Source organism: Trichococcus palustris (assembly GCF_900114465.1).
Lineage (GTDB): Bacteria > Bacillota > Bacilli > Lactobacillales > Aerococcaceae > Trichococcus > Trichococcus palustris.
Window position 1 is genome coordinate 115,344 of the sequence record NZ_FOTD01000006.1, and the last position, 51,532, is coordinate 166,875.

The following is a 51,532-nucleotide window of genomic DNA, read 5'->3' on the forward strand; positions in this document are numbered from 1 at the left end:
GCGCACAGCCGACCGCCAATTTATGGATGAACCGGTCCTTCATCCAGACATTCCGGATCACAAACGCAGCTTGCCTACCCAACATGAGAAGCATCACCAATAACCCCGCAACCGTGGCGTAGCTGGCCCCCAACGTTCCCCATCGTTCAACAAACCAGCTGGTCAACCACATCTTCGTCGCCAAACCGGCTCCCAACGCGACCAATGAAATCGCATATTGGTTCAAGCTCTGCAGGATCGAATGATAGGCGGTCATGACGGATGCCACAAAAATCGCCAAAACATAGACAGCCAACACCGCCGTCCCTTCACGATCACCGAACAGCATATGATTCACATTCGGCAGAATCGCCAAAAGTCCGGTTACAGCAGCCGCCGAAAAGGTTGCCGTCATGCGGAGCAATGATTTTGCGGCCCGGACAAAGTCCAATTCCCTTTCCTGCACATGAGCTTGACTCATCATCGGGATGAAACTGGCGGAAAAGCCTGTCCCCACAACCATCCCTAATTGGACAAGCGGCTGCCCGCGATCATAGATCCCTTTCAGACTCTTGGCGGCATCAGCCAACACGCCACTGTCCAACAAGCCGTTATATAGCGTGAAGGAGTCCAACAGCTGGAACAGCACCAGGATTGAACTCAGCAAACAGATGGTTAACCCTTCCGTTGCGTAACGGTGGATCAGTCTGCCCCACTGCACATTTTTCGCATCCCGCTTCGAAAGGGAAGAGGCTTGCCAAAGTTCCCCCTCCGACCAATCTTTGCGCATGGATACCAACAGCACCACGCTTGCCATAATTGCCCCGATGGTCGCACCGCTCATGGCTTTTGCGCCCATCTCGTAAATGTCCCAATCCAACTTTTTATAAAGATAGGCAGCGATCAGGATAGCCCCTACTCTCACCAGCTGTTCCAACACTTGGGAAACAGCCGTCGGTTCCATCCGATAGGTCCCTTGAAAATACCCGCGCAGGGTGGCCAATAGCGGCATCAGCAAAAACATCCAGGAGACGGACTCCAAAATTGGTTGCAATGCGCTGTCGCCCATCCAAGCAGCAATTTGCCGCGCAAAGACGTACACACCCGCAAAGATCACCACGCCCAACACGCCCAGGATGGCCATGCTGCGGCGCATCATTTTTTTGCGCGCCCAACCGTCCGGCGTCTCCGCAATCATCTTCGAGAAGAAGACAGGGAAACCCGACAAAGCAAAGGTCATACCGATGCCATAGATGGGATACACTTGCTGGTAAACATAAAAACCTGTATTCCCCACCATATTTTGGAACGGCACCCGATAGACGGCGCTCAAGATTTTCGCGATGAAGGAGGCCAGCGACAAGAGTAACGCGCCTCTCATCATCTGTTTCATATGGTTATTTTTCATCGGTTTCTCCTCTATGCTTCCAACGTATCATCAACGCATGCTTTCACAAAGGCTTTTACAAAACCGAGCCACTTATAGGTCGCATGTTTCCCCAACTGCAACGTAACCATCAATTTATCATTTTTAAGATTCACTTGCGCCTTCAACGGCATCTTGCTGAGTGCTTCGAACACAGCCGGTCCCTGGATGCGGAGCGTACCTGTTTTCGAGAAGGTGACGACCACACTGTCGTCCTGCCGTTTGATCGTCTCGATTTGGCTCTTCTCGGCGTAGTTTTTGATCAAACCGATTTCCAGCAAATCAGCAACTTCGTCCGGATATTCGCCGAACCGGTCGATCAGGTCATCCTGGATTTCAACGTAATTCTCTTCCCCATCGATATGCTGAATCCGCTTGTAGATATCGATTTTTTGTTTCTCGTCTTCGATGTAAGCAACCGGCAAGTAGGCATCGATCCCCAAATCGATTTCGACGGCGCTCCGTTTGGTCTTCACGGCAATGCCTCGTTTTGCGGAAACCGCCTCGTTAAGCATTTCGGAATACAGATCGAAGCCGACCGAATCGATGAAACCATGTTGTTGGGCGCCCAGCAGGTTGCCCGCTCCACGGATCGACAGATCGCGCATGGCAATCTTGAATCCGGCACCCAGTTCGGTGAATTCCTTGATGGACTGCAGTCTTTTTTCACTGACTTCATTCAATGATTTATTCGGTTGATACATCAAATACGCGTAGGCGATCCGATTGGTACGGCCAACCCGTCCGCGCAATTGATACAATTGGGACAAGCCCATGTGGTCGGCATTTTCGATGAACAGTGTATTGACGTTCGGGATATCCACACCGGTTTCAATGATCGTTGTCGTCACCAGCACATCATACAGCCCCGCGATGAAGTCCATGATGACATTCTCCAACTGAACCTCCGTCATTTGGCCATGCGCCACCGCCACACGGCAGTCCGGCACCAGTTCGCGGAGTTGCTCCGCTTTCTTCTCGATCGTTTCCACCCGGTTGTACAGATAGAAGGCTTGCCCGCCTCGGGCCATCTCCCTTTCGATGGCGTCCCTCACCGCGCCGTAATTCTGTTCCATCACATATGTTTGAACTGGGTAACGGTTCGCAGGCGGCGTCTCGATGACCGATAGATCCCTGACGCCGAGCATCGACATATGCAAGGTCCGCGGTATCGGCGTTGCCGTCAAGGTCAAGACGTCCACCGTTGCCTTCAATTGTTTCAGCCGCTCCTTATGCTTTACGCCGAAGCGTTGCTCCTCATCGACAACCAGCAACCCCAAATCGGAGAACACAACATCTTTGGACAGAATGCGATGTGTTCCGATGACGATGTCAACCGTCCCCTTGCGCAAGCCATCGATGGTTTCCTGCTGCTCTTTTTTGGTGCGGAAACGGCTCAATAGGCCGATTTTGAAGGGGTAATCTTCGAAGCGTTGCGTCAGCGACTCATAATGTTGCTGCGCCAAGATGGTGGTCGGCACCAGGAAAGCAGCCTGCTTCCCTTCTTGGACGGCCTTGAAGATGGCGCGCATGGCCACTTCCGTTTTTCCGTAGCCGACGTCCCCGACCAAAAGCCGGTCCATCGGTTTCTCGCTTTCCATGTCCTCTTTGATTTCAGCGATGCTGCGCAACTGGTCTTCCGTCTCCGTGTAGGGAAAGGCATTCTCAAAGTCGACCTGGTCTTGCGTATCGGGCGGGTAGACATAGCCCTTTTCCGATTCCCTTTTGGCGTACAATTCGATCAGTTCATCCGCGATGTCCTCTATCTTGGCGGCAACCTTTCTCTTTGTCTTCGCCCATTCCGTCCCCCCCAGCTTATTTATTTTCGGCGTTTTGGCATCTGAGGAAACATACTTCTGGATCAGATGGATCTGCGTTACCGGAATGAACAGTTTCGCGCCTTCCTGATAGGAGATGGACATGTAATCCTGATGGACACCGCCGACTTCGATGGTTTCCATCCCGGTGTACAGACCGATCCCGTGATTCACATGCACCACATAATCACCCGGGTTCAATTCCGTATAGCTCTTCAACCGTTCCGCGTTGGACATTTTTTGACGGCGCGGCTGTTTCTTCGTCACTTTATTGAACAGTTCTTTTTCGGTGATGAAGACCAGTTTTTCCTGTGGCATTTCGAATCCGTTAGCCAGGCTGCCGACAATGATGTTGGCCTGATTCTCAACGATGGCAGCATGCCCTTTGATGAAGCTCGAAATATTGAAATCATCGAAGGTGCGCTGCACTTTTTCGGCGCGTTCCTGGGTAGGGACAACAACAAAGATGGTCATCCCCTGTTTCTTCCAACGGTCCATTTCAACCTTCACAAGTGGCATCTGGCTGAAGAAGTTGGTCAGCCCTCGGTATTGGAAAGGGTAGACTTCCTGGAAGCGCATGTTTCCCAGCCCGCGATGGAACAGGGCATAGTAGACTCTGTGCTGCTTCGATTTCTTGAGGATATCCCGGATATCGGCTGAGAAGATTTGCGAAGGCAGGCAAATCCCTTCATCTATTTTCGCTTCATGCCAATCAGCCGATTCCCCTTCGATCGTCCTCTCGACTTCAAGGATGCGGCCGTATTCATCGACGATCACCAAAACATCCTCCGCTATGTAATCCAGGACGGTCGGCAGCTTGGGATAAATCAGGCTCGTATATAATTGGGGATTAGGCGGCATTTCCCCCGTTCTCATCTTTTCGATGAAATCCGTGAAGAAAGCCGTCAGCCGATTCTTTGCATCTTCTTTTTTTATCGCTTTGAGCGCTTTTTCAACCTTTTTTTCAACGTCAGCAACTTGTGCAAGGACGGCTTCCTTGGGGAATAGCGTATCCTGCGCCGGAAGGATCAGGATATCTTCCCTGTTTGCGATCGATTTTTGCGTATAGGCATCAAAGTGCCGCAGCGTATCGATTACCGTATCGAACAAATCGATACGGATCGGATTCTCCTCATTCAGGGCGTAAATATCGATGATGCCGCCACGGATGCTGAACTCGCCAGGGCTGGCCACCATCGCTTCCCGGCTATAGCCCATCGCGACCAACTTTTCCGGCAATTTTTCCAAATCGACATCTTTCCCAATGGCAAAATGGAGGCAATGTTCTTCCCAAACAGTGGTCGGCGACAATATCTTCTTGAAGCCAGCGGCCGGGATCACGACAATCCCTTTCCCGCCACTCTTCAAAAAGTTCAGGGCTTCCACCCTTTGGCTGCGGTATTCAGGTGAAGAGAACGACAGCTCTGCGGCAATCGATTCCTCTACCGGAAAAATGAAAGTGGGTGTTTCCGGCGAAATTTGGCTGAGGTCATCATAGACCTGCGTCGCCTGCAGCAAGTTCGGCGTCAGCACAATGATCGTTTTTTGCAATTCATTGAAAAGGACGCTCGTCAGCAGGTTTCTGGCTGAGCCGGAAATGCCGGTGACCAGTTGGGGCAATTCCGAACCGATATCTTTCAGTAAAGCTTTTACATTCGGTGTAGCCGATAAATATTTCTCTATGTCTTTCATTATAATTCTCCTTATTGTTCCGGGACGAAGCGACACAGGCTTGCACATCGCAATCGCCCCGCCCACTGTCAATCCCTCAGAAAAAGTCTTCAAACAAGAAAGAGGCTCAGTCAAAACTGAACCTAGCTTTTCTTATTGAATTGATTCATTGTGTCCAAAAATGTATGGCCTTCTATGAAATAATTGATGGCATCCACGCTTTCGCGAACAGAAAACAACACATCTTCCTGTTCTATTTTCGGGAACGGACTCAGTACATGCTGGATGACGGTCATGTTGAATTGCGGCCGGCCGATCCCGACCCGGATACGATTAAAATCTTGTGTCCCAAGGTGTTGAATCAGACTTTTGATCCCGTTATGTCCGCCGGCGCTGCCTTTTTGACGAAGGCGTATTTTCCCTACCGGCATGTCCATGTCATCGTAGACGACCACCAAATCCTCGATGCCCACATTGAAGTAATCCATCAAAGGCCGTACTGCCCTGCCCGATTCATTCATGAAGGTCAGCGGCTTGACGAACAAAACTTTCTCCCCGTTTACCGTTGTTTCAAGATACAACGCTTCAAATTTGTTCTTGTTATAATTCTGTTTGTTTTGAGCTGCCCACTCATCCACTGTGATGAAGCCTACATTATGCTTCGTATCAGCATATTTCGGACCCGGGTTCCCCAACCCGACAATCATTTTCATATCTATTCACCTATTTTTTCCGTTTATTTTTACTATTCTACACAACCTGCCCTCATTCCGGACGTTTGTTTTTTATGATTTCGTTGTTGTCTGCAAATGAAAAAGGCCGCACGGATTCTCTCCGTCCAGTTTGCTTTTGAACAGTATACCATATTCGCTTCCAAAATCGTCAGGAAATGAAGAGCCACCCTCGTAATTTTTTTGTGAAAAAAATAGCAAACAGCTATTGAAATTACTCTACAGTTATTTTATAATATGTTTATATAACAGATTCATATAACTGTTGTATTTTTTTCGAAAAGAACATTAAGATGACCATTTTTTAATCACTGCGCAGTCCCAGTGTCTCATAGAAGAATTCCCAATAATCTAATGTTATAATGGGAGTAGCAAACAAGCGAGAGGAGCATTATTATGTCTGAAAATAGAGAAAGTACAGGTCAAAAAATCATATTGGTTGGTGACGGTGCTGTAGGTTCCAGTTATGCCTTTGCTTTAGTAACACAAAACATCGGCCATGAACTGGGTATCATTGATATAAACAGAGCAAAAACGGAGGGCGATGCAATCGATCTATCCCACGCATTAGCCTATACTTCCCCTAAGAAAATATATGCAGCCTCTTACGCAGACTGCAAGGATGCCGATCTCGTCGTCATCACAGCCGGCGCGCCACAAAAACCCGGTGAAACGCGTCTTGATTTGGTAAGCAAAAACTTACGCATTTTCAAAGGCATCATCGGCGAAATCATGGCCAGCGGCTTTGATGGCATCTTCTTGGTTGCTGCCAATCCGGTCGATGTCCTGACCTACGCTACCTGGAAGTTTTCTGGTCTGCCCGCAAACCGCGTCATCGGTTCCGGCACATCCCTTGACAGCGCACGTTTCCGTCACAGCATCGCCTCTTTGGTAGGCGTTGATGCACGTAACGTCCATGCTTATATTTTAGGGGAACATGGGGATACCGAATTCCCGGTTTGGTCGCACGCGAACGTCGGCGGTCTTCAGATCTACGAATGGGTAAAACAAACTTCCGCTGTCGACGAGAAAGCCTTGGTCGACGTGTTCTTCAAAGTGCGCGATGCGGCTTATGAAATCATCGAGAAAAAAGGCGCTACCTTCTATGGTATCGCGGTCGCTTTGGCGCGAATCACCAAAGCCATCCTGAACGACGAAAATGCCATCATGCCATTATCCGTATACTTGGATGGGGAATATGACCAAAAAGATATCTTCATCGGGGTTCCGGCAGTGATCAACCGTTCCGGTATCCGTAACATCATCGAAATCCCCTTGAGCGATGCCGAACAAGAAAAAATGGATCTTTCGGCAACGACGTTGAAAAAAGTCCTTGTGGATGGCTTCGCAAGCTTGGAAACAGAATCAGAAAAAAAATAATACAGACCTCGAAGGATGCGGGAAATTTCTCGCATCTTTTTTTCGCAAAAAAAACCGCCCAGAAGGACGGCTTTTTCTTTTGCAAAAGCATAACATTTTTGATATAGGTAGCGCATCATTACAGATGTTTCACAGATTCCTAATCTGTTTCACGCCATCACACGATGTCTAGCGGTCCAAGCCTACCTCTCGGAAATTGACCGATTAGGTCACAGTGTTTCCTTAACCGAGGCAGGTCGGGCTTGTCCCGCTTTTCTTATCGATATTAATCGATGATTTTGAATTTTTCTTGGAATAACGGGCTCACTGAGCGGTTTTCATGGATACGTTTGATCGCTTCTGCAATCAGTTGTGAAACAGAAACCATTATGATTTTTTCGCTTAATTTCTCTTCAGGGATATCGATCGAGTCTGTTACGATTACATGTTTGATTACGGAGTTGTTAAGGCGGTCCATCGCTGGGCCGGACAATACGGCATGTGTGCAGCAAGCGTAAACGTCTTTAGCGCCGGCATCTTGCAATGCTTGTGCAGCCAAGGTGATTGTGCCTGCAGTGTCGATCATGTCATCGATCAGGATGCAGTTTTTGCCTTCAACATTGCCGATGATGTTCATGACTTCAGATACGTTTGCTTTCGGTCTTCTCTTGTCGATGATTGCGATCGGTGCTTTGATGAATTCAGCAAGTTTTCTTGCTCTCGTCACGCCACCGTGATCAGGGGAGACAACAACTACATCATGATTCAATACTTCATTATCTAAGAAATAACTTGCCAATAACGGTGCGCCTAATAAGTGATCAACAGGGATATCGAAGAAGCCTTGGATTTGTGGTGCGTGCATGTCCAGTGTAAGCAGTCTGTCCGCTCCAGCTTGGGTAATCATGTTCGCAACCAATTTAGCGGTGATCGGTTCACGCGATTGCGCTTTGCGGTCTTGGCGAGCGTAACCGTAGTAAGGCAAGACAACATTGATTGTTTTCGCGCTGGCTCTCTTTAATGCGTCAATCATGATCAATAATTCCATCAAATGATCGTTTACCGGAGAACTTGTCGATTGGATGATGTATACATGGCAACCACGGATACTTTCTTCGATATTGATTTTGATTTCACCATCACTGAATTGCGCGGAAGAGATATCCCCCAATTCAACTCCAACTTCTGCTGCAATCTTTTCGGCTAATGGGCGATTCGAACTTAAAGAAAAAATCTTAAGTTTTGGATCTGAATAATTTTCTGTCATGATAATCCTCCGTTAATCTGTTGTTTTTAGCAAATTTTTCTACTGATACTTATCTAGGCTTATTCAAAGTCATTTTACCATAATTTATGGGAATTCCATCATTTATTTAATAGCGGGCGGTAATTTTTCCCAATACCCGGGTTTGTTTTCTTGACGCGTACGGGCAATCCCCATTGCGCCTTCCGGAACATCCTTGGTGATGGTCGAACCTGCGGCCAGGAAAGTGTTCATTTCAACCTTTACAGGTGCCACAATATTCACGTTGCAGCCAATGAAGGTATTATCGCCTATCGTTGAACGATGCTTATTTTTTCCATCGTAGTTCACGAATACGGTTCCGCAACCGACGTTTATGTTCTTGCCCAAGTCAGCGTCGCCGACATAGGTCAGATGGCCTACTTTTGTATCTTCATCCAATGTAGCATTTTTCACTTCGACGAAGTTGCCGATATGCACGCGTTTGCCGATATGGCTGTTCGGTCTTAAGTGACTGAATGGGCCGATATTGCTGTCGTCTGCCATCACGGAATCTTCCAGGTTGGAACTTCTCACAAGTACACGGTCACCGATTTTCGTATTGCTCAGTTCAGAACCAGATCCGATAAAGCAGTCTTGCCCGATTACCGTTTTCCCTTTCAGGAACACATTCGGTTCGATGATTGTATCGCTGCCGATGACAACATCCGCTTCGATGTAGGTGGCATCGGGATCGATCAGCGTTACGCCATTGCGCATGTGCTGTTCGTTGATGCGTTTCTTCATATATTGGGAAGCTTCCGCTAAAGCGACGCGGTCGTTCACGCCAAGCGCTTCTCCCATATCGGCCATTTGATAGGCTGTGACGATTTCGCCTTGATTCTTCAATATCTCAATGACATCCGGCAAATAGTATTCGCCCTGCGCGTTATTGTTCCCTACTGATTGCAATGCGGCAAATAAGGCTTGGTTATCGAAAGCATAGGTTCCGGTATTGATTTCTTGGACTTTTGCTTCTTCTTCGGATGCATCTTTTTGCTCGACGATTTTTTCTACATTATCCGTTGCATTCCGTATGATACGGCCGTACCCTGTCGGATTGTCAGCATGGGCAGTCAAGATGGTTGCTTTGGCTTGTTTCCCTTCATGGTAGCGTAATAACGCCTCTAATGTAGCCGCAGTTAAGAGCGGCGTGTCTCCACAAATGACCAGAGTTGTTCCTTCTTCGTTTTCCAGAACTGATTGTGCTTGTAAAACAGCATGGCCTGTACCCAGCTGTTGTTCCTGTAAAACATATTCGGAACGGTTTCCTAGATATCCTTTGACAGCATCAGCTCCATGACCAACAATGGTCACAACCTTTTCAATACCGGTAGCCTCTACTTGATCGACGACGTGTTCTACCATTGGTTTTCCGCAAACAGCGTGTAACACTTTGTACAGTTTGCTTTTCATGCGTGTACCTTGACCAGCAGCAAGTATGATTGCAAAACGATTAGCCATAAGCAACTCCTATCTCTACATTTTTTATCCTTCAACTAAACTATCTTAGCTTAAAAATTTGCTTTTTTCAATATAATGTTGTATATAATGCGCGACTTCTCCTTAATTTTTAATAGATTGATGAAGAATGCGGATACACCGTTCGAAATTCGTTCGTTTTTTACACATAAAAAATGGCACCGGGATACTTTCGTCTCGGTGCCATTTAAAAAAGTCATTCATCAGTACTCTTCAGTTTTTAATCAAAATAGGTGCCCAATCCGACGTCTATGGAATGGTCTTTCAAATCAATTTTATTCACACGCACCAACGATGTGTAATCAAATTCTTCGCGGTTTGTGTTGTAGGCTGCTTCCGCAAAAACAGTGACCCCGACCGTTTCCGATTCAAACTCATCGATCATGCTGCGCATGCCATTGATCGTGCCGCCGCCTTTCAAAAAGTCATCGACGATCAACACTTTTGAGCCGCGTGGCAAGCTGCGTTTCGACAGTTCCATCTTTTCAACGCGATCGGATGAACCGGAAACGTAGTTGATGCTGACGGTGGAGCCTTCCGTAATTTTTGAATCGCGCCTGACGATGACGAACGGCACATTCAAATAAGTGGCGACTGCTTGGGCAATCGGGACCCCTTTTGTGGCGACCGTCATGACCGCATCAACTTTTTTATCGACGTATTGCGCCGCAATGACGCGGCCGATTTTTTGAAGTAATTCCGGATGCCCTAGAACATCCGACAGGTAAACATAGCCGCCCGGCAACAAGCGATCGGTGCTGGCCATGATTTCGCATATTTCTTCGATGATCACTTTGGCATTTTCTTTGCTGATGGTCGGAATGTACTTCACACCACCCGCTGCGCCCGGTAATGTTTCCACAATACCCGTTCCGCGTTCCTCGAATGTCTTTTTGATGATGGATAGATCTTCACTGATGGAAGATTTCGCTGACTCATAACGTTTAGCAAAATACGTCAAGGAAATCAATTTATGTGGTCTTTCTAACAAGTAACGAGTCATATCGACTAAGCGTTCACTGCGCTTTATTTTCAAACAAAACCTCTCCTTGTGTGCTATTTCTTTTTCTCATTATATAGGTAATTTCTTATAAATGAAAGTCTTTTTGGATTAATTGTTCGTTTTTTTGTTCCGAATATAAAAAAAAACAAGCATATTATTTATACACTTGTTTTTAAATCTTATTGTTAAGATTTTTCTTTCACCACTTTATAGATACTTGTCAGCACGAAAATGGATACAAATACCAACGTGATCGTCGCTCCGGGCGGTGTCCCGTATTGATAGGATGCGAATAAGCCGCCGTACATCCCCACAAGGCCGATGCCGATGCCCAACAGGATGACGCCATTAAAGCTGTGGACCAAACGCATCGAAATGGCCGCCGGTAAAATCAGGATGGAAGAGACTAATAAGGATCCGGTAATCGGCATCACAACGCTGATGGCAACACCGGTGATGACGGAGACAAGCAAGGACATCCAACGTACCGGCAAACCGGCCGTATGGGCTGTATCCTCATCAAACGTCAGCACATAGAGCGGTTTTCGGAAAATCAAATAGAGCAGGACGACGATGAGCGTCAGCACCAGCAAAATCATGATCTGGTCTTGGCTGATTGTGATGATGGATCCGAATAAATATTGCTCCACACTGGCCGTCTGTTTCCCGGAAACAAGGCTCATCAAAACCAACGCAACCGCCATCCCGGTTGCCATCAGGATGGCAATCGAAATCTCCGAATAGCCTTTGAAGATGACACGCAAATATTCAATGCCGATGGCAGCTAAAATCACGATGAACAAAGTCGTGATTGTCGGGCTGACATTCAACAGCATACCCAACGCAACGCCCGCCAAGGAAACGTGCGAGAGCGTATCCGCCATCAGGGATTGTCTCCGCAATATCAGCAGCAATCCCAAAACCGGTGCCATGATGGCAATCAGTGTTGATGCTTGGAAGGCTCTTTGCATAAATCCATAGAAAAACATCTCCACGGCGAATCCTCCTTTCTTACCAATTGAATATGGGTGTCCACATACCCTTTAATGTCCTCATGCTCATGAGTGACCATTATGATAGCTTTATTGTGGACCTTCGAGTTATGTTTCAGCAACTGGTAGAACCGTTCCCTGGACTCTTTGTCCATGCCGGTCGTCGGTTCATCCAGAACAAACAGGTCGGGATCGGTCGCGAAAATCCTTGCCAAGGCGATCCGTTGTTTTTGTCCGCCGGAAAGTTCCCCGATTTTCTTATTGCGCATTTCCCACATGCCTACCGATTCCAAAGCCTTCTGAACATGGGTATGGTCTTCGTCATCCAGTTTTTTGAACCATTTGCCCTTTTGGTAACGGCCCGATTCGACAAATTCCAGAACCTTGCTCGGAAAACCGATATTGAAGGAGGAAATTTGTTGCGGCGCATATCCGATCGTCAGTTTTTCGCCACGCGCGTTCACCTTCGAAATGGTCGCAAAGCCTTCTTGTGGTTTCAACAGTCCCAAGATGCTTTTTAATAAAGTGGATTTTGCTGCCCCATTTTCACCTGTCAAGATGACGAACTCCCCTTCATGAACCTGAAAAGTGATGTCCTGTAACACCGGTTCGTCATCATAAAAGAAAGATAAGTGTTGCACATCTATGTATTCCACGGAAATTCCCTCTTTCTTTAGTGAATAGTCTTCTGCAAGGCTGCCAGATTGTCTTGCATCACGCTAAGATAATCTTTCCCTGCATCCTGTTCTTCCTGACTGATGCCTTCAAGCGGGCTCAACACTTCCAAAGCCGCACCGGTTTCTCCCGCAAGGGTTTCCGCAGTTTTTGAAGAAGCATTATCCGAATAATAAACGACACCGATATGGTTATCTATCATGAATTGTTTCAATTCCGCCAATTTTGCCGGATTCGGTTCTGCATCCGATGAGACGGAGGATACGGCCATTTCAGTCAAGTTGTACCTACGGGCGATGTAGCCGAAAGCGGCATGCTGCACCACAAAGGTACGGTTTTCAGCATTTGCGAATGCCGTTTGATAGGCTATATCCAATGCGGCTAATTTCCCTTGGAAAGCTGCAGCATTCGCTTCATAGAAAGCTTTGTTCGCTGCATCCGCTTTGGTGACGCCCACCAAGATGGCTGCCACCTCATCCTGAGCGTAGACAGGATCCAGCCAGACATGGGGATCCACGGAATGAGCATCCCCCGCTTCATCAACAGGGTCCCCTTCCGCCACTTGATAGAGCGGGATATCCTTTGATGCATCGACAACGACGACATCGCTGTTCCCGATGGAGTCCAAAACACTCGGTACCCATGTTTCCATTTCGTCGCTGTTATAGACGAACACATCGGCATCCGCTATCGCAGCGATATCCTTCGGAGTCGGCTCATATCCATGAGAGTCCTGACCAGCCTTAAGCAATAAGGTGACGTTCCCTTTATCGCCGACAACTTGCTTTGTAAAGTCATACATCGGATAAAAGGTGGTGACAACCGTCAATTTACCGTCACCGGATGCGGTATCGGCTTTGTCGCCCGCTCCACACCCAAACAAGGAAAATAAGGCCGCCGAAAATAACGTGCCCATTTTTATGTATTTATTCATGTTATAATTCCTCCAAATCGTAACCATTCCTATTTATGTCCCGATAGACACTTTAACACAAATAAACGAGCTCCGTCAACCATTCTGGATCATTCTTTCGGCTATCATTTTTTTAACTTCGCGGCTCGGAACGTTTTTTCAAATAACATCGGCTGCGTCGGGCAATTACCCCATTTACATATGAAAAACAAGTCATATTTCTATATTTTTATTCAAAGAAAAAAATCGCTACCACCCATTCCTTTGAGCTTCACGATTTCAGTTATCCTATTCTTCGGTCAACAACCGGACCATATAGACCTCTTCGCAGAATCCGCGCAAACTGTTGTAGGCCCTTTTAATGCGGGAAGTATTTTGACTGAAGCCGATGATCGTCGGTCCGCTGCCGCTCATCGTCACGCCATCCAATCCGTACTTTTGCATCCGTTCCTTCAGCTGAATCAGCTCAGGATGCTTCTTGAACGTCACTTGCTCCAAAGCATTTCCGACGTTCTGGCACATCTTCCGGTAATCCCCCGCTTCAATCGCCGTCTCTACGGCCCGGGAAGTCGGCGGATGGTCCAATGCATCCACCGACAACATGCGGAAAATCGTCTTGGTGGAAACGCTGAGCCTGGGCTTCGCCAAAATCACCCAGCAAGGCGGGATGGCTCGGATGGGGCGGACGATTTCCCCTCTTCCCGAAACGAATGCCGTTCCGCCGACAATGCTGTACGGCACATCGGATCCGACCTGATTCCCGATGACAATCAACTCTTCTTTCGTAAGCTGGAGGCCCCAGATTTTATTGAGCGCACGCAAGGCGGCAGCGGCATCCGTGCTGCCACCTCCTAACCCCGCGGCAACGGGAATTTTTTTGTCGATTTCGATTTTGATTCCCTTATGGATATCATACTTCTCCTTCAAGAGCTTAACCGCCTGATAAACATGGTTGCGGGTATCCACCGGCAAAAAAGCCTTATTCGTATAAATTTTGATTTCATCCTTTTCCAGGGGAGTAAAGGTCAGATGATCGGCTAAATCAACCGAAGCCATCACCATTTCGAGTTCATGATAAGAATCGTCCCTTTTATACAAAACATCCAACGTTAAATTGATTTTTGCCGGCGCCCGTTCTATCCATTCCATCAAAAGACTCTCCCTTCTGGCTTTCTTATACTACAATACTAGCTTAACCTGGCCTTTTTTGAAAGAAATATCTATTTAAACGGCAAAAATTCCACAAAAAAAACAGACAACCCTATTGTCTGTTTGATTTATTTCAATAATTTAAATAAAAATTTCAAAAGCTTACGCATACTGACATTTTTCTTCGTCATAAAATGAAATTTCTACTGCTTCGGTTAAAACATCGGCGTAACTGTAAGATACACGTTCAAAAGCATTTTCGTCTTGATCTAAATCAACCACAAATACAGCATGGTACGTTTCCCGTAAAATCCCTTTTCTTTCCGTCTTACGTTTACGTCCGGCTTGGGCAGTTAACATGACTTTCTTACCTAAGTGACATTCCAGTTCTTCTTTAATCTGACTTAAATTATCCGGCATTCTGCTTCACCTCACTGTGAAAAAGTATAACACAGTTGATTTAAATAATCAAGTATATCATAGCGAATGATTCCATGCAACTATGAATTTGATGAATTTTTTATCAGTTCTGTCATCCTTTTGTATGAAGCGCAGGAGAAGATGTGCTTCGGCTGGGATTCGTTCCAAAATGGCTTTTTATACGAAAACACCCATCTGGCCAGACTTTTCAGCCTGATCAGATGGGTGTTTTCTATTTCCGTTTACCTGCTGAGCAAGCAACAGCATCTTTCTTCCCTTATCGTTCTATTCGCCAGCCGGATGCAGACGCTTCACCAGCGCGTCCGACAGCGCCGCAAATTCCTCTATAGTCAATGTTTCGCCACGTCTGGACGGGTCGATGCTCGCTTCTTCCAGCCCCTCAGTCAAAGCTTGTTTCACCTCGTCGGTTTTTCCGTAGCGTGACATCAAATTATTCCATAAGGTTTTTCTTCTTTGGTTGAATGCCGCCCGCACCAGATCGAAGAAGAACTTCTCGTCGGCAACCTTCACTTTCGGTTCAGGTCGGCGTTGCAGTTTCAACACCGCCGAATCCACATTCGGCCGCGGCACAAAAACGGTCCGCGGTACGATGAACGCTATTTCCGCTTCCGTATAATAATCGATTGCGATGGTCAATGATCCGTATGCTTTTGTGCCTGGCTTCGCAGTCATGCGCTGCGCCACTTCTTTTTGCATCATCATAACAAATGCATCTATCGGCAGATCAGCCTCGATGAAGTTCAAAATGATCGGGGTCGTGATGTAATAGGGCAGGTTAGCGGCCACAACCAAACGGTCTGCAGGATCGAATCGTTCAGCAATGATTTCACGGACGTTTGCCTGTAAAATATCCTGGAAAATGATTTCGATATTTTCATATTGAGCCAATTCCGTCTTCAAGATCGGCGCCAAACGGCGGTCCAGTTCAAAAGCCACAACCTTATTGGCTTCCTGCGCCAAACGTTCGGTCAAGGCGCCGATGCCCGGCCCGATTTCGATGGCATTGGTGTTCTTGTCCACCTCGGCTGCAGCCAACATTTTCGTTAATATATTCGGTTCTACCAGGAAGTTTTGCCCTAGGCTTTTCTTCATGGTCAACTTGTATTTCTTCAAGATGGCATTGGTTCTGCCGGGTGTTGCAATATCTTTTTCATGATCAAATAGATTCATTCTTATTCTCCCTCCTGCCGCTTGCCGGGCAGGTTATCCTTTTTTTCTGATTCTTGCAAAATAGCCGTCATCGCTTCATCCACATCATTTTGGGTCAATTGGAACATCCTCAGACGCTTCAGCAACTGCTTCCCGTTTGTATGGCCGATGCCCAACGCATCCCCCAACAACTCCCGGTAGCGTGTCGCATCGCTATGGCCGATCAGATGCCACTCGATCAGAAAAGCTCTGTCGATGTCGCTCGTGACATCCTGTCTTGGCGTATAGACATTCGCCAACGCTTCCCGGATCACCGCAGGGGAAGCGTGTTCGATACCCAGACTGCCGCCCTTCGGTGATTGCGCATCGTCTTTCTTCAGGAAAGCGTGCTTTGCGTCGGGCACACGTTGCGCAATGGTTTCGCGTATCTTTCCGCCCGGAAAATCCGGATCGGTGAAGACGATGACCCCTCTCGTGGCTTGTGCATGCGCAATCAGCTGCAAGGTGGCCTCATCAATGGCGGAGCCGTTCGTCTCGATCGTATCCGCCTCTACCGCCATCTTGATCCGGGTTGTATCGTCTTTCCCTTCAACTACAATAATCTCTTCTATTCTCATATATTTTCCAGTCCAAATAATTTGTTGGCATTTCTGGTCGTCTGTGCCGCTATTTCTTCAAAGTTGCTGTTCCGCAATTCCGCAATCTTTTCAGCCACGAATTTCACATATGCCGGTTCATTCCTTTTGCCTCGGAAAGGGACCGGAGCCAAATAGGGCGCATCCGTTTCGATGAGCAGTCTGTCCAACGGAACAAGCTTCGCCACCTCATGGACTTCGATCGTCTTTTTGAAGGTAACGACGCCGCTCAATGAAATGTGCATGCCCAAAGCCAAAAACTTCTTCATGTATTCCGTATCGCCGCTGAAGCTGTGCATGATGCCGCCGATGTCGCGCACATCCTCTTCTTTCAGGATTCTGTAGGTGTCCTCTGTCGCATCGCGCATATGGATGCTGATCGGCAATTCCAGCTCTTTTGCGATGGAAATCTGTCTGCGGAAAACCTTGGCCTGCACATCATGCGGAGCCGTATCCCAATGATAATCCAAGCCCATTTCCCCCATGGCGACCACTTTTTCTTCCTCCATGAGCGCCATAAGGCTTTCTTCCACAGCCGGCGTATACGTCCCCGCCTCGGTGGGATGCCAGCCGATGATGCTGTAGATTTCCGGGTATTCTGAGCTCAATTCCAAGGATTTCTTGATCGTTTCCGAATCAAAGCCCACTACCGCAAATCTTCCGACACCAGCCTCTTTTGCCCTTGAAACGGCAGCATCGGCATCTTCCGCGAAAGCCTCGACGTTTAAATGTGTATGTGTATCAAATAACATATCAGTAACGACTCCCTTTCTCGCTTTATCTGCAAAAAAACACTTTGATTACGCCTTACGATTTGATAAATAAAGGAGTCTGAGACCCAATGTGTCCCAGCCTCCTCCTTAAAGCCAATTATCCTCTATGCGACAGACGAACCGTTCGCTGCTGTTTCCGGCGCAAGGACCACTTGCAGTACGCCATCCTTTTCAGCCGACAAAATCATGCCTTGGCTGATTTCGCCCTTCATTTTGCGGGCCTTCAAGTTCGCTACGATGACAACTTTTTTGCCGATGAAATAGGCCGGATCCGGATACCATTGTGCAATGCCGGATAAGATTTGGCGGTGGCCTTCATCCCCTGCATCCAAACGGAATTTCAACAATTTATCGGCGCCTTCGACTTTTTGGCAGTCGATGACTTCCGCTACTTTCAGCTCCACTTTATCGAAGTCTTCATACTTGATCTGTTTTTCTTTTTCGGAAACCAGAACCGTCTCGTTCGGATTCCACTCTGCTATCGCATCGCTTTCCGCTTCAGCCGTAGCCGTTCCGCCCATCTCTTCTTTGATGTAGGCGACTTCGACTTCCGCATCCAAACGAGGGAAGATAGGTGTTCCTTTTGCTACGACGTTTGTGCCTTCAGGGAAGATGCCGAATGACACCTTTTCCCAAGTGCCCAGCGTCTCGAAGTCCAGGCCAAGCTGTTCATACATCTTATGAGGTGCTTGGGTCATGAACGGAGACAGCAGGATACCGACGACGCGCAAGGTTTCAGCCAAGTGGACCATGACACTGCCCAACTCTTCTTTTCTCGCTTCGTCCTTCGCCAACACCCATGGTTCTGTTTCATCGATGTATTTGTTTGCGCGGGAGATCAAACGCCACGCTTCAGCCAAAGCGCTGCTGAATTGCATATTGTCCATCTCTTTTTCGTAGTTCGCAACGACTTCCTCAGCCATCGCTTTCAACTCTGCGTCAAAGGCAGTTTTGTTGTCCGTCCAGGCAGGGATAGCACCGCCGAAATATTTGTTGATCATCGCAATCGTGCGGTTCAACAGGTTGCCCAGGTCGTTGGCAAGATCGTAGTTGATGCGGTTGACGTAGTCTTCCGGTGTAAAGATGCCGTCGCTTCCGAAGGTCACTTCGCGCATCAAGTAGTAGCGCAAGGCATCCAAACCGAAGCGTTCCACCAGCATATCCGGGTAGACGACGTTCCCTTTTGATTTGGACATCTTCCCTTCCTTCATCAATAACCAGCCGTGGCCGAATATTTTCTTGGGAAGCGGCAGATCCAGTGCCATCAGCATGATCGGCCAGTAGATGGTATGGAAACGGACGATTTCTTTCCCTACCATGTGCACATCGGCAGGCCAATATTTTTGGTACAATGAATCATCATCTGAACCGTAGCCCAATGCGGTGATATAGTTGGCCAACGCATCAATCCATACGTAGACGACGTGTTTCGGATTGCTCTTCACCGGTATCCCCCAGGTGAAGGTCGTTCTTGAGACAGCCAAGTCTTCCAGACCCGGCTTGATGAAGTTGTTGATCATCTCATTTTTGCGTGACTCCGGTTGGATGAAATCGGCATGCTCTTGATAATATGCCAATAAGCGATCGGCATATTTGCTCATACGGAAGAAGTAGGATTCCTCTTTTACGAGTTCCACTTCATGGCCGCTTGGTGCAACACCGCCGATGATTTTTCCGTCTGCATCGCGGTAAACTTCAGCCAACTGTGTTTCCGTGAAGAATTCTTCATCGGAAACGGAATACCAACCTTCGTATTCGCCCAGGTAGATATCGCCTTGCGCCAGCAATTGTTCGAAGATCTGTTGGACAGCCTTCACATGGTCCTCATCCGTCGTGCGGATGAATTTGTTGTTGGAGATGTCCAGGCGTTTCCAAAGGTCTTGCATATCCTTGGCCATGCCATCCACATATTCTTTCGGCGTAATGCCCAGTTCTTCAGCTTTTTTCTCGATTTTTTGTCCATGTTCATCTGACCCTGTCAAATAGAACACATCGTATCCCAGCATTCTTTTGTAGCGTGCCATCACGTCGCACGCGATTGTTGAATAAGCATTCCCAATGTGCAATTTACCGCTCGGGTAATAGATTGGAGTTGTAATATAAAATGTATTTTTCTCTTTAGCCACGAATGAGTGCCTCCCTGAATTCTAAGTTCTTTGCGAATGTACGCAACTTACCGTACCATTCTACCATAAAAAGCCGTCCGTATGGGGGCAAATTTCGAAACAGGCTGACTTCACCCCAACCATCCGTTGCCGATTCCCGGCCCCAGGCAAGCAAAAGGCTCAAGCAACGGATGCTCGAGCCCCTTGGCACGCATTATTTTTGTTCCGTGAAATGGAGGATGGCATCACGCAAAAATGCAGCTGCCCCTATCCCGCATACGTCATCATAATAGGCAGTAAACCGTTCATCAGCCACATACATCTCCGCCAGCCCCCTGTGCGCTTCGGCGGAATAGGACGGCCACGTATAGCCTAACCAGCGTTTATGCATCTCCGCAACCTTCATCGCGGCTTCGCCGGCGGCATCCCCGGTCTTCATCGCTTCGGTCAAACCCGTTTGGAGTTGTGCCGCCAAGTCTTGCATCGCAGCGAAATCAGCTTCACTCAATCCGGCAAAGCTTTTATTGGATACCGCCACCGTATCTTCCCCGTATTTTTCGCGTATTTCTTTCCCGTACTTCTTTTCATTATCATCCATCAACTGTTTTTTGAAGCCCTCGAATTTTTCGCTAGCGCTCATTTTAATATCCCCTCTCCGGTTTGCGATCGTCTTGTCGATTGTATGCAGCAAGTCATCGATTTCCGCCTTCCTCTCCAGCAGTGCCTGTCTGTGCAGCAGCAAGGCTTGCTCGGCATCGAAAGCAGGATTATTGACGGCTTCCTTTATTTCTTCCAATGTGAAAGACAGGTTGCGGAAAAAGAGGATCTGCTGCAGTTTATCCACCTCCGCTTCCCCGTAGATGCGGTATCCGGAGGAATTGATGCGTTTTGGCTTCAACAAGCCGATGGCATCATAGTGCCGCAAGGTCCGGCTGGTCACGCCAGCCAATCGGCTTAATTTTTGGATTGTATATTCCAACACGAACACCCCCATACAGACATCATAAACCTTTCCGTAACGTCAAGGTCAACCGTTACGGCCATTTTTGCGAAAAAAAGACAGCCCCGGAGGACTGTCCTGAAAATTTCGTTCGATTATCTTGCTACACGTACGGCAAAGGCTGCGCCGGCTACATTGTAAGAAGAGTACGTTACTGTTTCGCCCGGTTGAGGAGCGTGGATGTATTGACCGCCACCAACGTAGATGGCTACGTGGTAAGTCGATCCAGCAGAACCCCAGAATAATAAGTCACCTGCTTGTGCAGATGAAACAGGGATTTGCGTTCCTGAATTTTCTTGAGGAACAGTGTAGCTTCCGATGTCAATGCCGTAAGCTTCTCTGAATACATATTGCGTGAATCCAGAACAGTCAAAGCCTGATGGCGTTTTGCCGCCCCATACATAAGGAACTCCGATATATTTTGCTGCTATCGCAACAACATCACCGCTTGGAGCTGAAATAGCCGGCGCCGGTGCGCTTACTACTGGAGCTGGTGCTGGCGTTGCAACTGGGGTTGGTGCCGCAACTGGTGCTGGCGCTGGCGCTGCAACTGGTGTTGGTGCCGCAACTGGTGCTGGTGCGCTTTCCGCTACAGGAGCACTTTCAACAACGGCTACGCTTGCTTGAGATGAGCTTGCTGCACTACTTTCAGGTGCGATATCAACAGTCGCTACGGATGATGCTTGTTCCGTGCTTACTTGGACGGTTGCTGCAGCTGCTGTCGCTGTAGCGGCTGCCATGACGGCTGCCTCTTCGGCTGCTCTCTTATCAGCATCTTCTTTTTGAGCCAAGAATGCTTGACGGTCGCTCTCAGCTGTAGCTTTTTCAGCAGCTAAACCAGCAACGGCACTTTCTTGTTCAATTCTTTTCACTTGCAAATCGCCTTTCAGTTGTTCCAACTCCATGGCCATTGCGTTGATTTCATTTAAGTTATCTTCTGTTTTGCTTTTCTTGTCTTCGACAGCTTTTTGGTCCGCAACTTGTTCTTCAACTAAGGCTTTGTTAGCTGAGACCATTTTGGAAACAACATCCACACGTCCAACCAAATCAGTGAATGATTCAGATGAAACGATGAACTTTAAGTAAGTTGTGTTTGAACCATTGACTTGAACGGATCTTGCTTGTTCATTCAATTTTTCTTCGCGTTGCGCGATTACTTCTTCAAGTTTTGCGATATCCGCTTTTAATGTTGCAATTTCTTCTTGTGTCGCTGCGCGATCAGCCAGCAATTTTTCTGCTCTGTTTTCGGTTGCATCGATTTCTGCTGTTACTTTTGATAGCGTTTCTTCAGCAGTTGCTTGTTTGTTGCTTAATGTGGAAAGTTTTTGATCTTGTTGCTCGATTTTATTCAATAATTCATCCGCTTTGGCTGTAAATGGCGTTACAACGCTTGTTGCGAGAATTGTACCTGCTAATGCGATAGTCACTAATTTCTTCTTCAAGTCATTTCCTCCGCTTACGTCTATTTATTTCGGTTGAGTTTTTAGGTTTATATTTAAATTTATTCTTAAACTTTTTATATTTTTTATTAAGATTTCATCAACATAATGAATCATATCACAGAAAAGGCTCGTTTTCCCCAATTCAGTCAAGTTGTAGTCTAACTGTAACATTCCTGTAAAATAACTGTCCCCTACTGCCGAATAAGCTGTCAACAGTACACTTTTCCATTCCCTTCAATAAGATTTCAGCGCTAAAATTCGTCAATGAGGATTGACTTTGCCCGAATCGGTAAGCTATACTTTGTGCAAATGGAAATATAATTAAAAGCGATGAAAAAGCAAGTAGAATCTGGACCCTGCATTGAAGAGAGTCAGCGGTTGGTGAGAGCTGGTACAGTCCTGTATTTGAATTACACTTTGGAGCTTCCTTATTGAATTAAGCGTGTAACATACGATACATGTTAGAGCGGCAACCTATTTTGATCTCCGGTTCAAAATAATTTGCAATTTGGGTGGTAACACGGTAACTATCGTCCCTGTCAAAGGAATTCCTTTTCTTTGGCAGGGGCTTTTTTTGTACATCAATAAACCAAAAGGGGAATAGACATGAATATTATCGATGAATTAGAATGGCGCGGCGCCATCAACCAACAAACAGACGCCGAAGGATTGCGCAAACTGATCGAGGAGCAACAGATTGGCCTGTATTGCGGAGTCGATCCTACCGGGGATAGCCTCCACATCGGCCATTTGATTCCCTTTATCGTATTGAAGAGATTCCAATTGGCAGGACACCGACCGGTCATCCTGATCGGCGGCGCAACCGGTTCGATCGGCGATCCGAGCGGCAAGAGCGAGGAACGCGTTCTGCAATCGATGGACCAGGTCGTCCACAATGCGAATGCCTTGACTGCTCAGATGAAGAAACTGTTCCTGTCAGACCATAGCGCCGATATCCGGTTGGTGAACAACTATGACTGGACAAAGGACTTGACCTTGCTTGATTTTCTGCGCGACTACGGCAAGAATTTCAACATCAATACGATGCTTTCCAAAGACATCGTATCCAGCCGTCTGGAAACAGGCATTTCCTTTACAGAATTCACGTACCAAATATTACAGTCGCTGGATTTCCTGCATCTGTACCAAAACGAAGGCGTCAACATGCAGATCGGCGGCCAGGACCAATGGGGGAATATCACAGCCGGCTTAGACTTGATCCGTAAAAAAGTGGGTCCCGAAGCGAAGGCGTTCGGTTTGACCATCCCTTTGATGCTGAAAGCGGATGGCACGAAATTCGGAAAAACCGCCGGCGGAGCTGTTTGGCTGGACCCTGAAAAAACAACGCCTTACGAATTCTACCAATTTTGGGTGAACCAAGATGACCGCGACGTCATCAAATACTTGAAATATTTCACTTTCCTGACGAAAGAAGAAATTGATGCTTTGGCTGAAAAAGTCGAAACCGAACCGCATAAACGGGAAGCCCAAAAAGTATTGGCCGCCGAAATGACCCACTTCGTTCATAGCGAACAGGCTTTGGCGGATGCCTTGAAGATTACCGAAGCGTTATTTACCGGCGAAGTAAAAGAATTGACGGCTGATGAGATCGCGGAAGGCTTCAAGAATATGCCGACCTTCGAGTCCGCTTTGAAAGAACAGGAATTGGTGACTTGGCTGGTGGACCTAGGCATCGAAACTTCCCGTCGTCAATCCCGTGAAGACATCCAAAACGGAGCCATCTCCATCAACGGCGACAAAATTACCGACACGAGTTTTGTCATCACGGCAGACAACTCTTTCGAAGGTCGCTTTATCCTTGTGCGCCGCGGCAAGAAAAAATATTTCTTAGTCAAACTGGTGGACTGATATGGCAGATGCAGAACTTTTTTCAAGAGAAGCAGTCCTTGCATTAGAACCCGTCCAAAGCATGGCCCAGATCGACGAGCTATCCCGCTTGGCGGACATCATCTGGCGGGAATATTACCAACCGATTCTCGGTCCGGACCAGGTGGACTACATGCTGGAAAATATCCAATCGAAAGCCAACGTGGAAGAAGACATCGAAAAAGGAAAGCTGGACTATTTTCTCGTTAAGAGCGCCGGGAATTCAGCCGGTTATCTCGCTGTCCAACTTCAGGAAGACAAGCTGTTCATCAGCAAACTGTACTTATTGAAGGAAGCTCGCGGAAAAGGCTATGCCTACCAGATCATGCAAAAGATGGTTGAACTGGCAAAGAACGAGAAGAAGCGATCCCTGGAATTGACGGTGAACAAACACAACGAACCGTCCATCGCGTTTTATGAGAAGTACGGCTTCATCCGCACGGAAGCGATCATCTCCCCCATTGGAGGCGGCTTCGTGATGGACGATTACATCTACCAATTCCCCGTGGAAGCTTAAAATACGCAAAAAATCAAACAAAAAAGCGGAAATCATTGCGATTCCCGCTTTTTTTGTTTACGCATCATTGCCGTCAATCCACCCATTTGTAATAACGTTCATTCAGGACTGTCCCGGCTTGGAAATTACCGGCACCCAAAGCCTGCTCCACAAAAGCGAAGACTTCCTTTTCCGTCAACCCGTAAAGAACCTCAATCTCTTTCGACAGAAGCAACGGCTGCTCCTTCATAACGGTAGCCAAGGGAGGAACTTCATCCGGGGTCACGTTGGTGCCTTCCGGCAATATCCGTACCAATGCATCCACCAGCGCTTCGAACGGCTGTGCCCCGACGACTTTTATCCCTTGGTTCTGAGCATTCACGAAAACGATCGTCGGAAATCCGGTAGCCTGTAGCGCTCTCGTCAATTGCAGATCCCCGTTCAGCAATGCGCGTCCTTCCAACGAGTCGGCTGCATCCCATATTTTCTGGCTGTCCAGATCCATTTCGTCCAAAATATCCCGCAAGACAGCTTCTTCTGCGATGTTCTGATTCCACAGCATCACTGCTTCACGCAGCTTCCGCAAAATAAGATTCGCCGACTCTGGATAATCGCGGCGGACAATTTCAAATACTTGGGAACTAGGAAAGGAGGAATCGATCGGTGTATCCGACCAAATGCTTCCATCTATGGGCATTCGCGTGTGGCGCCCGATTTCTTGCCAATGGTGGGCAACATCACTCGCCCTGGTGATGCCATTTCCGGCATCTCCGCCAAAGGTAGCCCACTTCTCGATCATACCGCCCATCACGATTGTGTCCTGGGCCAGATATTTTCCGTATTGATACCGGAATTTGCGCAATGTCGGCTCGAATGCCCAACAAAATGAACATAATGGATCCGTCGCATAATAAAGATCCACCTGTGTTGCCGCTACTGTATTCTCAGTCATATTCCTACCCCCTCATTTCTGCCGTCATTCATTTATTATTTCCCGTCTCCTGCTGTCTCTTCGCTTTTTTTCAAAGGGAAAGCAAAGTCGATCATTTGGATGCCTGCCGCTGTGCCGTCAGCCGGACCGCAGATACCCGTTGCGATATCGCAAACCATTGCGTTGCTTGCCGTTCCCGGCATTTCCTGACTCGAAAAATCGAATTTCTTTTGTTCCATTTCCTCCGCTCCTCGCTATCCTTCTTCAGCTCCAGTCTTTCGGGCTCCACATTCTGCCGTCCAATTCGCCTTCGGCCTGCCCAATCCGCTGATATTGCTCCTGAAAGAGCTTCTTCGTTTCCTGGAACAAAGCCTTCTGGCGATAATCCCGGCTTTGTCCATTCAAATAATCCAATTGTTCCAATACCCATTGTTTCGTTTCCATAGCTGCATCCTCACTTATCCGCGCTCAATTTTCGCCCATCTGTTCCAATGACCACAACAGATCATCCAAATGATCGCGATTTTCATCCAGAACGCCTACCAGCTGATCAACCAATCGCTGATCCACATCAGACAGTCCAGCTTTCCCGACCGTCCGCAATTGGCCCTTGAACCAATCCTCAGCGGTCCGGAGGGATCCGTCATTTTCTTTCGTGAGGTACTGTTGATAAGCTACAAGCAGTCGCTTCTTTTCCCTGTCATCCCGATAATCAAACTTCGAGATGACAAAAGCAGGTAAATACAGCAACCCGCATTTCGCGGCCATGGCCTGATACGGCCTCGTCAGTTCCGAAATCGTATAGCCTTCCCTTCCCCCGGCTCGGTACTCGCTCTCATGGATTCCCGTGGAAAGGATGAGGCCGAACTCCTTCCCGGAGAGCCTGTTGCCATTTTTTCCGTAAGCGAATCCTTCCGTCAACACCAGGTCCTGCCAATGCTTCAATAAAGCGGGCGAGCTGTACCAATAAAAAGGGAATTGAAAAAGAATGCGATCGTACTGCAGCAGCAAGTGCTGTTCATATTCCACATCAATCTTTCCATCCGGATAAGCCGCTTCCAGATGGTGCCGGGTGACGCCTTCCGCCGGTGTGCTTTCACGCAAAAACTGCTGCGCATTTGAATCTTCAATTGTCGGGTGAGAGATGATTACCAACGTTTGCATAGCAAGTCCCCTCTTTCCAAAAGTAAGTCATCTGTACGTATCATAGCAAGTTGAAAAGGAAATTTCAATATTCTTGCTTACATTATAGTAGAATCCTCAGAAATAAGAAAATCCCTTCCTCTGGATGCTGAACAACCAACAGCCAGAGGAAGGGATGATGCTTATAGATTTGCGGTGATGTGTAACGCTTGCTCTTGCGCCTTCAGGCATAGTTCTTGTGCTTTGAAGATATGCTCTTGGGTCATCGCATTTTCCGTGCGGTTGACGCAATCCAAGATCATTTCGCCGAAGAACGGGAAGCCGACTTCGCCAGTCAAGGAGTAGTGTTCTTCGCTATCTTTCGTCACCAAGAACAAGTGGTCGCCCGTTTGTTCCGTCGCAACATTGATGTATTTGCGGATTTCGATTGTGCCTTCCGTACCGGTGATGAAGGTCCGGCCGTCCCCCCAAGTCCCCAAGCCGTCCGGGGTGAACCAGTCCACTTTGAAGATGAAGGTTGCGCCGTTATCGCCGACCAAGGTCGCATCGCCGTAGTCTTCCAGCTCCGGTGTGTCCGGGTTGTTGTAGTTGCCTACTTTACTGTGCAGCACTTTTGCATCATCATTGCCTGTATAGTACAGGAACTGTTCGATTTGGTGGCTGCCGATATCCGCCAAAATACCGCCGTATTGTTCTTTTTTGAAGAACCAGTCAGGGCGCTTTTCCTTATCCAAACGGTGCGGCCCGAATCCGGTCACTTGGATGACGCGGCCGATTCTGCCTTCTTCAATCAATTGGCCGGCAAAAACAGCGCCTTCCACATGCAGTCTTTCACTGAAGTAGACCCAGTATTTTTTGCCTGTTTCCGCAACCACTTTTTTGGTTTCTTCCAATTGTTCCAAAGTAGTGAAGCCTGTTTTATCGGTGAAGTAGTCTTTCCCTGCGCGCATGACCCGGTTCCCCAACGCACTGCGTAGGTTAGGGACCGCAGCAGCGGCAACCAGATGGATTGTTGGATCCTCCAAAATTTGTTCCAAAGAATCCGCGACCGCAACATCCGGGAATGACTCCAGGTAATTCGCTACTTTTTCTGGATCGGGGTCATAGACATATTTGATCGTTGCGCCGGCTTCGATCAAGCCGTTCGTCATGCCATTAATGTGGCCGTGGTCCAATGCGGTAACCCCCACGTTGAATTCGCCTGGTTCAACTACCCTGTTTATTTTCCCTTTTGGTGCATAATTCATGCCATCTTTACTGCCCACTATTACGTCCTCCTTCATGTTAAGAAAAGCGGTCCAAGCCCGCCCTGCCTCGGTTAAGGAAACACTGTGACCTAATCGGTCAAGTGTATCATGCCTCTAAGCGATTGAAATCGCAATAGTCATGACAATTTAGGAAATCTGAAAGTAACATATGAGCATACAGCGCAATTGCTGAGAGACTTCCTGCGTCAGCAGGTTAGTCGAACAGTATGTCTTGGCTCATCGAGCCAAGAGGTTCCTTCATCTTTCATTTCCGAGAGGCAGGCTTGGACCGCTAGACATCATGTGATGGCGTGAAACAGATTAGGAATCTGTAAAAACACCTACAATGATGCGTTTCTTATATCAAAAAATTTTATACTTTCCTCGCTGTTAAGAAAAGGTCCGAAGAGAATGATCTCCGAACCTCATGTTGTTATTTTAGAATAATTCTCCGTAGCCCAATTCCAATAGATGATCACGAGAAATCTTCAAACTTTCGAACGGATCCACTCCATAAGTGTCGTCTTGTTCCACTAATAGGTAGCGTGCGCCTGATGAAATGCTTTCTTCGATGATTGCTTTCAACGGCAGGCTGCCTGTTCCCAATTCAGCGAATTGGATGATATCAGTGAATGCAGTCATGAATGTCGCAAAATCGCCGTTGTAGAGCGCAGCGAATGCTTCATCCGGAATGGCTGCGATCCGGTAGTCTTTCAAGTGGATCAATTCCACTTTGCCTTTGTAGTCCTTGATGACTTCCAGTGGGTTTGCGCCGCCGCGTTGCACCCAGTGGACATCCAATTCAAAGCCCAACAATGGCGCTTTTTCGCGGATGATGTCCAACAGGAATTTGCCGTCATATTTGCGGAATTCGACATGGTGGTTATGGTAGTACAAGGTGATGCCGTCTTCTTTCAGTTTTTGTGTCACTTCGTTGACGTCATGGCAGAATTCCAGCACTTTATCCAGACTGGCCATCGCGTCGAACGGCAGCATGCCGATGCGCAACAAGTCAGTTCCAACGGCTTTGCAATCCGCTACGATTTTGTCGTAGTGTGTCGTCAAAGATTCGCCGTCTTTTACTTGTGGTTTCAAAGAAGCGCTCATGGAAGCCACTTCCATGCCGAAATCAGCGGTCGCTTTTTGGATTTCAGCAATATTCTCAGGGGTTGTCGCTACCTGAGAAATCTCAATGGAATGATAGCCGAGGTCATGTAATTTTTTCAGTGTTTCGTATGGCCCTACTTCTTCAAAACTTTTTTTCACAGTTGATGCTTGTACGCCTATTTTAACTTTAGCCATTGATAATTTCCTCCGCTTCGATTGTACGATTTTCTTTTGATGATAATTTCATTGCATCGATCATCAGCATTGCCGGCAAGGCTTCCCTAACGGTCACATAGTCATTCGTATCCTCTTCGATTGCGTTATAGAAACGTTGAATCAAAGTGGAGTGGCTTGGCCCATAATAGGATTTCGATCCTTTCAATGCGGCATCCTGCAGCAGGACTTCTTTTTCGCCGTTGCTGTCGGTCCGGTACAGGCGGTTGTCCTTGATGGTGAACTTATAGTTTTTGGTGATGACCTGCAATTCCACACTGGAATTTTCTGCATAGGCATTGGTTGACATATAGAAACCGCGCGCGCCATTCTTGAAAGTGAAATTAGCAACTGCCGTATCTTCGACCTCGATGTCATAATCCGTCAGGTTGGACAAGCTTGCTTTGCATTTATCCAAATCCCCTCCGATTACCTGCATCAAATCCAACGTATGGATAGCCTGGTTGATGATGGAGCCCGCTCCTGCATACTCCACTTCCCCACGCCAGGGTTTCAGAGTGTAGTAGGTTTCCGGACGGTTCCAAGCCACCAAACCTTTCACCGCAATCACCTCTCCGACGTTACCGTAACGGAGAAGCTGACGCAATTTTATAAAGGTTTTATTGTAACGGTTCTGGAAGCAAACACCCACTTTTTTATCCGAATTTTCTGCTATCTCGACTGTTTTAAGGCCTTCTTCGTAGCTCAATGATAATGGTTTTTCTTGAAAGACGTGCAACCCCTTCTCAACGCAGAGTTTCGTGATCGGATAATGCAGATAATGCGGCAAGCATATATGCACGACATCCAACTTTTCATTATCCAACATCGTTTCTACATCCGTGTAAAAAGGTATATCCGGATATTTGACTTTCATAGCTTCATTCACGTCACATACTGCAACCAATTCGCCGTTTTCGCTTGATTCAATCCCCAATCGATGGACTGGCGATACATCTCCTAATCCGATTATTGCCGCTCTCAACATCCCAAATCACGTCACTTTCTTATTTTCTTATTTCGAATTTTCCTTCTGCTGCGATGCGCTTGTTCAATTCAGCCAAATATTGATCGCCATCCACGTTGTAATCTACCTCTTTGTCCAGCCATGAAGATAAATGCATTGCGTTCGCTAACGTAACGCCGTTGATGCCGTCTCTGCCGTTCGCCAATAATGGTGCGCCATTTACGACGTGGTCAGCGAAATTGTTCAATACATCGATGTGTTGTTGTCCAAAAACAGTTGTGAATTCTTCTTCCGTTTCAGTCACAAATTGAGCCATGTCTACTTGTCCCATGAAGATTTTCATAACGTCTGACATATCCATTTTCTCAGAAAGGGTTGCTTCTGGCGCAGTCAGTTGTTTCACGATCAGTTTTTTGGAATCCTCAACAATGATTTTCCCTTTTGTGCCAAAGATTTCAAAACGGTCTGTACCGACCAAATCATTCGTGCACGTGATGAATGAACCTGTCGCTCCGTTGCCGAAGTCCAACAATGCGTTCACTTCATTTTCAACGACGATCTCACGGCCAACGCCGTATTGTAATTTCGCGAAAACTTTTTCAGGTTTGCCGCAGATCCATTGCAATAAGTCCAATTGGTGAGGAGCTTGGTTGACTAAGACGCCGCCGCCTTCGCCGCCCCACGTTGCGCGCCATGCGCTTTGGTTGTAGTAACCTTGTGGTCTCCACCAAGTAGTGATTATCCAAGTAACGCGTTGCAGATCACCGATTGCTTTATCGTCCATCAATTGTTTGACTTTTTGGTAAAGTGGATTCGTACGTTGGTTGAAGAAAATAGCGAAAGTAGTTTCTGGATTTTCATCAGCTGCAGCAATCAAACGTTCCACGTCTTTCGTATAAACGCCGGCTGGTTTTTCGCCCAATAAATGGATGCCGCGTTTCAATGCGTCGATACCGATCACACAGTGGTCATAGTGGGGAACAGTTGTAACGATTGCGTTGACTACACCCGATTCCAACATCTCCATGTAGTTATCGAAGAATGGCAATCCTGGGAAATCAGCCGCTACTTTTTCTTTTTTAGCAGGATCGTTGTCACAAATTGCAACCAATTCGATGTTTTCGTTTAAACGAGCATCTTTACTTCTGAAGAAACCAGCGTACATTCCGCCTTCTGCACCATATCCAATAATTCCTAATTTCACTTTTTCTACCATCTTGTCATTCTCCTTTTTCTACTATCATAGTTTTATTTTTTCTATAATTGCTTGGTGTTACGCCTAGATTCTGTTTAAAGTATCTGCTGAAATGTGCATCGCTTTCAAATCCGCATTCACGGGAAATTTCCTTGATCGACTTTTTAGGCTGCATCATTAAAGCGACACTGGCTTGAGACAACCGATACCCCATCGCATACGACATGATGGTCTGCCCGGTTATTTCTTTGAATGCGTGCGATAGATAAGACTTACTCATATTAAGAGCGTTCGCAACATCCTCAATACTGAATGATTCACGGTAATGTTCAAATAGGAAAGCAGCTACTCTTTGAGCAATCTGCGTTTTCTCATCAATAAAGGTTTGTCCCTTATCCACTATCCGATGTGTTGATGAATCGATCAACAGCAATAATTGTGCCATTGCTAACTTGCGTTTGGCTTCATTCGTATCGGATTGATCCAATAAATCCAGATCATTCATATTTTCGATCATATTTTCAATCTGAATTTCATCCTTTTTTTGAAACGTCCGAATCAAGCCGTTACGATTCTCAGTAAAGAATTTCAACAAATAATCAATTTTAAGGTCCTTCAGCAAAGGGAGTATCCATTCCGAATCAAAATGAACGATGCTTCGTTCGTAGGCATCTTTATCCCCTAAGACATATGCGCGATGAACAGTCATGCCATCCATCATCAGCAGGTCTCCCGGTTGCAGGTAATAGATTTGATCTCCCACTAAAAACCGGCAATCCCCCCCGTGAAATAAGAATATTTCATATTGTGGATGGGTATGAAAATCAAGGCTGTAACCTTGTCCTTTGACGCGATAACTGATCATCAATTTTTCCGAAATAGCTGTCACTCCTCTCCCTTAGCACCTTTAAAGTATAAAATAAGACCGTTTACATTTCAATGACTACAAGTGCTTACAAAATAAAATAAATTGACCAAGACTGCTTTTTATTGTTTAAAAAAAGCGAAAAACCAAGGTATAAACCTTGATTTTTCGCTTCATATCAACATTTTTAGCTACATGTGAATGATTTATTACAATTATCCTGTTTGATCGCGCTCTGATTTGCTCAAACGTTAGGGGGTCAAAACGCAAATCCTCACACTCTGTTTTAGTTGAACTCTGAATTGCAGAACGAACATCCACTTCACACCCTAGGCCTAAATCTGAAAATCACAGATTTTGGTCTAGGGTGCTCCAGTGATTCCGTTCTAAACGCAATTCATCGTATCCTACAGTACGGTTCTGAATCCTAGAGTTCTCCGCCTAACGTTGTTCATGCCCACTCAGCCAAGAACGGGCTGCTTGGTCCTGAACCTCGTTAGTGCTCAAACTCTGAGCTCAGGATTCATCACACTCTGTTTTATAATTTAGCTTGCCATTTGTCGGTCCAAACCAATTCGTTGTGGCCGCCTTTGAATTCTGATTTGCCTTCTAGTTTATCGATGACTTGTTTGATCGTTTCTTCGTTGTTGTGGTAAGCATTGATGAATGTTTTCACCATAGTCGCATCATGCAAGTGAGTTGTGAAGTTCAATGATACGAATGCATGAGGAACTTCCCATACAAACCATGGACATTCATTTGCCATCGCAGTGCTCCATTGGATACGGTAGTTGTTTTGAGCGCCGTAACCAGCGATATCAGCAACTTCCAAAGCGAAGTCTACTTCATCACGGTATTTCAAAGTAGCGCCTTTTACACGTGAGCCAGGCTCGTTAATCGTCACTTCGTAACCACGTTTTGTCAATTCATCCACGAATAATTGTTGTGCTTTTGAACCGTTATCGGTGATGCCGCCTTTTTCGCCTTCCAACATATATAAGCGAATGCGTTTGTGGTCTACTGAGTTGATCGGCAAGTTATTTTGGGTATCTTTGATCAAAGAGATACCTTTATCAGCAGCTTCCGCTCTCCATTGTAAATGTTCTTCACAAGCGATAACGTTCAAGTCTTCACGCGTGCGCAACAATGTACCGTTTGCTTGTTTCTCTGGCAAGTGCAGTTTAGCTTTCAAGCCTAAGATACGACGCAAAGCATCCGTCAAACGTTCTTCCGTGATGACGCCGTTTTGGTAACCTTTCAACATGAAGCCGAAGTCTTCTTCGATGTTATTGAAGAATAAGAACATATCGCAACCAGCAGCGATCGCTTTAGGAACGTATTCTTCGCGGCGCATAGCGGATGTCATACCCAACATATGCGTTGCATCTGTGATGACCAAGCCGTTGAAGCCTAATTCGCCTTTCAATTCATCTTGGATCAATTCTTCCGCCAATGTAGCAGGCATGATGTCTTTGTCTTCTAATGAAGGATTTAATTCTTTTTGTAGTGCCGGAACGGCAATGTGGCCGGCCATGATCATTTCAACACCGCGATCGATGTGGTTTTGGTAAACTTTACCGAATGATGCGCGCCATTCTTCAGGACTTAACTCATTAATTCCTAAAACTAAATGTTGGTCACGTTCTTCCGTTCCGTCTCCAGGGAAATGTTTGATACATTGGATAACGCCGTCTTTCATGTTTTCGCCATTTTCAGCAGTCAGACCATCCAAGTAAGCATTCGTATATTTGATGACTGTTTCTGCATCCGTACCGTAAGCACGCGTGTTTACGATTGTATTTCTCCAGTTGTAAAGAATATCCACACAAGGGTCGAAGTTTACGTTAACCCCCAAAGCTTTTTCTTCACGAGCAGAAACTAAACCGGCATGGTAAGCAACTTGCGGGTCGCCTGAAGCTTCACACTGTGCACCAGAAGCGATATAAGTACCTTCGCCACATGCACCGTTACCGCCTGCATCGCAGTTAGCAGCTACCAATAAAGGAATTTTAGACGTAGATTGTAAGTCATTCAATAAGTCTTGGATATCTTCTTTTGAATTTCCGTGGTAACGCGCGCCACCGATATGGAATTTTTCGATGATTTCTTGGTTTGTGAAGTCGTTACCTGAAAAAGCATCGTTCCCGAAGAAGAAAAGGTTCGTGAATAATTGGCCGACTTTTTCTTCGTCCGTCATTCCATCGATTGTATCGTTGACCCATTTGATTTGTTCGTCAGCTAGGTTATATGGTTTTGCTTTTAGATCTACTAATTTTGGCACTTTATTTCCTCCTAAAATCCTTTTATAATAATTTCGACTTTCCAATTTAACTATCTAAAAAAGTAACCCTTTTCATTTAGCAAGCAAAAACAATCTTTTTTCTTCACTCATAAAAATAGAAACGCGGCGATTTGAAGTAAGGTATGTTTGGACAAATTCTCTTCAAATCGCTTTGTTTTGCTATTTATGAATGTATTAGTCGAATTGCGCTAAAAGTGCATGGAATTCTCCAAGAACTTTTGCTTGGTATTCTCCAGCATATTCTTTGTTCATGAATTTTCCAAGGGCTTCGTTGCTTAAACATTCCCATGAGAATTCTTCTTTTCCGAAAAGGATTGGGTAGTAGAATACGCCGTTCGTCGTTGCAGCAGCTTCGTCGCCAGGCGCATCGCCGACCATCAAGATTTCATCAGCCGCATAGCCTTTCGTCAATAAATCAGCAATCGCATCCGCTTTGCTGCCTACTTCTTGTCCGTAGACAACGTCCACTTGTTGCATCAAATTGTGACGATTCCATTCGCTGTTCAAAGCTTCGCTATTAGCGGAACTTACGATAGCGACATCAGTCAAGCTGTGGATTTTAGTCAAGCCTTCAAGAACGCCCGGGAATGGTTTGTCTTCGCCAGCCAATTCTTTTTCGATGCCTTCGTTCACTTTTTTGCTCCAAACCAAAGCTTTTTCCAGATCTTCGGAAGGAGTTTCAGCGATTTGTGCTTCCAAAGAACCATTTGATAAAGAAAGCGCATTGTCAGCCCAGTTAGTCAAAGCAGTGATATCGCCTACGTTTTCGCCTTTTTCTTGCGCTACTTGTAAAGTCAATACCAAGGCTTTGAAACGGTTGATTCCGCGTGTGCTGGAGAACAGATTGATTCTGTTCCAATCAGCCAGGAATGTTTCGCGATCTTTGATGCCGTATTCGTCAGCAGCCAACGGTCCGAAGAAACGTTCATGTTTCACGTTCATCGTATCCATTGCGCAACCGTCAGAATCGACACAGACTAAGAATTGTTTTTGTTTTTTAAATTGTTCCGGTAATGTAGACATTTTCTCTCTCCTCACTTGATTTCAAAAAAAACAAAGCAGATAGAGAAGAACTGTGCAACACACTTCGTTCTACCTGCCCTATTTTATTTAGTGGCTGTTAAACGCCTGCGTAAGCGTTGAATCCGCCGTCGATAGGCAATACAACACCATTTACGAAGCTTGCTGCATTTTCGTCAGCTAAGAACAACAAGCCGCCGATTAATTCAGAAGGTTCGCCGAAACGTCCCATTGGAGTGCTTCCAAGGATTTTGCCTGTGCGAGGAGTTGGAGTTCCATCTTCGTTGAACAATAACGCTTTGTTTTGTTTTGAAACCAAGAAACCAGGAGCGATCGCATTAACGCGTAGGCCTACGTGTGCGAAGTGGACGGCTAACCATTCAGTCAAGTTAGAGATGGCAGCTTTTGCACCTGAATAAGCAACGATTTTAGTTAATGGAGTGAATCCATTCATGCTTGAGATATTGATGATGTTAGCGCCTGGACGACCAACCATGTCTTTAGCGAAAACTTGTGTAGGCAATACTGTACCTAAGAAGTTTAAGTTGAAGACAAATTCGATACCGCTTTGATCTAAGTCGAAGAAAGTTTTTGTTCCTTCTGGTAAATCAGTTTCATGGTATTCGTTGTCAGTCGTTGCGCGAGGGTTGTTACCACCAGCACCGTTGACTAAGATATCAACTGGACCCAAATCAGCAACAACTGCTTCTTTAGCAGCTTGCAAGCTAGGCAATTCCAAAACGTTAGCTTTGTATGCTTTAGCGATGCCGCCAGCAGCAACGATTTCGTCAGCATATCCTTGCGCGTTGTCCAAGTTTAAGTCTAAAAGAGCTACTTTTGCGCCTGCTCTAGCGAATTCTTTTGCGAAGAAAGAGCATAATACTCCACCTGCACCTGTAACTACTACTACTTTACCGGTAAAATCATGAACGAATGGACTTGTCATCTTAATGATCCTTCTTTCTATTATATGTTGGATTATGCTTTAGCTTCTGCAGCTTTTTTTGCTTTGACGCATGCTTCGTATAAACCGTTCAAGTAAGTTGCTCCTAGAGCGCGGTCATATAGACCGTATCCAGGACGACCAGTTTCTCCCCAGATCATACGACCATGGTCAGGACGGATTGCGCCTTGGAAATCATAGTCAACGCATGCCTTAACGACTTCATACATGTCGATAGAACCCATTTCAGATAAATGAGCAGATTCTTCGAATGATTTTCCGCCTGTTAATTTAACGTTACGGGCATGGACAAAGTTCACACGTTTTTTAGCTAACATATCTTTCAAGATAGCTACTGCATCATTTTTAGGATCTGAAGCGAATGAACCGACACAAAGTGTAACGCCGTTATATTCGCTGTCGTACAATTTGATGAAACGGTTCAAAGCTTCTCCGCCTGTGATGATACGAGGCAATCCGAAGATGCTGTATGGAGGATCATCAGGGTGGATAGCCATTTTCACGCCGGCTGCTTCAGCTGTAGGCATGATTGCTTTGATGAAGTATTCAAGGTTTTCCCATAATTTTTCTTCATCGACTTCTTTGTATTCTTCGAACAGCGTTGTCAATCCTTCTTTGGTATAAGAAGAATCCCAACCTGGTAATGACAATTCGCCTGAGATTGGATCCATGCGGTCGATATCTTCTTGTTTGAAGATCAATGCAGTTGAACCATCCGGTAATTCATAGTCTAATTGCGAACGAGTCCAGTCGAATACCGGCATGAAGTTGTAGCATACAACCGGAATGCCAGCTTTACCTAAGTTAACCAATGTTTCTTTGTAAGCTGCGATATATTTGTCGCGAGTTGGTTTTCCTAATTTGATGTCTTCGTGAACTGGTACAGACTCGATAACTGAAATGTGTAGCCCTTCAGCTTCCACGTCTGCTTTCAATTTTTCGATTCTTTCCAATGGCCATGGTTGGCCTACTGGGATATCATAAACTGCAGTTACGATACCTTTCATTCCAGGGATTTGGCGGATATTTTTCAATGTAACAGGATCATCATGACCGTACCATCTAAATGACATTTCCATTTTAAAGCACTTCCTTTTTCTATTTTTTATTTTTATTATTTATTAAACTCAAAATATTCAACCGCGTTGTTGTAGCAAACGTTAGTGATCAGTTTTTCCAACAAAGCGTCATCGTTAGGGATTTCTCCGCGTTCTACCAAGTCACCGATATAGTCGCAAAGGATACGACGGAAGTATTCATGACGAGTATAAGAAATGAAGCTTCTTGAGTCTGTTAACATACCAACAAAGTTCATCAATAAGCCCGCTTCTGACAATGACTTCAATTGCTTCAACATGCCATATTTTGTATCGTTGAACCACCAGCCGGAACCCATCTGTACTTTGCTGCGTAATCCTTCAGAGTTAGCTTGGAAGTTAGTGATTGCTGTACCGACTAAGTCAAAGTATGTTGGATCCAAGTTGTAAGCGATGAATTTAGGCAATTCATTGGTTGTTTCCAGAGCGTCCAACAATTTATTCAATGCATAAGCCACATTTGGTTGATCTTGGATCGAATCCAGCCCAGCGTCAGCACCTAATTGAGCAAACAGACGAGAGTTGTTGTTGCGGATTGCGCCGAAGTGCAATTGCATCACAAAGCCCTTTGATTTGTAGATTTTACCTAATTCCACAAACAAGCGTGTTTGATATTTAGCGTATTCTTGTTCTGAGATAGCTTCTTTATTTACTGCTTTTGTAAAGATAGCTTCAACTTCTTCATCGGTAGCTTCTGCATAGTAAATTTGAGATAAACCATGGTCAGAAACGTTTGAGCCTTTATCGGCGAAGTATTGAATCCGTTCTTCCAAACCAGCAACTAATTCAGCGAAGTTAGCCATTGCCTTGCCGGTCACAGCCTTCATTTTTTCGATGAAGCCTGTGAATTTAGCAGGGTCTTGGATCGCGAAAGCTTCATCAGGACGGAAACCTGGTAAAACAGCTACATCGAATGTTTCATCAGCTTTGATTTTTTCATGCCATTCCAAAGTGTCTGTTGGATTGTCGGTTGTACAGATGAAAGTAACGTTTGAGTTTTTGATCAACGTACGAGCAGTCAAGTGTTCTTCCTTCAATACTCTATTACATTCATCGTAGATTTCTTTCCAGTTTTTGCTTGTCAGCAGTTCTTCTATATGGAAATATTTTTTTAATTCTAAGGCAGTCCAGTGGAACAAAGGATTTCCTACAGCATTTTCAGCAGTATACGCCCAAGCTTCAAATTTTTCTTCAGGAGAAGCATTTCCCGTGATTTTCTCTTCAGGAATGCCCATCGCTCTCATAGCGCGCCATTTGTAATGGTCGCCGCCAAGCCATAATTCAGTGATATTTTCGAATTCATAGTCTTCCGCAATCTGTTGCGGAACCAAATGACAATGGTAATCAAAAATAGGCATGTCTTTCGCATAATCATGGTATAAATGTTTAGCTGATTCAGACTGTAACATAAAATCTTCGTTGATAAATGTCATTCGAAAAAAACTCCCTTTCGCAACCAATATTATTATTCAGCAATCGCTAACCGGATATGACTACAAATCAGAGCCTGATTGCTTTGCTTCTTCGTTTCAGTAACAAACTACACAGAAATCCTTCTTGAAAAAAACTTCTTTATTTAGCTTTGATCTCAGCTAATTTATCAGCAAATTCTTTTGCGGCAGCTTCAACACTTGCATAACCGCCATCTTTCAGGTTTCTTGTCAATGCGCTACCGACACCCACTGACCATGCGCCATTTGCGATCCATTTGTCCATGTTATCAATGCTTACGCCGCCTGAAGGCATAACGTCAACCCAAGGAATCGGGCCATGTACGTCTTTGATGAATCCAGGTCCCAATAAACCGCCCGGGAAAAGTTTTACAACTTCACAACCAGTTTCCAAAGCAATTTGAACTTCCGTTACTGAACCGCATCCTGGCAAATAAGGCACTGTGTATAAATTACACATTCTTGAAATTTTTTCATTGAATGATGGGCTGACGATAAACTTTGCACCGTTCATGATGGAAATTCTTGCAGCGACGTCATCTAAAACTGTACCTGCACCGACAACCATGTCTGTACCGGCAAATTCTTCAGAAAGTTTGCGCATAACATTTTCAGCACCCGGTGTTGAGAATGTTACTTCAATATTCTTGATTCCGCCTTTGTATGCTGCTTTAGAAATCTCGTACCCTGCTTCTTCGGAAGCACCACGAACTACAGCAAACAGGTAATTCTTTTGTAATTGATCTAGAGTGTCTCTTTTAACGCTCATATGTCATCCTCCATTCGTAATTTCACATTGTGGAACTTGGTATCACATTACGAGTTAATTATAGGTATTTCCGGCATCGCTGTCAATAAAATTTAACCGTAAAATTAAAAATGGCCCAACAATTGTGAAATCTTTGTGGCATATTCCATAACCTTTTCGATATAGAAATCTTTATTCGGCTTTTCCGATAAGGGAAGGGAGATGCTGATGGCCCCGGCGGCTATATGTTTATAGCTTGCAAAAGCTGCGCCTATGCAAAAAATGCCAATATCACATTCTTCATCGTCTATTGCGTATCCATTCTTCCTTACTTCCTCAATCTCCTTGATCAGGCGCTCGAATGTCGTTATCGTATTTTCCGTTCGCTGTTCCGGTTTTATTTTATCCCAATACTCTTTAATGGACTCGTTTTGGCGAGTTGCTAAAATCGCTTTACCGACTGCTGTGTAATACAGCGGAGATTTTGTCCCGATTTTGGATTCTGTCCGCGATCCCCTTGACTCTCCGTACTTATCTATATACAGGACCTCATCATTATCTTCTACTACTAGATGAACCGTTTGTCTCGTTTCATCCGACAATTGGCGAATCATGCTTTTTGCCACGTTCAAGAAATCGATGTTATGTACCCGTTTGTTTCCCAATTCGAACATTTTCAACGAAATCCGGTATTGCTTATTTTCCGGATTGCGGTCGATGTACCCATTTTCCAGAAGCGAGTTGACTAAACGATGCGTCGTTGCTTTATGCAGATGAACCTTTTCGCTTAAATCCATCAAACTGAGACTCTGATGTTCCGCCAACGTTTCTAAAATTGCCAGCGCGCGATCGACCGACTGTACTTTCGTAGCTGTTCCTACTTCTTCTTTTTTAACCATTATCCACTCATCCTTTTTCATTTATCTATTTGTATTTTCCATTTTCTAAAACAATGAAATAAAGCGCATTCAAATCCCCTTAACGATAATGTCCATTCCTGAACATTTTACGTATAGAGCACGATATTTCGTTTCACATTATGAAATTATAACAGATAGTTGCTGGAATGATAAGTGGCTATTTCAATTTTTTATTCTTTTGCAAAATAATTTTGTTTGCACTTACAAAATAAACGGCATTTCCGAATGGAGACGAAAAAAAGAACCCTCTTTTGCATGAAAGATAATCATCCTTGAATGCCTTCTTAAACAGATGGACATTGGACTTCCCAAACACGATCAAATTCGAGGGCGTTCTCGGCACACGCGCAAAAAATAAAAATCTGCCAAACAAAAAAAGGTTAAGAGAATAAAAATGATAGCGCTATCAAGCAAGATACCAATAGTATAGAATTTTAACTTAATCGTTGCAACAAAAAGTCCTCTGATTTAAAAATCTAACGCTACTTTTTTATATTTCATTCATAAATCAGACATTTTTAACCTTTCCAATCATTCACCACCGATTTTTGACGGGAATATGACGATATTTTGCGAAATATTCTTTTTATTTCCAGAAAAAGATTGACTTGAAATCGCTTCCTAAATATACTTATATCAAATTAAGAAAAGCGGTTTCACCAAGTGATACGCCACTATCATCCCTTTCCCGTTACCCTGATCAAAAACATATTTTTTATGGAAGGAAGTTTTAGTACATGGCTCAAAATCAATGGGCAAGCGAAACAAAACGTCCCTTCGGATTCCGTGACTTACTCGGTTACTTCATGGGCGACTTCGGATGTAACATGAGTTTCACTCTTATTTCCAGCTATATGTTCCTCTTCTACACACAATATATCGGAATTTCATTGGCGCATTACTCAATCATAATCCTGATCACCAAAATTCTGGATGGCATCAACGACCCGATCATCGGAGCTATCGTTGACCGTATGGGCGCAAACAAAAAAGGCGAAAAATTCAAACAGTGGATTTTCAGAGGAGCTCCTTTCTTGGCACTTGCTGCGACAGTCATGTTCATCGATGCTTCCGATTGGACATATGCCGCTAAAATGGGATTGTGTATCGGCGGATACATCTTATGGGATATAACCTATACAATCGTTAACATTCCTTACGGCGCTTTAAGTTCCGTTATGACATCCAAACCTTCTCAACGTGCCGCTTTATCTAATGCCCGCTCTTGGGGCGCTATCATCGCCGGCGTTCCATTGGGTGTCCTTATCCCAATTTTCGCTTACGAACAAGTCACTAGAGACGGTCAAACAGCAAGCATCTTCCGCGGTGAAAGAATGTTCCCTATAGCAATTATCCTGGGGGTTGTTTCCATCGTTGCTTTCGCCCTCCTATATTTCAACACGGAAGAACGCATTCAACATGTTGAACCGGAAGATGAAGAAGTAAAATTCAGCTATTTAAAAACCTTAAAAGAATTTTTCCACAACAGAGCCATCTTAGGTATTTCACTTGCTTCAACCGCACAAATTCTGTTCATCATGGGTGGCCAGCAATTACACCAATTGACTTACCAAATGTATTTTGGTGATGGTACATTGAGCTCATATTCCATATTGACTCAAGTTATTCCCTTGTTTGTCGGAACTGCTATCGGTGGCCCTTTAGTAGGTAAAGTCGGTAAAAAAGAATTGACTACTTGGCCAATGCTCGGCGCTATCGCAGTGTACGCCTTCTTATACTTCGTTGAGATCAAAAACCCGATACTCTGGATCGCTATGCAGATCTTGGCTAACTCATTCGCATTCGGTATGACTATCTATACATGGGGTATGGTTTCCGATGCGATTGATTATCAGGAATTGAAGACTGGTGTCCGTAACGAAGGTTCCGTTTACGCAACTTATTCTATGTTACGCAAAATCGCGCAAGGTTTCGGACAATCCTTCATCCCAGCCGCGATCGCAATCTTGATCCCTACACTGGATGTGAAAGATGCCTTCACTTGGAATGCCGAAAACTCTTTGGCTATCCGTAACCTGGCGGCCTTGTTCCCATTAATCGGTTATACTTTAGCGTTCATCTGCTTCATGTTCATCTTCAATTTAGACAAGGAGACTGTAACCGAAATGCAACTCGCTCTTGGTCGTCACGAAGAATAATATTTCCGACCTGTTAACAATTCGTTCAAAAGTCCAAATTCAAATTTGAATTTGGGCTTTTTATATTTTCATTTGATGCTGAAATAGAAGATAATTAGCACTAGAAGAAGGCCCTTTCCATTCACAACAGTCACTTGCAGCAGCTGTTTTTACTGGCCCATATTGGAATGAAGGTGATCCACATCGATTTAATAAAAAAGCTTGTATACATTATTGCCCCTTTCCCATACCATTCTCTTTTCCCCCCCCGTTTCAAAATATGAACACTTTTCGAACATATGGAAATCCAGCCTTTTCATGTTGACTTATGTTGTTCAGCTTTATATAATAATCCATGTTACAAAACGTGGTATCGCATTGTGATACCGAATTTTAATTTGAAAGCCCTACCAGGCTAAAATAGGAGGAAATTGCTATGGATAATGCAAATAAAACGAAAGAATATCCAAAATTTGGGATGAAAGACAAAATCAGTTATGCTATCGGTGATATGGCCAACGATTTTTCATTCATTTTTACAAGTAGTTTTTTGATGGTATTTTATACGAAGGTGCTGGGTGTTAACCCTGCTGTTGTTGGTACACTGTTTTTAATCTCCCGTGTCATTGATGCATTCGCAGATATTACGATTGGCCGTATCGTTGATACAGCTAAGCCCGCCAAAGATGGCCGTTTCAGAAGTTGGATTCGTCGCATGGCACCAATCATTGCCTTATCAACGTTCTCTATGTTTATTTACGGGGTTCAAGACGCCTCGATGCCTATCAAAATCGCTTATATTTATGTGACATACATCATCTGGGGAATCCTTTATTCATCCATCAATATCCCTTACGGTTCGATGGCCTCTGTCATCAGCCCGAATCCGGATGAACGCGCATCCCTTTCTGTCTTCAGAAGTAGTGGTGCCGCTATCGCCAGCATCATCATCTCGTTCCTTGTTCCAAAAATCGTTTTCACATCTGCAGTCGTTAATGGTGTTGCAGCGCAAGTCATTGTCCCTGTTCGCTTCACCATCGTCGCTGCTGCTTTTGCAGTAACATCCTTTATTTTGTATCGCATCTGCTACTCATTTTCGGTTGAACGTGTCCAGACTGCTCCAAAAGTATCGGCTGAAGGCACTACCATCGGCAAAGAAATGAAAGCAATCGCAAGACTCTTCTTCTCGGATCGTTCTTTGCTTACGCTTATCGGGATCGCTATCTTGCTGTTACTTTCAACATTGCTTGTCGGAACAATGAATGCTTACGTGTATCCAGAATACTTCAATAGTACAACTGGATTGGCCATCGCCGGTATTTTCGGTACGCTGGGTACCCTGATTCTTGCTCCATTCGCCGGAAAAATCGCATCAAAATTCGGTAAAAAGGAATCCGGTGGGATTTCACTGATTTTCGCCGGCCTTTTATACGCAGGCTTATACTTCACTCATGTTCAAAGCCTTACAACATTCTTGACGATCATTTTCTTGGCTAACTTAGGCCAAGGCTATTTCATGATCATCATTTGGGCATTCATCACTGATGTCATCGACAATATGGAAATCAAAAATGGTGTCCGCGAAGATGCTACCGTCTATGCCTGCTACTCATTCGCACGCAAAATCGGACAAGCTCTTGCTGGTGGTCTCGGCGGTTACGCTTTGACAGTGATCGGCTATCAACAAACCGCTCAAGTCCAAACAGAAGCAGTTAAAAATGGGTTATACCAAGTTTACACTGTCGCACCTGCCGTTGGCTTGACACTTGCCGGAATCATTCTATTGACGATCTATCCATTAGGCAAGAAAAAAGTTCTTGAAAACAACGCTATTTTGTTAGCACGTCGTGACGGAAAATAATTTCATGAATCTTCAAAAAAAAAGCTGAGGCAACTAAGGTTGCTTCAGCTTTTTTGTATGGAGCATTGTCCCGGGAGCTGTTTTCTTCATCTGTCGATTCCGCTTCAACGCTTTTATAGACTCATTCTTCAGCAAAAAATAAAACAGGCCGGCAATGATAGGAGCGATAGCTCAATCATTGCCGGCCTGTTTTCATATTTTATTTATTTTCAAGAGAAGAACTCATCAGGGACTCTCAACACCCCACCCGTATTGGCGGATGTTACCAAAGCAGTATAACGGGCCAACCAGCCTGTTTTCACTTTCGGCACGAAGCGCGTCAAAGAATTCTTTCTTTCTTCCAACACATCATCCGGCACATTGACGTTGATGGTACGGTGTTCCAGATCAATCGTGATTTCATCCCCGTCATTGATCAAGGCAATCGGACCGCCTGCTGCGGCTTCCGGAGAGATATGTCCTATCGCAATCCCACGCGTAGCACCGGAGAAACGCCCATCCGTGATAAGCGCAACCTCACGGCCTAAGCCGCGGCCAACGATCGATGATGTTGGAGCAAGCATTTCCGGCATACCCGGTCCACCTTTTGGTCCCTCGTAACGGATAACGACAACATGCCCTTTTTTAACGGTACGGTTATCGATTGCTTCTACCGCTTCGTCATGGCTGCTGAAGCAGATAGCTTTACCGGTGAATGATTTGATGTCCGGATCAACGCCGCCGACTTTGATGACGCCGCCGAAAGGGGCGATGTTCCCGTTCAAGATGGATAGTCCGCCGACCGGTGAATAGGCATCTTCATATTTATGGATGACTTTTTCATTTTTGATTTCATGGCCCGCAACATTTTCGCGCAACGTATTGCCCGTTACCGTAATGCGGTCCGGATGCAAAGCGCCATGTTTGATCAATTCGTTCATGATTGCCGGCACACCGCCCGCTTCATGTACGTCATGCATCGAGTAAGCAGAAGATGGTGCGATTTTAGATAGGTAAGCCGTTTTTTCAGCGATTTCGTTGATGCGGTTCATATCGTAGTCGATGCCTGCTTCTTTGGCCAGTGCCAAAGTGTGCAGCACGGTATTGGTGGATCCGCCCATCGCCATATCCAAAGCGAATGCATCATCGATCGCATCTTCTGTGATGATATCAAGCGGTTTGATGTCTTTTTTGACCAAATCCATCAATTTAAATGCCGCGTCGCGGATCAGTTCTCTTCTTTCCTCACTGACAGCCAAAGCTGTCCCGTTATACGGCAAAGCCAATCCCAATACTTCCATCAAACAGTTCATTGAGTTGGCGGTGAACATGCCCGCACAAGAACCGCAGGTCGGACAAGCATTTGCTTCCATATCGAAAAATTCTTCTTGAGTCATGTTGCCTTCCTTGAATGCGCCGACCGCTTCAAACATGGAGGATAAAGTCAACGCTTGGCCTGTTGCGGATAGACCAGCTTTCATCGGGCCACCCGAACAGAAGATGGCAGGAACGTTTGTACGAACCGCCGCCAACAACATGCCTGGTGTGATTTTATCACAGTTTGGGATATAGAATACCCCATCGAACCAATGCGCATTGATAACTGTCTCTGCTGCATCGGCGATCAATTCACGTGACGGCAAAGAATAACGCATCCCGATATGCCCCATTGCGATTCCATCATCTACACCGATTGTATTGAATTCAAAAGGAATGCCGCCCGCTTCGCGGATTGCTTCTTTTGCGATATCCCCTAATTCCCGCAAATGAACGTGCCCCGGTACGATATCTGTATATGAATTGCAGACAGCGATGAATGGCTTGTCCATATCCGCCTCTTCTTTTATCTGTCCTGTTGCTCTCAATAATGAACGATGCGGCGCCTTGTCCACACCTTTTTTGATTTTATCACTACGCATTGCTGTCTCCCCTTTTCCCTCTGTATTATAAAAAAGAAGCCCTCCGTCTTGAGAAGGCTTCAGCATACGTCAAGCCCTTCTTCAGAATGAATAGGACTCAACTAATCGAATAGTTTGAATCCTAGGGCATAATAATGACTAATAAGGTTTTTGCAGCACGAGAAAATGCCGGCGATTGATCGTTCAGTTGTTTCATTGTACTGCAACTCCTTCCATTATCTTTCTTTAAATATTAAATCTAAATTAGAAAGAAGTCAATCCTTTTATCGCTCTTTCATATTCCATTCGCTTATTTTAATATTTTCTTATGATTCTGCCGTGTTAACCCTTTTTTAAATGAGATGATTTTACTGATTAGCCTGCTTTTGGGAAAGCTTAACGGACAAAATCCCGCAAGCAACTGTTCTGAAGAATGGAACGTGGGACTCCCCATAAAATAATGGCTTTCAACAGACGGGGGCGACTTGGGGCTGCCTCTCGAACCTGTTCCTTCTATAATAAGTACAATAATATTGTTTCTTTGAAAAACTGTCTAAGGGATAGGAAAAGGAAGGAGATTTCCCGGAAAGCAGAGATCTACCCCATCCAAATCAATGGATTGAAACATCCCTTCCGCTTCATGCGCTAAGTCTTTCTCGAATTCGTTCATGGACAGCTCATTGAAGTGTTAAAGATTCCCTTCATACAAATGTACAAACGGCAATGCCTCCAAAACGTCTGCCGGCCTCATCAGCGTCACAGCCAATGAATAAACCACGCATTTTGCCTGACTGTAGAAATCAGATGTTACATCCTCCTGTATGCCCCCCTACAAAAGGATTATTGGCTTTTTTTCTGCCGAAACTGAATGTATCCATCAGCCCTGCATCAAACGCCAATGATACGTGATTATATTTCTTCTTCGAAAACAGTTTGATGGTCCGAGTCAATAGCGACCCGGTATATCCATCATCCAGAACCAATATAAGTCTGTATTCTGGATGGTCGAAAGACCATCGTAACGATAAAAGTCGTTCTGCTTTTCTTCGAAATTTCCATTCTATTTTGGAGGTGAAAGCCTCCTGCCTGGGCAAATGAAATCACTGGCCGCTGACCTGGACTCTGGAAGCTGCCCTGAACGGGGATTGCACCCTTTCCCCAGGATCCGCAATACCGTTTTTATCCTTGAAAAGATCGATCCTCTCATTATACCCGAAATGAACTGGCCGGATACAACTTTCCAGAAATTTATCGTTGTCTTCCTTTTGCATTTCCTTCGGTCCCTTCCCTATCCATCAGATCCCCCGTTCCGCATATTTCCCCATGTGCCCGCTTCCTGCACTATGATAGTCGAAGGATATCTGATAATATAGAAGAAAATGAAAGTAAAAGGGTGAACCACATATGTATCAATGGTCTGAATTATCAAAAAATTTCCCGGCTTCAAGCATCCGGAAAATGGCAAAGTTGGCAAGCGAGTTTGACGATACGCTTATGCTGACAATCGGGGAGCCGAATTTTGAAACACCGAAATTCATCAAAAAAGCCGGACAGGATGCGATTGCCGCAAACCGCACACACTACGGCCCGAATGTCGGTGAAGCCGATTTCCAAAAAGCGGTGGCGGCTAAATATACGGACCAAACCGGAATCCCCTTCCAGCCAAACGAAGTCATGGCGACCTTCGGCGGAACCGAGGGCATCCTGCACATCATGATGACCGTACTGAACACGGGAGACGAAGTCATCATTGCGGACCCGAGCTATCCGAATTACCTTGGCCAAATCATGATGCTGGGTGCGACAGTCGTTCCCGTGCCTGTCTACGAACACAATAAATTCAAAATGCAGGCTGCCGACATCGAAAAGGCCATCACACCGAAAACCAAACTGATCATCCTGAATACGCCGAATAATCCGCTCGGTTCCATCTTGGATCAAAAGGACATCGAGGATATCGTCGCCCTTGCCGACCGTCATCAAATTACGATTTTGTCGGACGAAGTGTACGAGAGCCTTATTTATGATGGCACGAAGCATTTCAGCCTGTTCCAAGTTCCCGGCGCCAAAGAGAACCATTTCGTTGTAAACAGTTTATCCAAAACCTATGCCATGACCGGATGGCGCATCGGCTACGTGGTCGGCAACCCGCAAGCGATTGAACGGATGGCCGAATTCCGTGAAGCGATCGGCTTCTGTGTGCCTCCATTTGTCCAGGAAGCGGCAGTGGCTGCCATCACCAGTTCTCAGGCGGAGGTGCATTATTTCCTGGCAGAGTACGATAAACGCCGTCATATCATTGTTGACGGGCTGAACAAGATTCCGGGTTTCCATTGTTTGAAGACGGAAGGTGCCTTCTATGCTTTTCCGAATATCAAGGCGTTCGGAAAATCTTCCTACGACTTCGCCATGGAAATCCTGTTGGAAACACACGTTGCCCTTACACCGGGTTCCGCCTTCGGAAAAATGGGTGAAGGCTACTTGCGCATTTCGTTTGCCGAATCGGAAGAAGTCTTGCAGGAGGCCGTTGATCGTATTGCAGCCTATATCAAAAAGGCTTACCCGCATCTCTTAATGAAATAAAAAGATAAACGCCCCGCCAGCCATCCCTATTGAAAGGGAAAGCTAACGAGGGCGTTTTTTTCTCGGACCAATCGTTTATCATCAATCGGGATTATTGCCTTGGGGGTTGTCCCGTCTGTCTTTCATGATTCGCGATGCGCGGTAAGCATATTGCAGGAAGGTTATGATGGCTAATGCGCTGACGAACATCTGCAAATAAATAAGCCACGGCAGTCTGAATAAAGAGAGGATGATGGTCGCAAAGATCAGGACCGTCGTCACCTTTCCGAATATGTTGGCCGGCATGATCACTTTCGGTTTCACACTCAGCATCGCAATGCTTAACATTATCTGGAATGCCTCTTTCACTAAAATGATCCAGAAAAACCACTTTTCGATATAGTTGATGTCCGCCAAAGAAAACAATACGGAAATTTGCATCACCTTATCCGCAAAGGGATCGGCGACCTGACCAAATTTAGAAATGGCATCAAATTTTCTGGCGATATAGCCATCCACAATGTCCGTAAGGCTCGCAATCAAAAAGATGATCATCGCCCAACGTACCGGATGGGCGATGTCGGAATAGAACACCGCCAAGTAAAAAGGAATCAGAAACAACCGTATCAATGTGAGTATATTCGGAACGCGCTTCATCAAACACCCCTCCATTCTGCACCTGTCTGTCTTACTTTTATTCTATTCTATCTTTGCCCATTTGACCATTTCTACGGTAACCTTCCGCCGAATAAATTCCGAAAAAAAAAAAAAACGAGAAAGCGTCCACCTTTGCATCCTCGTTCATCATTATGGGTCATTTCTGAAACGGGTTGCCAAAATCACAATCGCCAGCCTTATTAAAAATTGATGACATTGTCTTGATAATGGATTCCTGTACCGGACAAAAAGACAATTTCATCGAAAAAATACTGCATTTTTTGCGAAACCGAAAGCATCAATTCAGGGTGCCATTGGACCGCAAAAATAGATTGATTTTTATCTTTTGTTTCAAACGCTTCAATCAATCCGTCTGCACTCCAGGCTGTCGCTTCAAACAGATCCGCCAAATCCTTGACTGCTTGATGATGGAAGGAGTTCACCAAATGCGACTCCCCAAGGAAGGAGGACAGGAAACTATTTGGCGCGATGGCTATGGAATGCGAAGCGTATTGACTGTTCGTTTTTTGATCATGCTGAACCGGAAACTGTTCCATGATGCTGATGTCCTGGTGCAGCGTCCCGCCAAAAGCGACATTCACGATCTGCATACCCCGGCAAACGGCAAAAATAGGTTTGCATTGTCTGTATGCCTCTTTTACCAAGGCTATCTCAAAGGTATCCCTTTCCGGATGAGTCGCCCCTAAATGATGGGTCGGTTCTTCATCATAAAATATCGGGGAAACATCTTGCCCTCCCGCTAATATCAGTCCGTCAATCGCATTGACATAGTGCTCTGCATCCAGCGGATCGCTGATGGGGATAACGAACGCAATCCCCCCTGCAGCCTGCACTCCATCAATAAATCCCTGCGGCGTGTATGTTTTATCCATTGGGCAGCCCGCAGTTGGTGCCAGATGGTTGCCGCCGATGCCAATAATTGGTTTCATTCATTTCTCCCCCGGTCGCTTTTTTAGTCTTTGCTTCAGTGCTATCATTTTATTTCAATTTACGTTTATTGATTCAAGATACAAAAAAAGCACATAACTGTATAACTATACACTCATGCACTCTGTATTCATTTTTTGTTTTCCCATAAGGAAGGTCCGCTCGATGAAGGGTACCCACCACTAGCTGGATAGATAGCGTCAGTTATTTAAAATGACAGGAAAGTCAAAAAGATGATCACGTGATGCACAAGATTCTTGCATGCAACAACACATCATCCACATAGAACCATTCATCATTTTCATCATGCTTTCCTCCATCCTACTCTGCTATTTATTAGATAAAGATTAGATAATTCATCCTTATCACATTTTCCAGTTATAAATTAAACACATTGTACCCCTTCGCAATCTGCATGTCAATGACGATTTCCTTATTCCTTGACCTTTCTCCATCTTTGTGAGCATCTGTTTTTCGTGCAGAATCTTTGATTATCCTTGCTTTTTTGGCCTCTATAGCATACGATTCATTTTATTAGTGCGCCGAGAACACCCGTGATTTCAATCGTGGGATGAATCGGCGCGGTCTTTTTTGTTCTTATGACAGCCTCGGCGTATAATTGGAGTAAAGGAGATGAGTTCAATGCTGCGATACAAAGCCTATCAATTCCGCCTCTATCCCAATCAGGAACAAACCATTCTGATTGCGAAAACCATCGGCTGTTCACGATTTGTCTTTAATCACTTTCTGGATCTCTGGAACACCACCTATGCGGAAACCGGCAAAGGCTTGTCCTATAACGCTTGCTCCGCCATGCTCCCCAAAATGAAAAGGGAAGAAGAAACCGGTTGGTTGAAAGAAGTCGACAGTATTGCGCTTCAGTCCTCCTTACAGCACTTAGCGGATTCGTTT

43 protein-coding genes and 1 other annotated feature (1 of these 44 running past the window's edge) are annotated in these 51,532 nt (G+C 45.5%); of the genes, 7 read left to right on the forward strand and 36 right to left on the reverse strand.

Annotation, left to right across the window (positions count from 1 at the left end; genetic code table 11):
* The 3 genes from BM101_RS06025 to pth form a co-directional block, all read right to left on the reverse strand.
* A protein-coding gene (locus BM101_RS06025) for a putative polysaccharide biosynthesis protein (RefSeq protein ID WP_087033180.1) crosses the window boundary here: on the reverse strand, positions 1-1,387 show its 5' portion. The gene continues 215 nt to the left of window position 1, outside the view; the window shows 1,387 of its 1,602 coding nt (coding positions 1-1,387); it begins with the start codon at positions 1,385-1,387; its stop codon lies off the left edge, out of view.
* Positions 1,388-1,398: 11 nt separating this feature from the next.
* Entirely contained in the window at positions 1,399-4,914 is a 3,516-nt protein-coding gene (mfd, locus tag BM101_RS06030) for a transcription-repair coupling factor (protein ID WP_087033179.1), read from the reverse strand.
* Between the two features lie 122 nt (positions 4,915-5,036).
* On the reverse strand, positions 5,037-5,606 hold the full coding sequence (pth, locus tag BM101_RS06035) for an aminoacyl-tRNA hydrolase (protein WP_087033178.1): 570 nt from the start codon (positions 5,604-5,606) through the stop codon (positions 5,037-5,039).
* Between the two features lie 414 nt (positions 5,607-6,020).
* On the opposite strand from pth, the gene BM101_RS06040 reads away from it, so the two are divergent.
* The gene (locus BM101_RS06040; RefSeq protein ID WP_087033177.1) at positions 6,021-7,004 is read left to right on the forward strand and encodes an L-lactate dehydrogenase; all 984 of its coding nucleotides are present in this window, start codon (positions 6,021-6,023) and stop codon (positions 7,002-7,004) included.
* A 265-nt stretch (positions 7,005-7,269) separates the two neighbouring features.
* Here the strand turns inward: BM101_RS06040 and BM101_RS06045 are convergent, their stop codons facing one another.
* The 14 genes from BM101_RS06045 to BM101_RS06110 form a co-directional block, all read right to left on the reverse strand.
* A complete protein-coding gene (locus BM101_RS06045; protein ID WP_087033176.1) occupies positions 7,270-8,250 on the reverse strand; it encodes a ribose-phosphate diphosphokinase in 981 nt (326 codons plus the stop codon).
* Positions 8,251-8,352: 102 nt separating this feature from the next.
* Positions 8,353-9,729 (reverse strand): bifunctional UDP-N-acetylglucosamine diphosphorylase/glucosamine-1-phosphate N-acetyltransferase GlmU, encoded by a 1,377-nt coding sequence (glmU, locus tag BM101_RS06050; protein WP_087033175.1) that lies wholly within the window; start codon positions 9,727-9,729, stop codon positions 8,353-8,355.
* A gap of 238 nt (positions 9,730-9,967) precedes the next feature.
* A complete protein-coding gene (purR, locus tag BM101_RS06055; protein WP_087033174.1) occupies positions 9,968-10,783 on the reverse strand; it encodes a pur operon repressor in 816 nt (271 codons plus the stop codon).
* 152 nt (positions 10,784-10,935) lie between these two features.
* Positions 10,936-11,745, reverse strand: coding sequence for a metal ABC transporter permease (locus BM101_RS06060; protein ID WP_218149887.1), 810 nt, complete (start codon positions 11,743-11,745; stop codon positions 10,936-10,938).
* Positions 11,691-12,398 (reverse strand): metal ABC transporter ATP-binding protein, encoded by a 708-nt coding sequence (locus BM101_RS06065; protein ID WP_087033172.1) that lies wholly within the window; start codon positions 12,396-12,398, stop codon positions 11,691-11,693. Before BM101_RS06065 ends, BM101_RS06060 begins: the two co-directional genes overlap by 55 nt.
* Positions 12,399-12,415: 17 nt before the next feature.
* Entirely contained in the window at positions 12,416-13,351 is a 936-nt protein-coding gene (locus BM101_RS06070) for a metal ABC transporter substrate-binding protein (RefSeq protein ID WP_087033171.1), read from the reverse strand.
* 267 nt (positions 13,352-13,618) lie between these two features.
* Positions 13,619-14,479 carry a 4-(cytidine 5'-diphospho)-2-C-methyl-D-erythritol kinase gene (ispE, locus tag BM101_RS06075; protein WP_087033170.1) on the reverse strand — a complete coding sequence of 287 codons (861 nt, stop codon included), beginning with the start codon at positions 14,477-14,479 and terminating at the stop codon, positions 13,619-13,621.
* Between the two features lie 162 nt (positions 14,480-14,641).
* A complete protein-coding gene (locus BM101_RS06080) occupies positions 14,642-14,899 on the reverse strand; it encodes a Veg family protein (protein ID WP_087033169.1) in 258 nt (85 codons plus the stop codon).
* A gap of 285 nt (positions 14,900-15,184) precedes the next feature.
* Positions 15,185-16,090 carry a 16S rRNA (adenine(1518)-N(6)/adenine(1519)-N(6))-dimethyltransferase RsmA gene (gene rsmA / locus BM101_RS06085; RefSeq protein WP_087033168.1) on the reverse strand — a complete coding sequence of 302 codons (906 nt, stop codon included), beginning with the start codon at positions 16,088-16,090 and terminating at the stop codon, positions 15,185-15,187.
* 2 nt (positions 16,091-16,092) lie between these two features.
* Positions 16,093-16,686, reverse strand: a complete 594-nt coding sequence (rnmV, locus tag BM101_RS06090; RefSeq protein WP_087033167.1) for a ribonuclease M5 — start codon at positions 16,684-16,686, stop codon at positions 16,093-16,095.
* Positions 16,683-17,456 (reverse strand): TatD family hydrolase, encoded by a 774-nt coding sequence (locus tag BM101_RS06095; RefSeq protein WP_087033166.1) that lies wholly within the window; start codon positions 17,454-17,456, stop codon positions 16,683-16,685. The genes rnmV and BM101_RS06095 overlap by 4 nt, the downstream gene beginning before the upstream one ends.
* Positions 17,457-17,581: 125 nt before the next feature.
* Positions 17,582-19,603: a methionine--tRNA ligase gene (metG, locus tag BM101_RS06100; protein ID WP_087033165.1), complete on the reverse strand. Its 2,022-nt coding sequence runs from the start codon at positions 19,601-19,603 to the stop codon at positions 17,582-17,584.
* 193 nt (positions 19,604-19,796) lie between these two features.
* The gene (locus BM101_RS06105; RefSeq protein ID WP_218149888.1) at positions 19,797-20,564 is read right to left on the reverse strand and encodes a MerR family transcriptional regulator; all 768 of its coding nucleotides are present in this window, start codon (positions 20,562-20,564) and stop codon (positions 19,797-19,799) included.
* Between the two features lie 113 nt (positions 20,565-20,677).
* A complete protein-coding gene (locus tag BM101_RS06110) occupies positions 20,678-22,024 on the reverse strand; it encodes a C40 family peptidase (RefSeq protein WP_087033164.1) in 1,347 nt (448 codons plus the stop codon).
* A gap of 321 nt (positions 22,025-22,345) precedes the next feature.
* Positions 22,346-22,565, forward strand: a binding site (T-box leader).
* A gap of 65 nt (positions 22,566-22,630) precedes the next feature.
* Between BM101_RS06110 and tyrS the strand changes: the two genes are divergently transcribed.
* Together tyrS and BM101_RS06120 are read left to right on the forward strand one after the other, a co-directional pair.
* Complete coding sequence (gene tyrS / locus BM101_RS06115; RefSeq protein ID WP_087033163.1) at positions 22,631-23,893, forward strand: tyrosine--tRNA ligase; 1,263 nt, start codon at positions 22,631-22,633, stop codon at positions 23,891-23,893.
* A gap of 1 nt (position 23,894) precedes the next feature.
* A complete protein-coding gene (locus BM101_RS06120; RefSeq protein ID WP_087033162.1) occupies positions 23,895-24,428 on the forward strand; it encodes a GNAT family N-acetyltransferase in 534 nt (177 codons plus the stop codon).
* A gap of 73 nt (positions 24,429-24,501) precedes the next feature.
* On the opposite strand, the gene BM101_RS06125 is transcribed toward BM101_RS06120, so the two are convergent.
* The 16 genes from BM101_RS06125 to BM101_RS06200 form a co-directional block, all read right to left on the reverse strand.
* Complete coding sequence (locus BM101_RS06125; RefSeq protein ID WP_087033161.1) at positions 24,502-25,359, reverse strand: DsbA family protein; 858 nt, start codon at positions 25,357-25,359, stop codon at positions 24,502-24,504.
* A 35-nt stretch (positions 25,360-25,394) separates the two neighbouring features.
* On the reverse strand, positions 25,395-25,577 hold the full coding sequence (locus BM101_RS06130) for a hypothetical protein (protein ID WP_087033160.1): 183 nt from the start codon (positions 25,575-25,577) through the stop codon (positions 25,395-25,397).
* A 25-nt stretch (positions 25,578-25,602) separates the two neighbouring features.
* Positions 25,603-25,782: a hypothetical protein gene (locus BM101_RS06135; protein ID WP_087033159.1), complete on the reverse strand. Its 180-nt coding sequence runs from the start codon at positions 25,780-25,782 to the stop codon at positions 25,603-25,605.
* Positions 25,783-25,806: 24 nt separating this feature from the next.
* The gene (locus BM101_RS06140; RefSeq protein WP_087033158.1) at positions 25,807-26,502 is read right to left on the reverse strand and encodes an NAD(P)H-dependent oxidoreductase; all 696 of its coding nucleotides are present in this window, start codon (positions 26,500-26,502) and stop codon (positions 25,807-25,809) included.
* 161 nt (positions 26,503-26,663) lie between these two features.
* On the reverse strand, positions 26,664-27,746 hold the full coding sequence (locus tag BM101_RS06145; protein WP_087033157.1) for a Gfo/Idh/MocA family protein: 1,083 nt from the start codon (positions 27,744-27,746) through the stop codon (positions 26,664-26,666).
* 420 nt (positions 27,747-28,166) lie between these two features.
* The gene (locus BM101_RS06150) at positions 28,167-29,030 is read right to left on the reverse strand and encodes a sugar phosphate isomerase/epimerase family protein (RefSeq protein ID WP_087033156.1); all 864 of its coding nucleotides are present in this window, start codon (positions 29,028-29,030) and stop codon (positions 28,167-28,169) included.
* Positions 29,023-30,036 (reverse strand): Gfo/Idh/MocA family protein, encoded by a 1,014-nt coding sequence (locus tag BM101_RS06155; protein ID WP_087033155.1) that lies wholly within the window; start codon positions 30,034-30,036, stop codon positions 29,023-29,025. Before BM101_RS06155 ends, BM101_RS06150 begins: the two co-directional genes overlap by 8 nt.
* A gap of 19 nt (positions 30,037-30,055) precedes the next feature.
* On the reverse strand, positions 30,056-31,231 hold the full coding sequence (locus BM101_RS06160; protein WP_087033154.1) for a Gfo/Idh/MocA family protein: 1,176 nt from the start codon (positions 31,229-31,231) through the stop codon (positions 30,056-30,058).
* 4 nt (positions 31,232-31,235) lie between these two features.
* Positions 31,236-32,075, reverse strand: coding sequence for an AraC family transcriptional regulator (locus BM101_RS06165; RefSeq protein WP_245825752.1), 840 nt, complete (start codon positions 32,073-32,075; stop codon positions 31,236-31,238).
* 538 nt (positions 32,076-32,613) lie between these two features.
* On the reverse strand, positions 32,614-34,356 hold the full coding sequence (locus tag BM101_RS06170) for a glycoside hydrolase family 3 protein (protein WP_087033152.1): 1,743 nt from the start codon (positions 34,354-34,356) through the stop codon (positions 32,614-32,616).
* Between the two features lie 195 nt (positions 34,357-34,551).
* Positions 34,552-35,400, reverse strand: coding sequence for an HAD family hydrolase (locus BM101_RS06175; RefSeq protein ID WP_087033151.1), 849 nt, complete (start codon positions 35,398-35,400; stop codon positions 34,552-34,554).
* Between the two features lie 97 nt (positions 35,401-35,497).
* Positions 35,498-36,343, reverse strand: a complete 846-nt coding sequence (locus BM101_RS06180) for an SDR family oxidoreductase (protein WP_087033150.1) — start codon at positions 36,341-36,343, stop codon at positions 35,498-35,500.
* Between the two features lie 32 nt (positions 36,344-36,375).
* The gene (uxuA, locus tag BM101_RS06185; protein ID WP_087033149.1) at positions 36,376-37,440 is read right to left on the reverse strand and encodes a mannonate dehydratase; all 1,065 of its coding nucleotides are present in this window, start codon (positions 37,438-37,440) and stop codon (positions 36,376-36,378) included.
* 35 nt (positions 37,441-37,475) lie between these two features.
* The gene (gene uxaC / locus BM101_RS06190; protein ID WP_087033148.1) at positions 37,476-38,891 is read right to left on the reverse strand and encodes a glucuronate isomerase; all 1,416 of its coding nucleotides are present in this window, start codon (positions 38,889-38,891) and stop codon (positions 37,476-37,478) included.
* A gap of 139 nt (positions 38,892-39,030) precedes the next feature.
* Positions 39,031-39,678 carry a bifunctional 2-keto-4-hydroxyglutarate aldolase/2-keto-3-deoxy-6-phosphogluconate aldolase gene (locus BM101_RS06195; protein WP_087033147.1) on the reverse strand — a complete coding sequence of 216 codons (648 nt, stop codon included), beginning with the start codon at positions 39,676-39,678 and terminating at the stop codon, positions 39,031-39,033.
* 104 nt (positions 39,679-39,782) lie between these two features.
* Complete coding sequence (locus tag BM101_RS06200) at positions 39,783-40,556, reverse strand: IclR family transcriptional regulator (protein WP_087033146.1); 774 nt, start codon at positions 40,554-40,556, stop codon at positions 39,783-39,785.
* Positions 40,557-41,314: 758 nt separating this feature from the next.
* Here BM101_RS06200 and BM101_RS06205 point away from each other — a divergent pair.
* Together BM101_RS06205 and BM101_RS06210 are read left to right on the forward strand one after the other, a co-directional pair.
* Positions 41,315-42,736, forward strand: coding sequence for an MFS transporter (locus tag BM101_RS06205; protein ID WP_087033145.1), 1,422 nt, complete (start codon positions 41,315-41,317; stop codon positions 42,734-42,736).
* Between the two features lie 415 nt (positions 42,737-43,151).
* Complete coding sequence (locus BM101_RS06210) at positions 43,152-44,576, forward strand: MFS transporter (RefSeq protein ID WP_087033144.1); 1,425 nt, start codon at positions 43,152-43,154, stop codon at positions 44,574-44,576.
* A 209-nt stretch (positions 44,577-44,785) separates the two neighbouring features.
* On the opposite strand, the gene ilvD is transcribed toward BM101_RS06210, so the two are convergent.
* Positions 44,786-46,474: a dihydroxy-acid dehydratase gene (gene ilvD, locus BM101_RS06215; protein WP_087033326.1), complete on the reverse strand. Its 1,689-nt coding sequence runs from the start codon at positions 46,472-46,474 to the stop codon at positions 44,786-44,788.
* Positions 46,475-47,857: 1,383 nt separating this feature from the next.
* Between ilvD and BM101_RS06225 the strand changes: the two genes are divergently transcribed.
* Positions 47,858-49,036, forward strand: a complete 1,179-nt coding sequence (locus BM101_RS06225) for a pyridoxal phosphate-dependent aminotransferase (protein WP_087033142.1) — start codon at positions 47,858-47,860, stop codon at positions 49,034-49,036.
* Between the two features lie 81 nt (positions 49,037-49,117).
* On the opposite strand, the gene BM101_RS06230 is transcribed toward BM101_RS06225, so the two are convergent.
* Positions 49,118-49,672 carry a CDP-alcohol phosphatidyltransferase family protein gene (locus tag BM101_RS06230; protein ID WP_177194408.1) on the reverse strand — a complete coding sequence of 185 codons (555 nt, stop codon included), beginning with the start codon at positions 49,670-49,672 and terminating at the stop codon, positions 49,118-49,120.
* Between the two features lie 200 nt (positions 49,673-49,872).
* Positions 49,873-50,622 carry a gamma-glutamyl-gamma-aminobutyrate hydrolase family protein gene (locus BM101_RS06235; protein ID WP_087033140.1) on the reverse strand — a complete coding sequence of 250 codons (750 nt, stop codon included), beginning with the start codon at positions 50,620-50,622 and terminating at the stop codon, positions 49,873-49,875.
* Between the two features lie 640 nt (positions 50,623-51,262).
* On the opposite strand from BM101_RS06235, the gene BM101_RS06240 reads away from it, so the two are divergent.
* Positions 51,263-51,532, forward strand: a 270-nt coding sequence (locus BM101_RS06240) for a helix-turn-helix domain-containing protein (protein ID WP_177194401.1), incomplete at its 3' end; no start/stop codon positions are given.

Bases quoted from the DNA above. Each gene is read 5' to 3' on its own strand.
- mfd (WP_087033179.1), bottom strand. From the start codon at position 4,914: ATGAAAGACATAGAGAAATATTTATCGGCTACACCGAATGTAAAAGCT.
- pth (WP_087033178.1), bottom strand. From the start codon at position 5,606: ATGAAAATGATTGTCGGGTTGGGGAACCCGGGTCCGAAATATGCTGAT.
- BM101_RS06040 (WP_087033177.1), top strand. From the start codon at position 6,021: ATGTCTGAAAATAGAGAAAGTACAGGTCAAAAAATCATATTGGTTGGT.
- BM101_RS06045 (WP_087033176.1), bottom strand. From the start codon at position 8,250: ATGACAGAAAATTATTCAGATCCAAAACTTAAGATTTTTTCTTTAAGT.
- glmU (WP_087033175.1), bottom strand. From the start codon at position 9,729: ATGGCTAATCGTTTTGCAATCATACTTGCTGCTGGTCAAGGTACACGC.
- BM101_RS06070 (WP_087033171.1), bottom strand. From the start codon at position 13,351: ATGAATAAATACATAAAAATGGGCACGTTATTTTCGGCGGCCTTATTT.
- ispE (WP_087033170.1), bottom strand. From the start codon at position 14,479: ATGGAATGGATAGAACGGGCGCCGGCAAAAATCAATTTAACGTTGGAT.
- BM101_RS06080 (WP_087033169.1), bottom strand. From the start codon at position 14,899: ATGCCGGATAATTTAAGTCAGATTAAAGAAGAACTGGAATGTCACTTA.
- rsmA (WP_087033168.1), bottom strand. From the start codon at position 16,090: ATGAATCTATTTGATCATGAAAAAGATATTGCAACACCCGGCAGAACC.
- rnmV (WP_087033167.1), bottom strand. From the start codon at position 16,686: ATGAGAATAGAAGAGATTATTGTAGTTGAAGGGAAAGACGATACAACC.
- BM101_RS06095 (WP_087033166.1), bottom strand. From the start codon at position 17,456: ATGTTATTTGATACACATACACATTTAAACGTCGAGGCTTTCGCGGAA.
- tyrS (WP_087033163.1), top strand. From the start codon at position 22,631: ATGAATATTATCGATGAATTAGAATGGCGCGGCGCCATCAACCAACAA.
- BM101_RS06120 (WP_087033162.1), top strand. From the start codon at position 23,895: ATGGCAGATGCAGAACTTTTTTCAAGAGAAGCAGTCCTTGCATTAGAA.
- BM101_RS06125 (WP_087033161.1), bottom strand. From the start codon at position 25,359: ATGACTGAGAATACAGTAGCGGCAACACAGGTGGATCTTTATTATGCG.
- BM101_RS06130 (WP_087033160.1), bottom strand. From the start codon at position 25,577: ATGGAACAAAAGAAATTCGATTTTTCGAGTCAGGAAATGCCGGGAACG.
- BM101_RS06135 (WP_087033159.1), bottom strand. From the start codon at position 25,782: ATGGAAACGAAACAATGGGTATTGGAACAATTGGATTATTTGAATGGA.
- BM101_RS06140 (WP_087033158.1), bottom strand. From the start codon at position 26,502: ATGCAAACGTTGGTAATCATCTCTCACCCGACAATTGAAGATTCAAAT.
- BM101_RS06150 (WP_087033156.1), bottom strand. From the start codon at position 29,030: ATGGCTAAAGTTAAAATAGGCGTACAAGCATCAACTGTGAAAAAAAGT.
- BM101_RS06155 (WP_087033155.1), bottom strand. From the start codon at position 30,036: ATGTTGAGAGCGGCAATAATCGGATTAGGAGATGTATCGCCAGTCCAT.
- BM101_RS06160 (WP_087033154.1), bottom strand. From the start codon at position 31,231: ATGGTAGAAAAAGTGAAATTAGGAATTATTGGATATGGTGCAGAAGGC.
- BM101_RS06165 (WP_245825752.1), bottom strand. From the start codon at position 32,075: ATGATCAGTTATCGCGTCAAAGGACAAGGTTACAGCCTTGATTTTCAT.
- BM101_RS06175 (WP_087033151.1), bottom strand. From the start codon at position 35,400: ATGTCTACATTACCGGAACAATTTAAAAAACAAAAACAATTCTTAGTC.
- BM101_RS06180 (WP_087033150.1), bottom strand. From the start codon at position 36,343: ATGACAAGTCCATTCGTTCATGATTTTACCGGTAAAGTAGTAGTAGTT.
- uxuA (WP_087033149.1), bottom strand. From the start codon at position 37,440: ATGGAAATGTCATTTAGATGGTACGGTCATGATGATCCTGTTACATTG.
- uxaC (WP_087033148.1), bottom strand. From the start codon at position 38,891: ATGACATTTATCAACGAAGATTTTATGTTACAGTCTGAATCAGCTAAA.
- BM101_RS06195 (WP_087033147.1), bottom strand. From the start codon at position 39,678: ATGAGCGTTAAAAGAGACACTCTAGATCAATTACAAAAGAATTACCTG.
- BM101_RS06200 (WP_087033146.1), bottom strand. From the start codon at position 40,556: ATGGTTAAAAAAGAAGAAGTAGGAACAGCTACGAAAGTACAGTCGGTC.
- BM101_RS06205 (WP_087033145.1), top strand. From the start codon at position 41,315: ATGGCTCAAAATCAATGGGCAAGCGAAACAAAACGTCCCTTCGGATTC.
- BM101_RS06210 (WP_087033144.1), top strand. From the start codon at position 43,152: ATGGATAATGCAAATAAAACGAAAGAATATCCAAAATTTGGGATGAAA.
- ilvD (WP_087033326.1), bottom strand. From the start codon at position 46,474: ATGCGTAGTGATAAAATCAAAAAAGGTGTGGACAAGGCGCCGCATCGT.
- BM101_RS06225 (WP_087033142.1), top strand. From the start codon at position 47,858: ATGTATCAATGGTCTGAATTATCAAAAAATTTCCCGGCTTCAAGCATC.
- BM101_RS06230 (WP_177194408.1), bottom strand. From the start codon at position 49,672: ATGAAGCGCGTTCCGAATATACTCACATTGATACGGTTGTTTCTGATT.
- BM101_RS06235 (WP_087033140.1), bottom strand. From the start codon at position 50,622: ATGAAACCAATTATTGGCATCGGCGGCAACCATCTGGCACCAACTGCG.